44 protein-coding genes (2 of these 44 running past the window's edge) are annotated in these 57,671 nt (G+C 45.4%); 3 read left to right on the top strand and 41 right to left on the bottom strand.

The genetic code is table 11. The features are described 5' to 3' along the window. Window positions 1-91 carry the 3' portion of a hypothetical protein gene (locus OHJ21_RS25415; RefSeq protein WP_486021492.1) on the top strand. The gene continues 35 nt to the left of window position 1, outside the view, so the window shows 91 of its 126 coding nt (coding positions 36-126); its start codon lies off the left edge, out of view; its stop codon occupies window positions 89-91. 70 nt (window positions 92-161) lie between these two features. Then, window positions 162-1,064, top strand: a complete 903-nt coding sequence (locus OHJ21_RS25410) for a GIY-YIG nuclease family protein (protein WP_486021491.1) — start codon at window positions 162-164, stop codon at window positions 1,062-1,064. Window positions 1,065-1,267: 203 nt separating this feature from the next. Here OHJ21_RS25410 and OHJ21_RS25405 read toward each other — a convergent pair whose 3' ends face one another. From OHJ21_RS25405 to OHJ21_RS25215, 39 genes are all read right to left on the bottom strand, one after another. Beyond that, window positions 1,268-2,569, bottom strand: coding sequence for a TIGR02679 family protein (locus OHJ21_RS25405; protein ID WP_486021490.1), 1,302 nt, complete (start codon window positions 2,567-2,569; stop codon window positions 1,268-1,270). After that, window positions 2,532-6,665 carry a TIGR02680 family protein gene (locus OHJ21_RS25400; RefSeq protein WP_486021489.1) on the bottom strand — a complete coding sequence of 1,378 codons (4,134 nt, stop codon included), beginning with the start codon at window positions 6,663-6,665 and terminating at the stop codon, window positions 2,532-2,534. The genes OHJ21_RS25405 and OHJ21_RS25400 overlap by 38 nt, the downstream gene beginning before the upstream one ends. Continuing rightward, window positions 6,625-7,833: a TIGR02678 family protein gene (locus OHJ21_RS25395; RefSeq protein ID WP_486021488.1), complete on the bottom strand. Its 1,209-nt coding sequence runs from the start codon at window positions 7,831-7,833 to the stop codon at window positions 6,625-6,627. Before OHJ21_RS25395 ends, OHJ21_RS25400 begins: the two co-directional genes overlap by 41 nt. Next, a complete protein-coding gene (locus OHJ21_RS25390; RefSeq protein WP_486021487.1) occupies window positions 7,830-9,314 on the bottom strand; it encodes a TIGR02677 family protein in 1,485 nt (494 codons plus the stop codon). Before OHJ21_RS25390 ends, OHJ21_RS25395 begins: the two co-directional genes overlap by 4 nt. Before the next feature lie 34 nt (window positions 9,315-9,348). After that, entirely contained in the window at window positions 9,349-10,068 is a 720-nt protein-coding gene (locus OHJ21_RS25385) for a YhfM domain-containing protein (protein WP_486021486.1), read from the bottom strand. 314 nt (window positions 10,069-10,382) lie between these two features. Next, window positions 10,383-10,868: a hypothetical protein gene (locus tag OHJ21_RS25380; RefSeq protein ID WP_486021485.1), complete on the bottom strand. Its 486-nt coding sequence runs from the start codon at window positions 10,866-10,868 to the stop codon at window positions 10,383-10,385. Window positions 10,869-11,200: 332 nt separating this feature from the next. Further along, window positions 11,201-12,436, bottom strand: a complete 1,236-nt coding sequence (locus OHJ21_RS25375) for a family 16 glycosylhydrolase (protein WP_486021484.1) — start codon at window positions 12,434-12,436, stop codon at window positions 11,201-11,203. Between the two features lie 46 nt (window positions 12,437-12,482). Further along, the gene (locus tag OHJ21_RS25370) at window positions 12,483-13,877 is read right to left on the bottom strand and encodes an ABC transporter substrate-binding protein (protein ID WP_486021483.1); all 1,395 of its coding nucleotides are present in this window, start codon (window positions 13,875-13,877) and stop codon (window positions 12,483-12,485) included. Between the two features lie 237 nt (window positions 13,878-14,114). Further along, on the bottom strand, window positions 14,115-14,999 hold the full coding sequence (locus OHJ21_RS25365) for an AraC family transcriptional regulator (protein WP_486021687.1): 885 nt from the start codon (window positions 14,997-14,999) through the stop codon (window positions 14,115-14,117). Between the two features lie 190 nt (window positions 15,000-15,189). Continuing rightward, a complete protein-coding gene (locus OHJ21_RS25360; protein ID WP_486021482.1) occupies window positions 15,190-16,605 on the bottom strand; it encodes an ABC transporter substrate-binding protein in 1,416 nt (471 codons plus the stop codon). A 40-nt stretch (window positions 16,606-16,645) separates the two neighbouring features. Beyond that, window positions 16,646-17,608, bottom strand: coding sequence for a carbohydrate ABC transporter permease (locus OHJ21_RS25355; protein ID WP_486021481.1), 963 nt, complete (start codon window positions 17,606-17,608; stop codon window positions 16,646-16,648). A gap of 19 nt (window positions 17,609-17,627) precedes the next feature. Next, window positions 17,628-18,497: a carbohydrate ABC transporter permease gene (locus OHJ21_RS25350; RefSeq protein WP_326115996.1), complete on the bottom strand. Its 870-nt coding sequence runs from the start codon at window positions 18,495-18,497 to the stop codon at window positions 17,628-17,630. A 1-nt stretch (window position 18,498) separates the two neighbouring features. After that, window positions 18,499-20,901 (bottom strand): DUF5696 domain-containing protein, encoded by a 2,403-nt coding sequence (locus OHJ21_RS25345; protein WP_486021685.1) that lies wholly within the window; start codon window positions 20,899-20,901, stop codon window positions 18,499-18,501. After that, window positions 20,901-23,012 (bottom strand): YIP1 family protein, encoded by a 2,112-nt coding sequence (locus OHJ21_RS25340; RefSeq protein WP_486021480.1) that lies wholly within the window; start codon window positions 23,010-23,012, stop codon window positions 20,901-20,903. The genes OHJ21_RS25345 and OHJ21_RS25340 overlap by 1 nt, the downstream gene beginning before the upstream one ends. 24 nt (window positions 23,013-23,036) lie before the next feature. After that, on the bottom strand, window positions 23,037-23,927 hold the full coding sequence (locus OHJ21_RS25335) for a carbohydrate ABC transporter permease (protein ID WP_243390971.1): 891 nt from the start codon (window positions 23,925-23,927) through the stop codon (window positions 23,037-23,039). 23 nt (window positions 23,928-23,950) lie between these two features. Next, complete coding sequence (locus OHJ21_RS25330) at window positions 23,951-24,946, bottom strand: carbohydrate ABC transporter permease (RefSeq protein ID WP_486021479.1); 996 nt, start codon at window positions 24,944-24,946, stop codon at window positions 23,951-23,953. Continuing rightward, a complete protein-coding gene (locus OHJ21_RS25325) occupies window positions 24,936-27,905 on the bottom strand; it encodes an extracellular solute-binding protein (protein ID WP_486021478.1) in 2,970 nt (989 codons plus the stop codon). The genes OHJ21_RS25330 and OHJ21_RS25325 overlap by 11 nt, the downstream gene beginning before the upstream one ends. A 13-nt stretch (window positions 27,906-27,918) precedes the next feature. Further along, window positions 27,919-29,037, bottom strand: coding sequence for an ABC transporter ATP-binding protein (locus OHJ21_RS25320; protein WP_100540385.1), 1,119 nt, complete (start codon window positions 29,035-29,037; stop codon window positions 27,919-27,921). Window positions 29,038-29,308: 271 nt separating this feature from the next. Then, window positions 29,309-30,691, bottom strand: coding sequence for an ABC transporter substrate-binding protein (locus OHJ21_RS25315; protein WP_486021477.1), 1,383 nt, complete (start codon window positions 30,689-30,691; stop codon window positions 29,309-29,311). A 28-nt stretch (window positions 30,692-30,719) separates the two neighbouring features. Beyond that, entirely contained in the window at window positions 30,720-32,105 is a 1,386-nt protein-coding gene (locus OHJ21_RS25310; protein ID WP_486021476.1) for an ABC transporter substrate-binding protein, read from the bottom strand. Between the two features lie 73 nt (window positions 32,106-32,178). Beyond that, window positions 32,179-33,450: an alpha-L-fucosidase gene (locus OHJ21_RS25305; RefSeq protein WP_486021475.1), complete on the bottom strand. Its 1,272-nt coding sequence runs from the start codon at window positions 33,448-33,450 to the stop codon at window positions 32,179-32,181. A gap of 185 nt (window positions 33,451-33,635) precedes the next feature. Next, window positions 33,636-34,400: a hypothetical protein gene (locus OHJ21_RS25300; protein ID WP_486021474.1), complete on the bottom strand. Its 765-nt coding sequence runs from the start codon at window positions 34,398-34,400 to the stop codon at window positions 33,636-33,638. 18 nt (window positions 34,401-34,418) lie between these two features. Continuing rightward, window positions 34,419-35,822: a sensor histidine kinase gene (locus tag OHJ21_RS25295; RefSeq protein WP_100540380.1), complete on the bottom strand. Its 1,404-nt coding sequence runs from the start codon at window positions 35,820-35,822 to the stop codon at window positions 34,419-34,421. Then, window positions 35,822-36,523, bottom strand: coding sequence for a response regulator transcription factor (locus OHJ21_RS25290; protein ID WP_326117386.1), 702 nt, complete (start codon window positions 36,521-36,523; stop codon window positions 35,822-35,824). The genes OHJ21_RS25295 and OHJ21_RS25290 overlap by 1 nt, the downstream gene beginning before the upstream one ends. A gap of 176 nt (window positions 36,524-36,699) precedes the next feature. Continuing rightward, window positions 36,700-38,031 carry an ABC transporter substrate-binding protein gene (locus OHJ21_RS25285; RefSeq protein ID WP_486021473.1) on the bottom strand — a complete coding sequence of 444 codons (1,332 nt, stop codon included), beginning with the start codon at window positions 38,029-38,031 and terminating at the stop codon, window positions 36,700-36,702. 360 nt (window positions 38,032-38,391) lie between these two features. Continuing rightward, on the bottom strand, window positions 38,392-40,620 hold the full coding sequence (locus tag OHJ21_RS25280) for an ABC transporter ATP-binding protein (RefSeq protein ID WP_486021472.1): 2,229 nt from the start codon (window positions 40,618-40,620) through the stop codon (window positions 38,392-38,394). 13 nt (window positions 40,621-40,633) lie between these two features. Next, a complete protein-coding gene (locus OHJ21_RS25275) occupies window positions 40,634-41,164 on the bottom strand; it encodes a DUF1854 domain-containing protein (RefSeq protein ID WP_486021471.1) in 531 nt (176 codons plus the stop codon). 7 nt (window positions 41,165-41,171) lie between these two features. Beyond that, window positions 41,172-43,385 carry an ABC transporter ATP-binding protein gene (locus OHJ21_RS25270; protein WP_486021470.1) on the bottom strand — a complete coding sequence of 738 codons (2,214 nt, stop codon included), beginning with the start codon at window positions 43,383-43,385 and terminating at the stop codon, window positions 41,172-41,174. A gap of 251 nt (window positions 43,386-43,636) precedes the next feature. Then, a complete protein-coding gene (locus OHJ21_RS25265) occupies window positions 43,637-43,768 on the bottom strand; it encodes a hypothetical protein (RefSeq protein ID WP_486021469.1) in 132 nt (43 codons plus the stop codon). Between the two features lie 239 nt (window positions 43,769-44,007). Then, window positions 44,008-45,186 carry a DUF4317 domain-containing protein gene (locus tag OHJ21_RS25260; protein ID WP_486021468.1) on the bottom strand — a complete coding sequence of 393 codons (1,179 nt, stop codon included), beginning with the start codon at window positions 45,184-45,186 and terminating at the stop codon, window positions 44,008-44,010. A gap of 493 nt (window positions 45,187-45,679) precedes the next feature. Further along, a complete protein-coding gene (locus tag OHJ21_RS25255; RefSeq protein ID WP_486021467.1) occupies window positions 45,680-47,257 on the bottom strand; it encodes a hydantoinase/oxoprolinase N-terminal domain-containing protein in 1,578 nt (525 codons plus the stop codon). Further along, window positions 47,254-48,369 carry an S-methyl thiohydantoin desulfurase family protein gene (locus OHJ21_RS25250; RefSeq protein WP_326117393.1) on the bottom strand — a complete coding sequence of 372 codons (1,116 nt, stop codon included), beginning with the start codon at window positions 48,367-48,369 and terminating at the stop codon, window positions 47,254-47,256. Before OHJ21_RS25250 ends, OHJ21_RS25255 begins: the two co-directional genes overlap by 4 nt. Window positions 48,370-48,373: 4 nt before the next feature. Then, window positions 48,374-49,663, bottom strand: coding sequence for a cytosine permease (locus OHJ21_RS25245; RefSeq protein WP_486021466.1), 1,290 nt, complete (start codon window positions 49,661-49,663; stop codon window positions 48,374-48,376). Between the two features lie 38 nt (window positions 49,664-49,701). Continuing rightward, window positions 49,702-50,283 carry a TetR/AcrR family transcriptional regulator gene (locus OHJ21_RS25240; RefSeq protein WP_486021465.1) on the bottom strand — a complete coding sequence of 194 codons (582 nt, stop codon included), beginning with the start codon at window positions 50,281-50,283 and terminating at the stop codon, window positions 49,702-49,704. Between the two features lie 215 nt (window positions 50,284-50,498). Then, window positions 50,499-51,308, bottom strand: coding sequence for an AAA family ATPase (locus OHJ21_RS25235; RefSeq protein ID WP_486021464.1), 810 nt, complete (start codon window positions 51,306-51,308; stop codon window positions 50,499-50,501). Window positions 51,309-51,417: 109 nt separating this feature from the next. Further along, the gene (locus OHJ21_RS25230) at window positions 51,418-51,606 is read right to left on the bottom strand and encodes a hypothetical protein (protein WP_133120356.1); all 189 of its coding nucleotides are present in this window, start codon (window positions 51,604-51,606) and stop codon (window positions 51,418-51,420) included. A 131-nt stretch (window positions 51,607-51,737) separates the two neighbouring features. Further along, window positions 51,738-52,898 carry a cobalamin-independent methionine synthase II family protein gene (locus OHJ21_RS25225; protein WP_486021463.1) on the bottom strand — a complete coding sequence of 387 codons (1,161 nt, stop codon included), beginning with the start codon at window positions 52,896-52,898 and terminating at the stop codon, window positions 51,738-51,740. Between the two features lie 171 nt (window positions 52,899-53,069). Continuing rightward, on the bottom strand, window positions 53,070-54,059 hold the full coding sequence (locus tag OHJ21_RS25220; protein ID WP_486021462.1) for a tRNA dihydrouridine synthase: 990 nt from the start codon (window positions 54,057-54,059) through the stop codon (window positions 53,070-53,072). Window positions 54,060-54,249: 190 nt separating this feature from the next. After that, on the bottom strand, window positions 54,250-54,816 hold the full coding sequence (locus tag OHJ21_RS25215) for an SF0329 family protein (protein ID WP_486021461.1): 567 nt from the start codon (window positions 54,814-54,816) through the stop codon (window positions 54,250-54,252). Between the two features lie 691 nt (window positions 54,817-55,507). On the opposite strand from OHJ21_RS25215, the gene OHJ21_RS25210 reads away from it, so the two are divergent. Then, window positions 55,508-55,852, top strand: a complete 345-nt coding sequence (locus OHJ21_RS25210) for a hypothetical protein (RefSeq protein ID WP_486021460.1) — start codon at window positions 55,508-55,510, stop codon at window positions 55,850-55,852. 109 nt (window positions 55,853-55,961) lie between these two features. Here the strand turns inward: OHJ21_RS25210 and OHJ21_RS25205 are convergent, their stop codons facing one another. Then, complete coding sequence (locus tag OHJ21_RS25205; protein WP_486021459.1) at window positions 55,962-57,191, bottom strand: alpha-L-fucosidase; 1,230 nt, start codon at window positions 57,189-57,191, stop codon at window positions 55,962-55,964. Between the two features lie 78 nt (window positions 57,192-57,269). After that, a protein-coding gene (locus OHJ21_RS25200; protein WP_486021458.1) for an ABC transporter substrate-binding protein crosses the window boundary here: on the bottom strand, window positions 57,270-57,671 show its end. 1,305 nt of this gene lie beyond the right edge of the window; 402 of the gene's 1,707 nt are visible here — the last part of the coding sequence; the start codon falls outside the window, past its right edge — the gene reads right to left on this strand; it ends in the stop codon at window positions 57,270-57,272.

The following is a 57,671-nucleotide window of genomic DNA, read 5'->3' as shown; positions in this document are numbered from 1 at the left end:
TACCAAGGCCACTTATACGATGAAATTGGCGGATCTGGAAGAACAGACTGTGTCGATCTCCGAAGTCTTTCCAGCGCTGAAAAAAAGCTGATCAACCAAGAGATCGACCATCTGCTATTCGAAGACGAGTGTATATGCTAAGACAGACTGGAGGAAAAGTAATGGATTTACGAGGAAAAAGCATCAACTTATTCTTAATGGACGGTACTCCAACTGGTAGAATCAAGTGTACTTTAGCTAATTGGACAGGCTTGGCTTATAAGATCCCACGTACCGAACTTGATAAGTGCAAGGGACGTGGAGACCTATCCCAAAGCGGTGTATACTTTTTGTTTGGTACGTCTGATCAAACTGGCGAGAATGTTGTATACATCGGACAAGCTGGTGTGCGCAAAAATGGAGAAGGCCTTCTTGGACGACTGATTGAGCACAGAAGAAACTCAGACAAAGATTATTGGACTGAAGCTGTCGTCTTTACTACCTCCAATAACTCATTCGGTCCTACGGAGATAAGTTATCTCGAAAATCGATTCTGTGGACTTGCGACCGATGCCAATCGATATGTAGTTAAAAACGGCAATGATCCTACTTCCGGGAACATTACCGAAGAGAAAGAAAGCGAATTGGAAGAGTTTATTGATTACGCCAAAATTGTAATAGGAACTCTCGGTCACAAATTGTTTGAACCACTGACTAGCAAGCCGGACCCAGATACCACGTCAGAAGCACCTAGGGACGAAGATTTGCTCCTCTCCTTGAATCGAAAAAGTCGTAAAAGCGGAATTTTAATTCATGCTAGTTGTAAACAAACAAATGAAGGATTTGTTGTGTTAAAAGGAAGTCTAGTAGAGACTCTTGACTCTGACAGCATCCCACCAGGTGTCAAAGAAGCCCGACAAAAAGCGAACATAGACCAGGACGGTGTATTACAAGAGAGCATCCTATTCCGCAGCCCTTCCTATGCTGCTGCCTTTGTTGTTGGAGGTCATGCGAACGGACTTACAGAGTGGAAAACAAAAGAGGGAAAGAGTTTAAAAGAGATAGAGGATAGTGAAGGTCAGTGAATACGAAGAAATAGTTGATTTATCAAGTTTCAGAAGGATTAGTGCTAATATGGTTTTTTACAAACGGGGAAAGACTTCATGGATCTGGGTCTTCCCCATTCTCTATTCATCCTTTTCTGATTTCACCATCCCTACTTTATTCGGTTTTTGGCACGAGTTTTTATTACAGATAGCTCGGGTTTATTTTAAGCTGTTTATGGATTTTATATCTTATCTTCACCTTTCCAGGACAGTAGATCGCGAACAAGCAGCGGTAATATTCCTTCCTGATAACCTATTCTTGCTGTTTCCCCTAATGCATGAGCAACCTCGCCCAGCTCAGAATCAAGGATTGAGATTAGCTTTGACACTCGATCTCCTAATTCCACCACAGGAGTCGATGCGTAATAATCGGCTTCGGTCATGCGCCATAATCGAGCCTGCACCCCGTATCTTTCCTTAAAACGAACAGCCATCGCTAGACCTTCCGGGTCGAAGTCCCCGCTGTAGCATAGAGTGTGGCCTGCCTTGGCAAGCAGATCCATCAGCTGCAAGCCCGCAAGCTTGAACTGTCCATGGGTGCAGATCAAGGGGGCGTCCGGAACAGCATCCAGCAATGCTGAGAATACGCCTGAATTTTCAACAATGTATACGCTGGACATTGTTCCGGCGTGGCCAAGCTCAGCCGCAGTCACTCGATTTACCTTGATTAACTCCCGCATAGGCACATTCATCACACATTTTTCATCTGCAGCAGCTCTCCATACCGGATGCTCGCGGTCATCTGTGTAAGCAAGCAGATTCGCTTGAGTGACAAAATTCTGGATGTCATCTCTCAGCAGGTTATACTGCAGCAGTAGCTCATTCAGCGCCTCTACCTTAGACGGGGGAGCCCCCTGCCCCCCAGCCATCACATGCAGCAAATGAACCCATAGCTTGCCTCGCAACTCGCTGATATCAAATGTATGAGGGTTGCCGGTTATACGCTGACTGAATAACGGATACCTCTCCATATGCTTAGGCAGGTTAGCGTAGGCGTGAGCTATAATTTCAACATCCTCATCAAAACCCGGTTCAAGAAGCAGACGCCATATCCACTGTGTGTCACTCGTTCTGCCTTCCAGATAGGTAAACCATCGCATAAGTCCGGGGTAACACTGCTTGTAATCATCAAGCTTCTGCCCTTGAGCGGTTTCCCGCTTAGCTTTTACGGCCTTCCTGGATTGGATCTGCTCGCCCCAATATGCCTCAAGCAGCTCATGCAGGGTAATTCCGGCAAATCGGGTCTGCTGCGTGCGCTGTTCAAAGTGAGACAGCATGAGCTTCCCTTTTCGTACCAAATGATGAGGGGATTCACCCATGAATACAGCAATCTCCTCGATCTCCTCATCTGTGAAACTCGTAAGATCTGCTGCTCCTCCGAACCTTCCAAGTGATTCATATTTTTTGCGAAAAATAAGAAAAAGGGCATCATATCCCTTTTTCCCTTTAAAATATAAGAGGGCTTCCTCCAGCTTCCTGCTCATCATACTCACCTTCTTCACTGGCCTTAAGTGACAATTCCTGTCCGTTCCACTTATAACGGATGACGGTTACGTAATCCGCGTTCTTCGGTCTGACCAGTTCGCAGACTGATAAGGACTGAACGGTCTCATAATCCCCCCATAGTACCTGGGAGTTCATTATATAATTAAAGCCGAGCTTTTCCACAATCTCGAACATTTCATTGATGTTGTTCTCATCCACACCAGCGAAGGCTTCATCTAGTGAGATAATAAACGGAGCGCTTGATGCCGCCTCCTTATAACGTGAATAACATGCAGTAAATAGCGGGATATACATCGCCATCGCTTTCTCACCGCCACTGAACTTGAAGAAGTGATGATTGGTCAACTCTCGTCTAGGTTCATGAGGGCGCTCATAATACAAAACGAAAGAAAACCATTTGCGATAATCCAACACCATTTTCAGTACCTGCAGCAGTGTCTGTCCCTCACCTTTTTCCTCAAGCCACACTTTTGCCGACTGAATCTTGGAGCGAAAATGACGCGTAATCCGTCCAAGATCATCCTCATTCAGCACATGGGCATCCTGCTTCAGCAGCGTGACCAGCTCATGGGTATCCAGCTCCTCCTCCGAATCGGCTGATCTTGGCTTCCAGCGTATGGAGAACTTGAGTCCGGAGGATGTGTCCCGGCTTTCCATTAACTCACGCATTTGCTCGGTCCACTGCTCGGCGCGGCGAATGCGAGCCCGAAGCTTGTGCCCTACAGAGTTCAGCAGAATCTCTTCATATAACTGCTTGTCCAGTTCATCAAGACGTGTTTCCTGAATGGATAACTCCTGGGAAACACTATCATATAGTGCTGAAGGCGAAATCTTCACACCTCGTTGGTCAAATTCTATGATATTTCGGGTATTCTTTGCTTTCCACTGGTCTATGACAGGCTTCCATTCTTCCCTGTCTATCTCTTTCATCCAGTCGGCAAGCTCAGGCGCTTCAGTAAACTGCGCAATTGTATGCTCGGCCAGATCCGGCTGCAGATTGTAAAATAGCTTCGTCAGATCCCCCTCCATAACAGACTTATCCTTAACAGTTTTATAGTCTGCATATTGACTGAGCATCCTTTCATCCATACCTTCACCATCTGGAGAGATCACTCCGCGCTTCCATTCCTTCTCTACTGCTTCCCTCCAGACGACGTTCATTTGATTCCAAAAGAGATGAAGTCCTTCCTTCTCCGCAAGCTTTTCCCGGGTAGTAGAGCAGCTGGCCTCTAGAAATGGAATGTTCTTTAATAATTGCCCTAGCTCCAAATTCAGCTGATCCAAATCCCGGGAAACATTCTTAATCTCGCGTCTCACTTCCTCTGCACCTTTCAGCTCCTGCTGCTGGATAATATCCTGAATCTGCTGCTCGAGCGCCACGGCCTTATCCTTCAAAACCGCCAATTCTCCCCGCAGTTCATCGATTTCCGATTCCAAATCCTTTAAATACTCTCTCTCGCGTTGCTGATTCTCCAGCAGGCGAAGCCAATGCTCGTGTTCTCTGTGAATATCATTCAATCGTTTCTCATACTGCCGACTCTTTTCCAAGGCTTGCTGATACAATTCTGTTTTGAGTTCCAGCGCAAGACCATGTGTCAGATCATAGAGTTTTCGTTTGCTCTCTTGCAGCTTATGATCCATCTTGGCCAGCTGCTCCGATATATCCTTGATGGATTTTTCAAAACGTGTCAGTTCACTCTTAGTCTCTTTCAGCTCTTTATAGCAAGTCATGACGTCTTTACTTGAAGGAAAATTGCTCCAAGCCTCTTTAGAAAGCTGCAGCCTATCATCGATCAGAAGCCTATGATCCTCTAGTGTGGAGATCTGCTCATCGATTCTTATGATCCGTAGATCCAAATCAGCGAGAAGCTGCTCACGATAGCGTCTTCTGGCTTCTCTGCCGATAAACCGCGCCTCATCCAGCGGCAGCGCATGGCCCTTCAAGTTACCTAAGCGGTAATGTCCGTCTTCTGTAAAGTAAACTGGAGCCTCACCATTCATTTCAATACTTTGAAGTATTGCCTCGACACGATCAAATGGGATGGTCCGCTGCTCCGCATCCGGCTGTAAGTAATCCGCCAATGTGGCAGTAAAAAGTTTGGGTTCTGCCAACAACACCCGGTCATGCTGAGCTTCAATATCTCTGAGCGTAACCAGCGCATCCAGCAGACCTGTTTCAGCCAGCGTGCTTTCAAGACGTCTTTGAACCTCGATTGGAACATCCGGGTGAAACTCTACGACTTCATACAATGGCTTATAAATAACCGACTGTTCGTCTAATTGTCTACGTGCTTCCAATGTTGCTTCATGCCGTTCAGGTTCAGGATCCCGCTGAGCGCTCATTTCCTTCCATTTCATTTCCAGTTGTTCGCGTTCCTTTGCAGCCTGTTGTTTCTGATGGATACAATCGGCTCTCCGGGTCCGAAGCTGATCCTCATATGCTAGTACGAAAGGTGTAAAAACTTCTTTTACTTCATCATACTCATATTCCGTGAATAAGTGGTCAATCATCCGCATCATGCGCTGCCTGACTGTATCATCAACCTGATAAACATCATGCTGATCCACCCACAGATGAATCTGATGAATCAATGTTTGCTTCTCATCAGACAGCAACCGTTGCCATTTCCGCTCGTCCTCAAGCAGCGCATCATGCGCCTGCTTGACTTTGCTCAGCTCCCGATTTTTATCCTGAAATTGATGAATCACCGAATCACGCTGCCTCAGCTCCATTAAAGCTGCTTCGAGCCTCACCGTATGCTGTTCAATCTCTCTTTTCCAGTTATCAAAACCGAAAGTTCCTCCTTCATTTCGTTCATAGTCTTGCACATTAAGCTCATGCTGTGTAAATGCACATTCCTCCGCCTCGTATTCCAGGTCCTCTACGGCATCTCGCAGCTGCTGTTTCTTGTGGTTCACACTCATTTCGAGGTTGTCTATTCTTCTTCGGGTTTCCCTCTCTTTGCCCGCTCTTGATTCTACCCGGCTGTCTAGATTTAAGATGTCACGCTTTAGTGACTCCTGATCTTTCAACTTCTTCTGCAGCTCATCCTCCAGGCGAAATATCTCATGGGCTCTAAGACGTTTTTCTTGCTCACTTAATGTGACTTTTCTGATTTCCAAATCATGCTGTCTCTTCTTACTTTCCTCAATGTCGACTTCAAGCTCAGACATTCTATCCCGCAAGCTTTCCGCCTCTTGACCCTCTTTGTCTGATCGTTCCTTCGCCTGTTTCCATTCCTTCACCTGATCCGAAAATATCCGTTTGGAATAGGCCTCATAGGCATCCTTAAGCTTGGTTAACGCATTTACCTCTCGTTCCAGTTGCTCCTTCTGCTGCTTGGTTTGATCCATTTGTTCAATGGAATCCGATAGATACCGCAGGTCTTCGTCCGTCAGCGGAGGTAGCGCTTCTTCCAGAATCTCGTATATTACAGTCGGTTTAAAATCCTTGGATAGCTTCGGACTGCGGAGCTGAATCAGCAGCTTGATCAAATCATCGTAAGCCTCAATCGTTTCAAATCCAAATACATACCGGTTCACCAGCTTCATATAATCTTGGTTAGAGTTTGCTACTTCTCCACCGGCACCAATGATTGTGGTTAATTCCGTCTGGGAATATGGGAACCGCTTACGCTCCCCGTTTTGATTGACTAGCTTAGACAGCTCCATATCATATCCGATCCGCCGGTTATCCGTAATGACGAATCCCCACGACTTTAAATTCTGATTTCGCTTAGCCTGGATGCCCATTCCGGTCGTCAGGTACTGATTCGTGCCTTCCATTTTGTATTCGATGAATAAATATCCGGTTCGCTCTTCCCGGTTGGAGACTTCCTTCTCACCCAGCAAATAATCGGCCATCCGCCGTGATTTCGAGCCAAACGGGTCTAGGCGATCCGGTGATTTTTTTCCATCCAATAGTACAGGCAGCAGGCTCTGCATCGTAACCGATTTCCCGGAACCATTCGTGCCTCGAAGCAGCAATTTACCGTCTTCAAAATCAAATATCTCATTGTCGTAGTACCAAAAGTTAAATAACCCTGCCCGGTTCAGCTTCCATTTCGCTGTCACTAGTCCTCTCCCCTTCCTGTTTATAATCCTTAGGATAAAAAGCAATCATACGCGCTGCACCTGGTAGGATGGTCAACATGTTCGGCTCCTCTTCTTCCATCAAAGCCATATCCCACGCAGTCCACACAGCAATGATTTCATTCGACAATGCCTCCAAGGTCAGATCGCGGTACTTCTTCGCCCACCCATGGCCAAAAAGGTCTTTAGTTTCTTTGACAATCGTTTGAAACCGTGCGAGCGGCAGACGAAGTTCACCAAAATCACTGATAGACAGGTTATCCAGCTGTTCTCTAATAACAGCTATCACGTGAAGCGCAACATCCGCAATTCCGCTCATATCCGGGAACAAGGTATAGCGTTTTTTGGGATCTGGCAACGTAAGCATCGCAACATTTTTAAACACTTCCAGTCGAAATGGGGTATGTTGTTCAAAATCCTCGCGCAGACGGTTTCTAAAATTACGAATATAGGCAAAATCAGGGTCTTCCTCACTCTTTCGGTAAACAAACGGGGTCATCATCAGTCTGCGGTAAACCCGCTTACGCCGCTGATCCTCCTGATGCCGCACCCACTCCTTTTCCATTAACGCCTTGATCGTCTTGAACTTAAACAAATCATCGGGATAAGATCTCATGAAATATCGGGAATACACCGTCACTTCATAGAGGACTTCCTCTTGCTCACTGTTTTGAAAAAGCTCCAGGCTTCCGTCAATTGTCTTAATCAGCCGCAGGTCAACCACCTGCTTTAAAGCTCGGACAAGCGAACGCCGATGCTGATACAGGGTCCAGTCCAGTGGGATTTCACTTCTGTATAGCTCCTGAATTCTCTCGGTTAAATCAGACAGTAAAAACTGCTCGTCCACACCTTTTTGCTCCGTGTAAGCGAGCGCGCAGCAAAAGATTGCATAATCCAGCGGTTCTTGAAATGCCTGAATTCCCATCCATCTCTGCGGTTCAACGGGGACTTTCTCCAGCTTGACAAAATGCTGATGCACGATCAGATCCAGTCCAAACTTGTCTTGAAGATATCGCTTAAGTTTAAGCTCACGATCACGGACCAGCCGGTAGGACTCTGGCTCTTCATCACGCAAAATCCAAAATTGTTCAAACAGCAAAGCCAAAGCATCCATTGTCTGGTCATCAAATTCATCCTCACGCAAACTCATATTTTGGCCTTCTCCTTTCCCGTGAATAGCAACGTAACTGCCGGCATGTCCATATGTCCGTCATCAGCCTGGAGCCTAATGACCCGACTCGGGTCCAGCTCCACCTTCACTTCATAGCCATATTCCGTCTTGATGGTGCGATCCATTTTGGCCATCGCTTTTCCAATCCAAGATAGAAACAGCTTCCGTACAAACGGCTCGATGATTGGCAGACTCTCCAGTTCGATCCTGTTGCCAGACAAATACTGCTCGATGACCTGCTGTTCATACGCTCGCTGCTTCAGATAAGCTTCCTTTGTTTGTGTTTTCTCTTCCAGATGACTCTCTGCTGCATTGGCTTTAGTCTTCTCCCGATAGATCCTGATCCTAGGGGGCCGTTCATGAGCCATCGGCGTTTCTTCCCACACATCAGTATAGATATCTTCTGTAGGAATATGATCCGAATAAAGGTGCTTCGTGTGCGACAGTCCGAATACAATCGAAGACAGCTTGTGCGCTTCCTCCATAGAAGACATATTCGAAAACCATTCAGCCAGATGAAGATAATCCTCCTTTCGGCTGCGATGCAGCAGGTTCCTTTCCCCCAATCGCTGAATGATTCTCGTCATCCGCCGAATCGCTTCATTCGTTTGCTTGAGGACATTTTCATATTGACTTTCTCCGGCATCATCACCGATAAACCAGGCCTTCACATTCAGCCAGGTCATTTCCAGTTCTGCCACGCGGTTTACATCTTCACCTAATCGTTCAAACCGAAATACATTCTCCTGATGCTGGAATACCTTCTTGAAAAAGGTCCGCATACTTTCACGCGACAGCGAGATCATAACATCCTGAACGGAAGCGGCTGTCCGCTGCAGATTAATAATAAAATCTCGTAAATAGCGGGTAAATTGATCTTTATATAAATAGAATGCCTCAGATTTCATCTGCTCTGACGCATCCTCACTTCGTAAATAAGCGAAATAGTCAGACGTGTTTTGGGTGATCTTTTTAAAATACGTCAGTACATCATCCCAAAGCTGTGCGCAGTGTTCTGCGGATTCATCGGAAGCTTGCTTTATTCTTATAAGCGTTTGATACATCCGTTCAAAATGAGATTTCTCCAGCGAGCCTCCAAATTGGTCAGAATGATGTTCAAATTGAATGAGCATCCGTTCAAATTCTACTGTATAAGGCGTTATTTGATACCGAAACCTTTTCTTCTTGAACTCTTCAATCGTCTTGACCTTCCCGCTCTCCTGTTGAGCACGAAGATTCCCCCACCTCACTAGAGAGGCCAGGTCACTGTGCAGCTCGTCCAATTCATAATTTTTGAAGTAGGCCGATTCTCTTAGATGGTTATAAATCTCCTCGGGGAATAAAAACTCTCGCAAACGCTCGTGTTGAATATAAAAATGACGAAGAATTGCCCGATATTTATCGCTTCTCTCAGTTGCCAAATACGTCGCTTCCGTCACACGTTTATATGATCCGTCCATAATTCGACACACTCCTGCCGTCTTCTTATGCCTTTCATTTTAATGCAGGAAGTCGCGACAAGCTAGATATAAAGGAAGTTAAACGGATAATAAAAGGTACTTTCAGCCTGGTTGCCCTTTCAAAGTTGCCCAATCTATAGGTACTTGGTGTAACTCCGGCCATATATTTCAACTTGTAGGTCTTCTTCTTCGCCTCATCCCCTCCTGATGATGGAGTCATTGATACCAAAGATACGAACAAGCGATAAACAAATAAATATAGCACTCGATATAATGCGAAACTGATGAAGCAGGATATGCAGGCAACGGCTTTTACAGCCCCTCTTGCAAGAATGAGTTCTCTCATCCGATCCGTATGTTTGGACGAAACCACATATACATCTTCTCCCCAATCTTTGAAACCGTAGCTGAATACACTTTCCTGTCCCTCTTCCCCTAGCCACAGCCTGATGGCATGGGTGGGCGATTGCTGTGCATAGATGACCATTACATCGTAATCCGGGTCCGTTCGTTTGGCATCATCTGGCTGCTTGCGAGCAGTACGGATTGCTTCCTCAAATGATCTTACATCTTTTGCTTCCTTAAAGGACAGCAGTGTATCCTCATTCATCTCGTCCCAATTCTCGAATGCCGATATCCGAATTTCGGCGACCTGTTCATCTAGAAGCTGCATCGTCTCCCAACCGGGCTCCTTCTCGCAGCCTGTTAATAGAGCTGTCATGTAAAGTATGAGAATCGTTAATAAACGTTTCATTAAATCGTCCTTTCTTATCCACGAAAATAATATGATTCAACCATGATCGACTTTACTTCATTACAAATCCCCTTCAAATCTCAACAATGAGTGTAGTTTCAAGTTATTCTGTAGAAATCTGCTGATATCCTCTTCACTATATAGAAAAAAGGCTGTGGCCGATTTGCGGATGCATGTTATTAATAGTAAGCCGCTTCGCCATAAGAAACATGGCTTCAACAAATTAAAAGACCGTAGACGTTACAATCTACGGCCTTCCCACATTAAAACTACCATTCTATTTCATACTATGCGAATTTAATAGTCTTATATGATCACTTTAAGTTGTTATCCAAAATATCATCCGGGTTAGAGCGTAAATAACCGTCCGATCCGCCTCGATGATATCCGCTAACGGGTGTTCCGTCAGCACGCACATAACCGCTGACTTCATGATCTTCCACATGGTGCACACCAGGATCCTCGTACTGATCCGCCATTTCCATATCGTCTGCAAAATAAGAATCTGCAAGCATCATGGCACCGAGCCCAAGAGTCGCTATGCAAAAAGCAACGACATATGGCCGTCTGAACGTTCTGCTCGTAAAAAAGAAAAGCGCTGCTGCTACCCCTATGACAATCAACAGCTTGTCACCCATATGTATCTCGTACGAATGATGCATGACATAAATAAAACCGCCCCATAGGAGCGTGTTGTACAGCAACCCGAGCCAAAACATCGGGTGCAAGATCATTCGGATAATAACGTAAATCTTCCAAATGATTAACAGCACTGCTAGTACCCCTAAGATGAAAGCCACTTCTCTATCTCCTTTGTCTGCTATATAATGATTCACTGGTAAATCCAGTTAATGATATAGTAACATATTCCTATTTATTGTAGTATATGATTCTGTAGAACTATATTATCCAGTACAACAAAGAGGCTGTCGACATCATTGTCCACAGCCCTATAAAACAAAACCACGCTCAAACTGAATTTTGTATTGGGGGAGTCCTTCTCTTAGAAAAATCCCCAATTCATGTTGCAGACTGAACTCGTTATATATTTCAATATGGTTTCCTTGCTATACCAAAAGCCTCGATCATTTTGGTGCATTGGATGCGACTGCTGCAATTTCGGCTACCAACATTACGCCTTTGCGCTCAAATAGACAGCGATATCCTGGATCAAATACGATCCTGCCTCTTGGCTCCCATTGAATGCCTGAATCACAATTCGAATCGACTTCGCACGTTCTTCTTGTGCAAGCGTGATTTCGTGTGTTTCTAGCTCATCCTCACGATGGCTCCATGTGACCTGCCCTGACTCCCCCACTTTACGCCAATCGGTTAGACCATCAGGAGATACTTCAATATCCCACTGTGTCGGACCTTGCTTCAATCCAGCTCGTGTCGTTAACGATACCGTATCCAATACTTTCGGTTCCATCCAATCCAAATATATATAGTGAGGTAATGACTCTTCCGGTTTGCTGATTAGAGCGGTATTCGGATCTCCGTCATTGATATAGCATATATGCGACTGCGCATTGTACAAATCTCCCCAGGTAATATCGTTACCTACTCCGCTAATGGCAAACCGGGCGAGATTGCCTTCCGTTCCTTCGAGCGGAATGAGCTCCGTGGGCATCCCCTCGCGCTTATATACCCTTAAATAATCAACGAGGAATTCCTTCGGATACGGAATCGATCGATCCAGATCGCCAATCCATCCTCCATCCCCATCATTAATTTGCAGCAGGGTAACCATCGGATAATCCGGTGACTGATCAACTTCCCAATATAGCTCATGATCCAGATAGAACTTCATACCGTATTCATCCCACTCAAAGCCGTATACGTGAAAATCTTCAGATAAGTCCACATCCGTTCGATACGGAATATGGGCATACTTCAATTTCGTATCACGCAGTGAATGAAGCGTTGTATTCAGCAAACGCGTATCTTTGCCTAACAATTCGAAAATGTCGATTTCGGCATTTTGCTCTTTCTCATTTTCGAACCCGATCATCCACCAAGCTGAATTAAGCCCGCTCCCTTTCGCCACCTTCGCACGTACCTCGAAGTAACCATATTTCGTCACAAGGTTCATGAAGGCACGGTCATGATGGTTTAGCCCGAGATCATCACCGTAACGGTGCAGTCCATCTCGCATCCCCGTAACGATCGCGGATACACGCTTATGCTCATCAGGCAGCTGTAACACGATACAACTATCCCGGAATTGATAGGTCGCCTCTGCTTCCTCTAACGTCTTCCAATGTGATAGACCGTAGGGGGAAAACTTCGTCTGATCGAGCGTTGGGCCATCAAACTCTTCATGAAATACGAGGGTCCAGCCTTCCTTATGCAGCATATCTGTCATGATTTACTCGCTCCTATTCCGTGCATCCATTTTGTCTGAAACTCTCTTACTGTTTATTCATAGCATCTTTAATCTTGATCGCAGATTCCTCTTCCAGCACACGGATAAACTCCGGGATGTTCATGTCCGAGGTCGCAAACTTCTGCATAGCCCCATTCAAATCAACGTATTTATCCCATACACTTGCTCTAGCAGGAGGAAGCGCAAACTGATGTTGGAACATGGCCATAACATTTTTACCTTGATGATCTGGATTATCTGCACCAAATTGCTTGCGAATTTCCACATCGGATGTAGCCGGGATTGTGCCTTTTCTTGTAGCCTTCGTTTGATTCTCGATGGAAATAATCGCTTGAAGGACTTGCAGCGCTGCTTCTTTATTCTCGCTATACGGGTTAATGACGGTAGGTGCCGTATGAACGGCTGGAGCCGTATCTGGGATGTCAGGCCAGGATGGTACCGGCAGAATGTCCATGTTTTTCTTAAATTCTGCTCTTTCCTCCGGGGTCTCCCCTCCGAACCAAGTCAGGAAACCATGCCAGTTGATTTCCATTGCAGCTGTTTTTTGCATAAACTTATCTGGTTCTTCCGGATTGTAGATGCCTGGAATACTATAAATTTTCTTCATGAGTTCCATATACTTCGTAAACTTCGGATCTTTGGACAATAATACCTCCCCCGTATCAGGATCCGTCAATGTTGTGGATAACTGTAACAGTGCAGCATCCACCGTATCCGAGCCGAACTCCAATCCTACGTATTGATTTCCATCGCGGGTACCTGTCGTCTTCTTAGCGAGGTCAATGATTTCATCCCAAGTCATGTTGTCCGTCGGATAAGGAACACCAAATAGGTCGAATACTTCTTTATTGTAGAAGAGACCATAAATCCCTCCATTGCCCGTCAATCCGATCAGCCGTCCTTCAGGGTCTTGGGAACGAATCAAAGCAATAAACGACGGGTCCACTGTGCTCAAATCGATCCCATACTCTTTTACCATCTCATCCAGCGGCTGTACCATATCAAGATCGAGCAGCACATCCACCCCCAGGTTGGGCGTTAGTAAGTCCACAACCGTCCCTGCGCTGTTAATCTCCTGGATCCCTTCAGCCGTTCCATTCCAATCCACATATTCGAATGTAATATGGGGAACCAGCTCCTTCATATCTTGAACAAAATTGTTCTGGAAATTTTCTTCCCCCCATTGGGTTGCTACCTTTAACGTAACGGGTTCATTCGAGAATTGCTTCACTTCTACAGGTTCAGGTTCCTCCGCTTGTTCTTCCGAGTTCGCATTCGTTCTTTCGGTGGATTCGGTTGTATCTGGCTTATCATTTGTTACTTCACCGCTTTCTCCTGATGAACATGCTCCCAGAACGAACATGAACAATAGACACAACATGAACAGCAGGCCTAGACTTTTTTGACCATTTCTTCTCATACATAAACCCTCCCATTGTCATTAACTCATAATACCGATGCAAAAATAATGGATTAAATCAATGCAAGAGCCATTCGATCCGGATTTCCTACCTTTGAACAAGCGAATCCAGAATCAACTTGAGCTATTCTCTATCCTTCGGAAGCGTTCTCAATCCGGTCTTTAATTCATAGTTTACTCGGCTACTCCTTGGAAGTATTTAGCCCAGAGTAACACTTTTATAACAAAAATAACCCCCTAAGATTCTTCCAGGGGGGAGACGATATCGAGCGACGAAATAAGCGTTGCATTAAACTGACTTAGGCTGATTCCCATTCGTTTTTTGAACATCCGACTAAATGAGTGCAGCTCCGTATATCCGACCTGGTTCGCAATCTCGCTGATCGAAAGCTCGGTTTCAAGTGCGAGCTGCTTCGCCTTCTCTATGCGAATCGTAGCCAGATAATCAGACGGCGTCATACCGTAACACTTGCGAAATTGCCGTATGATATAGTTTCTGCTCAGCCCCGTCATCTCACTTAGCGTGTCCAAACGAATCGTCGTACTATAATTTTCTTTAATGTAATTACAGATTTTCACCATCTTTGCATTGATTTTTGTGGTTTGCTTCGCTGTTCCATCAACCGGATTGCTATTAGCCAAATCATATAGTATTTGTAACAACAGTCCTTGGGCAAGCATATTACTTGTCAACGAATGCTGCTGGATGGCCTGGATTAAGGGGATTAGTTTGCCTAGTAACGATCCATCTGGATCGCTCCCCTTAATGTAGTCTTTTCCAAACATGAATTCTATTGGCGACCTGGACAGTCCAAAATGAAATGAAATGGTTATTCCTACGTACGGATCATGTTTAGATGGTTGCAATGATCGAACAGCACCGGGGCGAATGATGTAAATATCCCCTTTTCCGAGCGGACACTTAACGCCATTCATCATATTATCCGCTTTCCCATCGACTCCATATAGAAGCTGATATTGACTAATCTGCTGAGGTATCATAAACCAACCCGTTGGAGGTTTGTACATATGGGCAAGCGTAATATAAGGTGGATAATAGAATTGATCCTGCAATATCGGAATCGTTTCCTCTGGATTCAGGACTGGAAGCTTATCATACATCAAGAATTCACCTTCCCCGCTTTTTGACTGATTCATCCCCTGTTTTTACAATACATGAATACCCATAGAGATAGTGTGAAGATTTAATCAGCAAAATAGTCCAACAAGTGCGCAAAGCTATATAGCGCCAAGAACCTGAGACGATGACCTCAGGTTCTTAACCAAATCGTATGCAAGCGACCAGAGGTTCTTATTGACCTTGTTCTTTCTTTTGTTTCTCTTCCTTGATCTTAATCGTCATTTCTTCTTCCAGCTTACGCAAAAATTCGGCGATATTCATATCCGAGTTTGCGAAGTCCTTCAGTTTCTCGGTAATCATACCTTCAGCTAATCGTTGATATTGCGATTTTCTACCTTCAATGACTCTTGCGTTTTCCGGGAAGTACGCTTTTACATTTTTGCCTTCGTAAATATCCTTTTCGCTACCGAATGCCGCGATAACTTCCGGACTCTTCAATACCGTCGGATATCCTGCAGCCGAGAACTTCATCTGCATATCTTCCGCAACGACTTCTTTCATCCACTGGAAAGCTGCATCTTTTTGCTCACCGTATTTATTCAATACATACATATGGGCTTGCGTTGGTGTCGCTAACTGATCTTCCCCTCCCCAGATTGGCATGAGAACCGAATCTACATTCGGTCGAATAGTTTCAGGAATTCCCCATTCCAGATATGTCGGCCAAGACACTAACATCGCAGCCGTTCCACCGGCAAAGAAGCTTGCTTGTTTATCCGGATCACGTTCATATATCCCTGGTATGCTATAGAACTTTTTCATCAATTCGAAATATCTTGTGACTGCCGGCTCCTTCGTAAGCAATACTTCATCGGTTTCAGGATCCACGACATTCGTAATAATTTCTTTAAGAGGTGCGAGCGCTTCGCTTGTCAGGCTGTTCGTATAGCCCATCTCCAGACCACGGTAGTTTACACCATTTCGTTCTCCGGTCAACTTCTTAGCTAACTCAAAGGTTTCATCCCATGTCATATGGTCTGTCGGGTAAGGAACGCCAAACATATCGAAAATCTCTTTATTGTAAAATAACGTAATGGTATCAGCAAACGTAGGTACACCTACCATGGAACCCTTATCATCGTAGGAGCGGAACAAGGATATGACAGATGGATTGATACTGGTTTCATCCATTTCGTATATCTTCATCAAGTCATCAATGGGCTCAACCATATCCAGCTCTTTCAAACCATCAATTCCTTTGGAGCTGTAAATAATATCCGGGATGACACCACTAGCGTTCAATTCTTGCAATGCTTCCGAAGTGGAATCACCTTGAATCCAATGAACGGTTATATTCTTACCTTCTGCTTTAAGCTTATCTTCAATGGGCTGCATGAGAGGAGCAATCTGATCTATGCCCCATTCATGTTGAATGGTGATCGTTGTCTCCTCGCTGAAATCCGTCACAGCTTTACTCGTCCAATCCACTTCTTCTTCCTGTGCAGCTTCTTCGTTAGTCCCAGCAGGCTTCGCTTCGGATGCAGCTTCCGGTGCTTTATCTACCGAATCATTGCCGGTACAACCTGAAAGTAATGTGGTTAGCATGAATACAAAAGTAATGATTAGAAAAATCGATTTTCTCTTCATTCATAATCCTCCTGTATTATCCCAAATGATGGATCCAGGTCTACTCGACCAAACCTGTACGTTCAACACTCTCAACAAAGTAACGCTGGGCAACGAGGTAAAGAATAAGCGGAGGCAATATAACCAGGAAGCTTGCACCCATTTTAATCGGTTCAGCTAGATATTCCGGCAGTCCTCCATTCGTAATAAACGTCGTCAACTGACTATCGATAAATGACATTTTCAGTGCTAACGGCATATCGCCGCTTGAACCCAGGAACATCCTAGGGTAGTACGTGTCATTCCAAGTCCAGACGAACGAGAACAACAGAACGACGAGAATGGCTGGTCTTGCCAACGGAAACATAACGCGTACATAAAACCTCAAAGCACTAGCACCATCGATCCGTGCCGCTTCTTCCAATGCTTTGGGCTGCGTGGAGAAGAATTGACGGAAAATGATGACAAAGAGTGCACCCTTAACACCGAACCCAAAAATAGAAGGCAAAATTAAGGTTAATAAATGACCATTCAACCCAAGCTTCGTATACACCATAATCGTAGGCAAAATAACAACTTGAGGCGGAATAATGAATGCCAAGAAGACGAGGAATAGAATCGTCTTCTTGAATGGGACATCGAGCCTTGCCAAGGCATAGCCCGCTAGCCCACACGAAATACAATGGAGCACAGCAGTCGAAATCGCAATCAGTATACTGATGGAGAGAGACTTCGGATAATCCAGCAGCTTCCATGCTTCGACCACATGACCTAAGTAGACGGAAGACGGGATCCATGTCACGGTTGGATCAATTAAGTCCTTGGCACTCATGACCATCTTCACGAGCATTTTTAAAATCGGGTTCATATACACATAGGAGGTTACGATGAATATTCCGTACAAGACTAGTTTAAATAACAGCCCTTGATTCATCTCTCGACCTAGAATCGTATACTTCACTTGTCGTAATCCACGTTTCGTCGTGAACTTTTGTTTCACACGCGTCGCTATTTCAACCTTCATGTTCTGCCTCCCTCCTTCACTAACGATTTGCTCCGACATGTTTCCGGTTAATTCTACTGTAGATGAGAATGACAATTCCCAAGAATACAAGAATAATAGCGAAGTAAATCCATGCCAGTGCACTATTAAATCCGTAGTTTCCTGTATTAATCAAACTAATGACAGGATTGGACGGGAACGTAAACATATCTACAACGGTATAAATTAAGTTCAGCAGGATAAACGGTGACATCGCTGGGAGGGTTATTTTCCAAAATACTTCCCACGGTGTAGCACCATCGATTCGAGCTGATTCATACGCAGATGTTGAAATGGTCTGCAGCCCTGCAATAAAGAGCAGAATTTGTACCCCGGAATACCATAAAACGAGGACAAACTGATTCAATACGGTCTTTACGGGTTTCGCCCAGGAGCTATCCCCAAGGAACATATCCATGTAACCGCCAATATTAAATCGTTCAAGGAATCCCAGGTTGCCTTCCCCTTGATTAATAAATGACATCAGCACAGCACCCGTAGAGAAGATAACCGGTAAGAAGAAGATGGCACGGAATAAAAATCGACCGGGCAGTTTTTGGTTCAGCATAATAGAGATCATCAAGGCGAATATGACGATAACCGGGATCATGATGACGACTTCTTGAAAATACGGAATTAACTTATCGTATAGATCCGAGCTGTTAAACAAGATCTCCCGGTAATATTTAACGCCAACAAAGTCGTACACAATTTTTTTCGGCAATATTTTTACCGTGTGAAAGCTCATAAAGAGTGAGAAGACTAACGGAAATCCTAAAAAAGCGATAAATCCGATCAACCACGGTGCAATAAATAACGACCCTTCCAGCTTTCGAGATCTCTTAGCAGAGAGTATTCGCTTTGGGGCCATACTACGCACCTCCTTTGCTTACGATGTAGTCTTTGGCTTTCACAACAACATTCCCGACACGAACCTCTTGATCGTTATAATTCACGATGACTTGCTTCCCGTTACTGTAAGTCGTTTCAAATACGCCGCCTACGATTTCACGATGGCCTGTAATGAACTCGTTCTGCACATCACCAAGTGCTTCTTCGTACTTTTGATACTGTGACACGATCTCTTCAAGCCAGTCTTTGTAGTTGGTACTGTAGAATTCATGCAGAGAAAGTGATTTAAGTAATTCTTGTGATGAAGCGTTCGTTACGACAAACGACGGTACTGCGCCGTATTCGATTCCCTTTAAGAAATTGTCCGCATAGTCATCACTCAAGTTCGCATACTCGAATGAGTATGTTGTCAGACCATGAAGAGCAATCTGGGCGAATGGTATGACACGATCGATAAACATGTCATAAGAGAAGTTAGAGGCCATGTTGTCCATATGGCTGATATAGGGGAAGGTGTATGCGTTACCTCCTGCCCCTTTTACGCTGCCGAATGTTTCTTTAGCCTTCTGAAACAATTGGCTCTGAATTTCCTTTGATTGTTCTCTTGTCGCTCGATAGTTCTCATTAAAGTCCGTATTCAAGAACGATCCGATTCCTTGACCGTATACATAGCCATTGATTCCTAATGATTTCGCTTCTTGGAGATCTTCTTCTATAACACCTTTCATAAATTGAGGACTGACAAACGTCTTCCGTCTGCTATCCCAATTCATCGATTCAATGACAGAAGAAGCTAGGTCACGAAGACCGTCTCTATTCTTCCGAAATCCGTCTTTACCGCCTCTGTTATACGTATAGGAAGAGGCATCAAGATAAACCCCATAGCCCTTCGAATGGGCGAAATCGGTAAATTTCTTCATTCCCTTGTTACCGCCAAGTTCATCTGGAACGGGGAAGTCACCACCGAACTTACTGTATCCATCGTTCTGCCATCCGAGGTAAGTGATATCCATGTTATCCACACCGAGTGCAGACAACTCCTGGACGATGGCTTCAGCCTCTTTCGTGGTTGTTAATGGTAGATAGGAATCCCACAAAAATCCGTCTTCGGTATCGCCGCCAAGTAAGTGCAGCTGAAGCCGCAGCTTCGCTTGTTCACCTTCTAACGGTTTCATCGCAGACTCTGTCATCAATAATTCCCGATAACGTTCAGCTAATGTAACATAGCTAATTTCTTCATCTTGTTCATCGATCATATAATAACGGGTCGCACGATCCGATTTCGTTATTTCTTTGCTATACGTCAGGTAACCGTTAAGTTTCTTCGTATCTGTCGGTTGGAAGAACTTGAACCGGTACTGATACTCTGGTGCAACCCAGTTGAATTGACTGAATGATCCCGAAGGTGCTGCAACCACGTTCGCGTACTCTTCACCTTCTGTAATGACTCCTAGGAGTGCTTGCTTATTCGATTTAATCCCGAATACCGGCATGGTAATCGGGTTACGATCAGACATGGTATTGCGGTTACTGTATGCCCAATCGTCGCCATAAACACGTTCCGTATAGAGGTTTTGTGTACCCGCACGACGTTCTCTGAAATCAATTAAAGCGCCCGGACCGTCTGGAATGTATAGAAATCCGTCTTCGTCATCCGAAGTTTGTGCACCCAAGAACGGGAATAAGCGAATGGACGCTAGGCGAGCCATCGGATCTTTCTTGGGCTTCGGTTTCTTGATTTCTTTGCCATCCTTATCAACCGTAGCTGCCGCCGGCTCTTCCTTCGGAATGACTTTCTCATCCACAAGACCTTCAGCCAACACTTTCGTTTCCACGAAATCTTCGCCGAGCTTTACTTCTACAGGAATCATGAAGCCAAGATCCGGCATGTCATACATCACTTTAAATCCCTGATCCGTTACTTCGAACTGGCTTATTCCCCCTTTTTGAGCATAAAGGTTAGTCTCCTTCAGCAAATCTTTACGCAGATTAAACTCTACATAACGGAACATAAAGGGTGAAGCAAGATGCAACTTCCATGCATCCGTATTCAGCTTATCCTGCCAATCCTTCGGATTAGGAAAAGAGCGCCATACTTCTCCTGTCGTTTTACTTGTTACGGTAAAATGACCGGTGGCCTTATCCGCTTTAAGCAAAAATTTCTCATTTTCCGCTATCCTTTGAAATTGGGTTTCATCCGGCAACTTTCCATTTGATTTTGCAGGGGTTACTGTCTTTGTCGTACTCGTCTGAGGTGCCCTTTTGGTCTCCGTTTGCGTTTCAGTCTGTGCCGTAGTTTGAACCTCGGTCTGCTTCTTATCGGTTGAAGCGGATGTAGCAAACATAAAACCGACGAGCGTCGACGCGAATAAGACGCAGATCGCAGCTACCATGAATCGTGTTTTGGACCGTAATAAGCGCATCACATCGACACCTCCTGATAGATCGTGTAAACAAAGTTGCCAAATTCGGATGTGAGTCCGATTAAGATGAACACAAGTACCCACATAATGGTCATCGTGATGACCGTAAGTGTAATGTTCAATACCGTTTCGCCAACGCCGTAGTTTTGCAGCGCTTGAATGTTCCAGAAGAATAATAGCCCGCTCCACAAAAGCATACCTACCTCAATAGAGCTGTAAATGGATGCTTCGCTTTGTGTAAAGATGTTCGAAATAAGAGCAAGCGGGATCCCGAGTAACACGACCGGGAACAATGAATAACAGCTTCCAACGAATACATCTTTAAACCTTGCTTCCCCTTGCTTGATCGAACCTACCAGATAGTTACATACCACCCATGATAACCATACGGCCAAGAAGACTGTGAGCATATAAGTTGAACCTTTTGCATAGACCGGCACTGGATTATATGTAAAACTCGTATAGAACGATTTCACCAGAAGCATGACCACCGTTAATATGAGAATAACGAAAGCACTGATGTAGCCACCCTTATTCAAATATCTCAAATCACCAAATCCGTCTAGGGGATGTTTCAAAATGTAGAATACATGCTTTAATTGCTGGAACCAGGTTTGACTGTTCAACTTATTCGATTTCGGCATCATTCGGAAATTGAATTTTCTCTTGAGCTTGATAAACACCCATAATACGAGGCCGGCTATAATAGCAAAGTTCGCCAAGGTCGAGAAGTTTTTTTGGAACCATTGCAAGCGAATTTGCCAGAATGAGTCTGAGTATCCCTCACCATCTCCTGCAAGCTTGAACAAGGCTCTAGCCCGCTCGTACTCACCGCGAGAAAATGCGGCCTGAGCGATTCCTTTATAAGCTGGAGAGAAATGAGCATTCAGCTTCAGTACTTTGTTCCAATATTGCTCCCCTTCTGCATACTTGCCTTCCTCCATTAACTTGTAAGCTTCGTGAACCGTTGCTCCAAACTCAGTCGTTTCATACACTTGAATGAGGCTCAGCGCCTCATCCAAAATATAAAGGCGTTTGTTCGAGTTGGTTTCTACTGCAACAGGTGCAGTTGTTAATCCAACCAGCGAATTACCTAAGGCCGAACGGCCCGACCAATAAAATAACATCGTTCCGTTTGCATCATACTGGGAAACAATATTCCGTGATTTATCAATAATCGTTACATTACCATTCTGGTCCAATGAGACATCGGTAAGCTGCTTCTCAATCAATTCATCCGATTCTAAGGAAGCTAAGGAAAACAATCGTTCATTGAACGACATCTCTTTCCATATATTTTCGCCGCGAATGTTCAATTTCTTGACTTGCTCTGTTTTGGAGCCGGAAACCGTATAGATGAAGCCTTGATCATCGATATCTATATTCCGGATCGTTACAGGCAGCAATCGCACTTGCCGACTCAATTGCTCTTTCGAATAGAACTGTCTCCGAATGATATCCATCAGCGTTACTTCCGTTTTATTCGTACCGAAGAACTGGTCGAATTTCCCCTCAGGGGTAAATTGGATGATCCCGTGATAACTCCCTTTCGATACAACATAGATAAAGCCGCGTTTATCGATAACCATATTCGTCGGTTCATATACGAAGGATTCATTAATGAGTGGTGATTCAGGACGACCAATTTCATTCAATAATTTCGCATTCTTATCAAGGTGAACAACCCGCTTATTACCTGTATCCGCAATGTAAATATCGCCGTTACCGGCCACAAACACACCCTGTGGTTGATTTAGCGGACTTTCTGGTAACGTGATTATCCGAACGAGCTCACCATCTTCATTCAGATGAACAATCCGATTATTATCGGTATCCGCAATATAAATATCATCGTTGTCTGCGATGAATAGATCTTGAGGGCGTTGCAGCGATGTATACTCTACTTCACCCTTTTCATTGACTACTGGAATTTCCTGCGCTAATACGCCGACCGGAGAATAAGCAGATTGCGTCATAATCGTACGTTCATAACTATCTTCTGTGAAGGTACGATAAGGAACATCAGCGCTTGCGATCATCGGGAATCCAGTCAGTGCAATCAAGCAGACTAGCCAAAGCACATATTTCGATTTGCTTTGATGGTTGCGCACGGTACACCTCCCCCATTCCTCTGCTTATTTGATCCCCGAATGCGCCATAGTCGTAATTACTCTTCTCTGGAAGATCAAAAAGATGATCAATGACGGTAAAAACATGATCAATGCTCCTGCCGCCGCCGCTCCCTGTCTAGCTACCGAGTTACTTAGCCCAGATGTTAATGTGCTCATGTAAAACGGGAGCGTCTTCATGGAATCTTCCTGCATGAATAAAGTTGAAGTCTCTACGTTCCCCCATGCCGATTGGAAAGCAAGGATTGAAATCGTTGCAATGGCAGGTGTAACGATGGGCATAACGATGCGTAGGAAAATGGTGAATTCTTTCGCGCCATCGATCTTCGCGGCTTCCAGCAGCTCGTTAGGCACTTGGTCCATAAACTGCTTTAATAGGAATACGCCCACTGGCATCGCGACAAGGGGCAGTACGTGACCCAAATAAGTGTTCATAATCCCTAGGCTTTGAATGACGATAAAACGCGGAATGGCGATGGCTTCTGTTGCAAATAGCAACGACAGCATAATTAAACCGAGCACTATTTTCGATCCTGGGAACGGATGCTTTGATAAAGGATAGGCACACATCGCTCCTGTGATCACCATGGCAACGCTAGACAACAAGGTAACCACAATACTGTTGAATACATACCTGGATACCGGCACAATGGTGCTTGCCGTCATGGCAAACAGTTCCGAGAAACTCCCCGTTGTCGGCTCCCTAACAATAAATGTGGGCGGGAACATGAATAGCTCGTGTAATGGTTTAAATGCATGGTTGAACAAATAAATGAGCGGAAGGAGCATGAAAATGGCAAGCGGTAAGATACAGATGGCAATCCATATTTGTGCTCGATCGATCAATCTCAGAGCTAATACAAAATCGCTCCATTTTATCTTTAATTTCCGCTGCATGGCAGTCATCCGTGCCTCTTGCATTATTCATCCTCCTTCGGTGCGAATAAATAACCGAAAAATTTACTTAACACATAACACATCAGAAGAACGACGATAGAAATCGCACTCGCGTAACCGAGTTCGAAACGAATAAATCCATAGTCATTGATATGATCAATTAATAATTGACCCGAATAATTCGGGGTCGGGTTCGTACCCGACAATTGAACCCCAATACCACCGGATTTAATCGTATGAACGATCGCCATAATGGCTGCGAACATCATCTGCGGCTTCATCATTGGAATGGTGATGTACCACACTTCTTGAAGACGACTCGATATACCATCAATTCGTCCTGCCTCGTACAATTGTCTATCCACGTTGAGAATACCGGCCAAGATGGCCAAGAAACCAATACCCATGGATGACCAAATCGAGACAATGATCATAATATTGAGCAAGTAGTCTTTATCGAGTAAGAATAAAACCGGCTGATCAATGATTCCCCATTTGAGCAAAAAGCTGTTAATATAACCCGATCGGTCCCCGGTAAACATAACCGTCCAAACGACTGCCATCGCAACACCTGCAGATAACGAAGGAGCATACATGGCAAGTGCATACCAAGTGCGCATCGTTGTTGGCAACTGAGCAATTAACCAGGCTAACAAAAAGGCTAAGATGTAACCAACCGGCCCTACGAATACGGCAAACTTAAACGAGTTAGGCAATACATACTGCAAGAAAATAATGTCCTGTGAGAATAAATTCTGATAGTTAAGCCAGCCACGCCATGATGGAAAATCAAAGGCATTAAAATAGGTGAAGCTTAACAAAATACCTGAAACAACAGGAATCAGAATAAATATGATGAACATCGCCATAAACGGTAAAATAAATAAGTAAGATAACCGGTACTTCCACATGTCTTTCAGTAAATAATGGATCCGTTCCGAAATACTAGGCTTCGTCTTACCGAGCTTGGTAGGAGCTCCGCTCATCTTCTCAGAAAGGGCTGCTGCATTATCTGTCATTCAGAATCGCTCCTTCCCAAGGTTCTGTAATCCGGATCAGATCGAGTTTCTTCAATACTTGCCCGTTTTCATCGATATAGTTGAACTCTTGCTGTTTACGCTTCATCTCCCGGTTAATTTCTTTAACCGCCTTCTCTAATGCAATCCTTGGATTTACTTGATCAATGGCTGCATTGTTCCAAGCAAAACCGAGTTCTCGAGCCGTCATATATCCTCCCGGTACATTGGGCCACTCTTGCATCCACTGCCATTGATCCAAAACAACGCTGAGATCCTCCTGTTTCCAAGGCATATTCGCAAACGCATGAACATTAGCTGAATTCCAGCGGAATGTTTCACCGCGATATTGCTCCAGATTAAGTCCAAACTCGGTTTGAATATCTTCGGACATGTACCATTTCACAAAATCCCAAGCGAGATCGCGTTTCTCTTTCGGCGTATCATTGAAAAGAACGTTCGCTGTCGGTGCTCCCGCAGCAGCCCATCTTGCAATCGTACCGTCTGCCTGCTTTGTTCCAGGAATAGGAGCAATTGCCCATTCATTCATAATTTCCGGTGCTGCGACCAGTAGCTGCATGTATGTATTGAAATCTGAAATACCGATCGGCATAGTTCCATCTCTAAACTGTTGATAAAAACTGTTCACTTGTCGTTCCATCCCGTACACATTGAACATTTCCGTCCATTCTTTGAACGCTTCAAAAGCTTTCGGGTCATTCAATGCACTTGTCAGTCCATCCTTCGAATACAACTCCACGTTATTTTGAAAGAACAGATACGAGAAGTTATCCGGCGGGATATAGAAGTTACTTTCGTTCTGCAATAACGTCGGCAGGATCTGGTATACATCATCCCAAGTATCCGGAACCGATAGGCCAAGCTGATTCATAATATCCTTGCGATAAAACATAATGTTAAAGTTATTCGTCTCCGGTATCCCATAAACGCCACCGTCATAACGGTAAGGCTGCATAATACCTGGATGGAATTCATCTAACAATTCCTCCGAATCCGGGAACTTTGTAAAGTCATAAATGGCATTACGTAATGCATAATCAAAGATCGATGCACTCGGTACCCCAATCGCTATATCAGGTAATATCCCGGCTGCTTTACCGAGAACTACTAAATCTGGCGATTGGACCAAATTGATATTCACTTTAATGCCATGCTCTGGCGTAAAACGTTCATTGGCAAGCTGCTGCAGCTCATCGACGTAATCACGCCCTTTAAACATCCAAATATTCAATTCATCTTCTGCATTCCGATCAAGCTGGTTCTTGCTTGTAAAGGAATAGAACAACGTAACGATCGAGTTCCACAATTTCTCGAAGAAGTTCGCCTCGATTTTAGGCAATTTTGTATCGGGGGCAGCTACATAAATTCGATCAATTTGCAGCGGGGTATTCATCAAATCCACACGCTGGGCCTCAATCTTCTCTTGCATCGTTCCGATGGTTAACTGACTATAAGGAATTTCATTCGGATCTTTCAATAAATCTTCCAGATCTCGCACACTGGACTTAAAGGATTGTGACACATTGTCTCTTACCTTGTTGATGGCAAGCATTTCATCTGTAAGTTTGTTGAAGCTATCCCTTAATACTTCAAGTCTCTTGGTCATACCCGGGATATCTTTCTCGATATTCCATACGCGATACGCATCCGTGCTGTTCCCTGTGGCAATACGAAGTTCTCTGGAAACATCGCGAAGTTCCTTCGACATTTGATCGATGTCAGCTATGACGGGGATATAAGGCTCGACAGTGGCTTCCATCTTGATCGAATGCTTCCCTTTGGTGAAATAGAAATCAAATGATTCCCCATCCGAATTAGCAAGCGTTACCTTTTTCCAGTCGCTGTCATACGGAAACGGATAATTTTTCATTTCGTTAAAAGGAATTTCACCGTCAATATAAATATTTCGGAATACCGTAGCATTTTTACGCAAATTTTGTTTCACACGGAATGTCAGATGGTATACGCCATCTTCCGGAACTTCAAAATCCCAAGTCACCGCTTGACCGCCTTTGTTCCAGCCCGTACCACCTATCGTATTAAATCGAACGAGATCGAGCGACTTAGGCTCAGATAACGGACTCCGATCGTATTGCGTTTGAATCGAAGAGGAGTTTTTAAGACTGAACTGCTCACCCTCGATGACAATGGCTTCCTTACTGCCGCTCGCTGCATGAGTTGGATACGTTTTTTTCACGTCTTCATAATTAGCTATGTTCTTAGGGGCTTGTAAACGGAATGATTTCAGCGCGACCGACTGGCGAATCGTCTCTATACGAATCGTGTTTTCCCCTTTGTTCAAATGCCATTGCAACGGTTGGCTATAAGACCCCTCAGAATCACGAAAAGAAGTCGTTTTCCAACCCGCTTCTTCGTCAATTAATGAGCGTATTTGATTACCCTCTTCATCATATTTCTCAGGCCTCACTTCAGAAAATCGCCGTTCCAACGGGACGGAATGTGCCTCTCGAAACGGATATTCCCCATTAATCTGGACACTCATGATCACCGACTGGCGACCGAGCCCATCCTTTGAAAGAAACGGGTGATAATCCGCAGCCAATTCATATAAACCTTCTTGATCTACATTTACTTTGTACTCTACCCAGCCTTTAGGCTGAGACCATAGAAGAACATCATGCTCGCCTTCATAGGAGCCAACGGAGACGACCGCATCATCCGACTTCGCATGATACGATTTAGCGTCAATCTCAAGCCCCTTCGTTCCCACCGGAACCTTTTTCTGCGCCCAATCTTTCGATATGGTATAAAAATAGGGTTCATGGCTCGACAAATCTTGAGTAAGTGCATCCGGACTGCTTGTTTCCGCAGTCTTGGGATCCCCTTGTGCGTTACCTGGCAATACCGGATTACCTATAAGGGCTACGGATAAGATAACGAGCAATAATCGGTTAAGAAATTTAGCACTTCTCTTTACCATTCGTATCCCTCCATCACTTTGTTAATAGAATCCCTGTATCCTTATGGAAAAACAATACTTTGTTCATATCCACTGCGACAGCAGTTCTCATTCCATCATCAAAGTGATAGCGTGGGTGAGCGCGGGCAACCAGATATTTCTCCAGCCCTATATTCATATGGTAGTAACGGTCAGATCCAACAAATTCACTTAATTCCATCGTTCCGTTAATAATCGATTGTGGATACGCTTCCAACATAATTTCCTCAAAGCTAATGTTTTCTGGCCGCATTCCAATAATGATTCCTCGATCTACTAGATTCATCTGTCTTATCGTATGAGCCTGCTTCTCTGTGAGCCTGAGCCCGAAGCGCTTCGTATGGAATTCAAGGAACCCTTCACGTTCTTCAATTTTACCGGTCACAAAATTCATCGGCGGGTTTCCGATAAAATTGGCAACGAACAGATTAGCTGGTTCATTATAAATGACCTCTGGCGTATCTACCTGTTGAACAATCCCCTTCTCCATGACCACAATACGATCGCCCATCGTCATTGCTTCAATCTGATCATGGGTAACATAAATCGTTGTAACACCGATTTTTTTGTGAAGGCGAATAATTTCCGAACGCATTTGCACGCGCAGTTTAGCATCCAAGTTGGAGAGCGGTTCATCCATAAGAAATGCCTGTGGTGTACGAACGATCGCCCGACCTAGTGCAACACGCTGACGCTGACCGCCAGATAATTCTCTTGGTTTACGGTCCAAATAGTTTTCAATTTCTAGTACACGGGCAGCCCGTTTAACCGATGACTCAATTTCATGTTTCGGAAGCTTTCTCATTTGCAGACCAAAGGCAATATTATCGTAGACAGACATATTCGGGTATAACGCATAGTTTTGGAATACCATCGATATATCACGATCTTTAGGCGGCATATCATTCACAATGGTATCGCCAATGTAAATTTCGCCTTCTGAAATATCTTCTAATCCCGCTAGCATACGTAATGTTGTCGACTTACCACATCCTGAAGAACCTACAAAGACAAGAAATTCCTCATCCTCAACTTCGAGGTTAAAGTCTTTCACCGCGTATTCTTTATATTTCCCGTAACGTTTGTGAACATGATTAAATATAATTCTCGACACTGGAATTCCTCCTTTGCAGATCCCGTTTTTCCCCAATCCTTACTTATATAAGTTGAACTAAAGATTCTCAGCCCGAGCATCACTACGAATACGGATTATTCTTCCGATCGCTGTTGCCCCCAGATTTCTATCAATCTATTAAAAATGGTTGAAATCCGGGTGCAAAGGCGACCGCTACCGCTTCTCCAGAATAATTCCGCCTTCTCCGTTGAGGTTCTTCTTTTCATTAGTTCAATCTAGATAGTTTGAATCTTATCTGGTCCGGGAACCTCTACTGTCCCTTAGCCATGGCATCTTTGATTTTCGCCTCGGATTCTTCCTGTAATACTCTTAGAAACTCTGGAATGTTCATATCTGACTCCGAGAATTTCAGAAGACTGCCTGAAAGATCCACATATTGATCCCATTTGCTGATCGTTGTTGGAATGGCTGGCTCACGTGAGAAGAATGCGCTAATATCCATACCTTCATACACTTCAAGTTCCGCGCCAAACTCTTCGGAAACTTTCGGATCGGTTAGTACAGGGCGGTCACCAATTCTGGCTAATTTAGTCTGATGCTCGGGAGATACATATTCAGCAAGAACTTGAAATGCTTCATCTTTATGCTCACTGTGTTTATTAATAATGAATGGATGCGAGAATGAAGCTGGTGCAATATTCGGTAGTTCCGGCCATACCGGCACAGGTACGGATTGAATATGTTTCGCGATTTCCGGATCTCCAATGCCCCATTTAATGTATCCCGGCCAAGATACGATCATAGCGACATTTTTATTTTGAAAGGAATAATCCTTTCTGACTTCCGGATCATCACTATAAATGCCAGGGATGCTGTAGAACTTCTTCATCAGTTCCAGGTATTTCGTAACCGCCGGTTCCTTCGTTATCAATACCTCACCGGTCTCTGGGTCTGTCAAGTTCACATTTAATTGTTTTAGAGGCACCAAGGCTTCTGTTCCTGCAAATCCAGGGCCCATCTCTAGCCCATGATATTGGATGCCGTCCCTTTCACCCGTCAGCTTCTTCGCAAGATCAACCACAGCATCCCACGTCAGATCCTCTGTTGGATAAGACACGCCAAACAGATCGAACACCTCTTTGTTGTAAAACAACGCATAATTGTCGCTAGCTGTAGGCATCCCTAGCAATCTGCCCTCAGAATCGACTAATCGCCAGTAAGCGATTATGGAGGGGTCTATGCCACTAAGATCAAATTCATGGGATTCGATCAAACCATCGAGCGGTTCGATCATATCTAGCTCTTGTAGCGCGTCGATTCCCCAATTGGCAAAAATGATGTCGGGAACGATTTGTTTCGCGTTCAGCTCTTGCAATGGCTCCAATTGTGCCTGGGAGTCAACTAATTCCACGTTAATATTCGGAAGCTTCTCATCAATATCCTTAAAAAGTTTATCGAACGCCTCTTGTCCCCATGGATACAAAATCTTGATGGTAATCTCATCTGTCGATACGGCCTGCTCATCCCCTGTTTTCGCATCTGAGGATGGCGCATCCGTAGATGGTGTATCCGTGGCTACCGTTTCCGTTGTGTCTTCCTGTTTGCCACCACCATCCGTACTGCACCCTGACAACAACATTGAAATGGATAAAATAAACACTGACAGTAGGACTAATATGCGTTTCTGCTTCATATAACGCTCCCCCTAATGCATTTCATGTTTATTTCTTGGATTGCTCTTCCTTAATCTTGATTTCTGACTCTTCCTTCAGCACACGTGTAAACTCCGCTATATTCAAATCGGTAGTCGCAAACTTAGTAAGTGCCTCACTGAACGCGACATGCCGATCCCATGGACTTTTACGTGCGGGAGGTTCAGCAAATGGATTTTGGAACATCGCAGTCACATTTTTGCCTGTATACGTTGGATCATCTGCACCGAACAATTTCCCATCCTCTTGGCTTAAGGATACGGAAGGAGTACCCATTCTCATCCGGTATTGTATCTGGTATTCAGGGGAGATCACGTAGGTTAACACTTGCAATGCTGCTTCTTTATGTTCACTGAAATCATTGATAATCCATGGATGAGCGCCTGGTTTAGGAGCGATTCCCGGCATATCTGCAAACGACGGAACGGGAACCATATCCATATTTTTCTCATATTCAACTCTCTCTTCCACTTCTCCACCAAACCAAGTTAGGAAGCCATGCCAGTTCACGACCATCGCTGCTGTTTTGCCTTCAAACTTATTGGGTTCTTCCGGATTATAAATATTAGGGATACTGAAATATTTCTTGAGAACTTCCATCATCTTTGCAAATTTAGGATCTTTATCGAACAATACTTCACCTGTCTCCGGGTCTGTATAGTTCATCGATAATTGATTAAATAACGCCGTGGGCATGGCCCCTAAATCAAGGCCACTGTATTGAACACCATCCTTCTTGACGGTTAGCTTCTTCGCCAGGTCAAGAAGTTCATCCCAAGTCATATTGTCAGTCGGATATTCAGCCCCTAGCAGGTCAAATATTTCTTTGTTATAGTACAATGCGAGAACATCGCCAGCATCCGGAAGACCAATCAGACGTCCTTCTTTGTCCCTTGAACGTAATTCCTGAAGCAGCTGTGGATTGACACCACTTAAATCAACGCCATACTCAGCAATCATGTCATCCAGACCGAATACCATCTCAAGTTCTTCAAACGGTGCTTGACCGGTATAACCTAATACAATATCAGGAACAATACCCTGCGCGCTTAATTCCTGCATATTCTCAGCCGTTCCGTTCCAGTCAACATGCTCGACGGTGACATGGGGGAATTGCTCTTGAATCGGATCAATCATTCTCGGTGTGAAATAGTCGATTCCCCACGGCGTCGCTATTTTCAGCGTTACGGGTTCATCGCTAAATGGTTTGACAGGCTCGTTCGGTTCCTCTTCCTTGCCTTCCTCCGAGTTTGTATCCGTATTATTGGTATCCGCCGCTTCAGATTGGCTTTCCGGTTCATTAGCTGTATTATCCGAGTTACTGCAAGCGGTTACAAAAATGGTAAACATAAGGCACAGTATCATAAGTACATTCCACATTTTTCGGTTTATCATCACAATTCATCCCCCTCACATATATGAACTACAAATTTTTAAAAAAGCATCCCCCCGTATTGTACGGGTTTAGTTACTTCTCTGGCTGATGCTCAGATTGTTCTCGAGTCCCCCCCACATAGTAGATAGCCATTTGGCGGATTGAAGGCACACCATCATAATCTGTTATTTCTAATTGAAGACCCCGAACTTTAATCGCAGGGATGCGAATAATTGCTTTATGCCCAATGTTTCTTCCTTCGTACACCGTGATGGACCGATGTGTTTTTTCAGTCGTGACGTTAATCCGGAAGCTCCGTACATGTTCTCCGTTCGCTAAGTCCTCTTGAATCAGGATATGATCGATTAGATGAGGTTTCGTTGCCTCATAAGACCATCCTGACTTATTCTGCGAACACTGTTCGATTGAAGCAATAGGATGATCGAATCTTCTACGGATCTCATCACCCATTGCCTGTAACTGTGCTGTGTCTTTCGCAGGTAACAGACCTTCTCGATCCGGTCCGATATTTAATAGCAAGTTAGCGCCTCGACCTACCGAATAATAATACAAGCCCATAAGTTGATCCAGGCTCTTGATGGTGTGCTCATCACTGTCACTGTAGAACCAATTCGCCCGCATCTGTACATCGCATTCAGCAGGTAACCATATATGTTCACCCAATGCATCCTTCTGCTGGGTTAAAATCGAGAATTCCGTTGCATCTGTAACATTCCAGCAAGGAATCGGTGCAATCCCGTCTTCATTACCTACCCACCGGAAATTAGGATCGCCCATATTAAAAATTAAAATATTCGGCTGCAGCCTTCGAATCTCACCCATAATCCTTGCCCAATCATATTCATGACCTTCAGAGCCGCAACCGTCAAACCACAGAATATCAATGTCTCCATAATCTCCAAGCAGTTCCGTAATTTGATTAACAAAGTAATCATCATATGCACGGGCATCCTGATTATAAAAATCTGCCGAGCCGTCAAATGGAGAATAATATAATCCAGGTTTCACATCATACTTACGGCAAGCGGCGACGAACTCCTTCACCACATCCCCTGTTCCCTCTCTCCATGGGGACTCAGCAACCGTGAATGAACTATATTTCGATGGCCAGTTAGAGAAACCGTCATGATGTTTGGCTGTCAATACCGCATAGTTCATCCCAGATTCTTTAGCTGTTCGAATCCACTGCTCGCAATCTAACTGAACCGGATTGAATGCCGAAGGTGACATCGGGCGCTTATCAAAATCAACATACCCCTCATAGAATGTACGCAGACCAAAATGCAAAAACAGGCCGAACTCCCAGCTCTGATACTCTAACTGCCTATGCGTAGGTTTGATCATCGAATTCGTTATCACAAAGACCCCCCTCAACTTTTTTTCTAATCTTAACAATTCTGTTGTGAAGGTGGTGTGAAGATGCTGCGTATTTCATGTGATGATCCATAAACGATAAATAGCAGTAAGGACAAGTGTCCTTACTGCTATTTAAAAAGATTAATTATGTATTAGGGATTCATTACATTTTTTTATGTAGATGCTTTGTTTAACAACAACTGCTGCATGAAAGCAATTTGAATAACACCCATGACAACGGCACAAATAGGTATCGCGATAATTAATGCTGCTGGGCTCCATAAATAGTGAAGTAGCAAGCTAATAAGGCCTGAACTGATCATCATGACAATAATAATTCCTGACGTGTTAAAACTTGACGCTTGAAAATAACGTCTGCTCTGACGGAACGCTGCATCAACATTCAATTGATCAACAACAATACAATATTCTACATAAATAAAGATGATCCGGAGAACTACAAATATAACGAGGGACAGGAACAGTCCGATAACACCTAGAAACGCTGCCAATAACGTTGTAATTGCTGTCTTTGCTGCTGTTATGATCATAAACAAGAAGATAAAGCGGACCGCGTATTTTTTGCCGTCCTTCATGAATTGGCCGATTGAAATGGGACTGCCTTCCACAACATTACGCAAAGAAGCGATATAACCCCCCTGAGCAAAAGCCATCAGCAACAGCATGAAAATAACGGGAATCCACGCTCTCACGGATACCGTATCACCCATAAACTGCATTTGATTGATGAGCTGCGGAATATTACTCACATAACTGACCGATGGAATCCCCATCTCCAGAATAAGACGTATGGATAGTGAAGGTACTCCAATAAAACCAACAATCATAAGCCCTATAATGAATGATAGCGCATCCAAAATAATCGGATACATAATAATTAATGGGTTTCTGACTAGCAAGCGGAATGTTTTTTTCATGATGAAGTAAAACCTCCGTCACAACTTATATGGCGAATAGGACTTCACCAGCAGCTCGTTTTTGGGCGATCGGACTAACGGAATATCAATTCGAAACATCGAACCCTCACCTATCTTACTTTCTGCTTGAACAGTTCCCCCATGAGCTTCAATCAGTGCTTTAGCAATACTTAATCCAACTCCAATTCCACCTGTATCTCTAGTACGGGCTTTATCTGCCCGATAAAACCGGTTGAAAATAAGCGGCAAATCATGCTCAGATATCCCTATGCCGTTATCTCTACAATAAATAGTAACCATTTCTTTGTGATCAATCGTGACTCCCACATCGATGCTCCCTCCAATTGCCGTATACTTGATCGCATTGGATATAATATTCGTCATAATTTGGACGAAACGGTCAGGATCTACTTCCACGTGACAAGGGGTATAGATGGTATGCAGGGTAAAATTTATATCTTTGGATTTAGCTAAGAAGATTAAATTCTCGTAAACATCCTTCACTAGATTACGGATATCGATTAATTCGGTATCCAGCTGGAATTTAGCTCCCTCTGCTTCAGACAGTTTTTCCACATCATCCACAAGGCGGCATAGCCGATCAATTTCGGCGTAAATCCGATTTAAATTCTCTTCATTCGCTGGATAAATCCCATCAATAAGCGCTTCCATTCTGGATAACATCGAAGTTAGCGGAGTACGAAGTTCATGCGTTAAATCTTGCATCGATTGTTCCCGCCAGTGTTCTTGGTTATTCAAATCTACGACAAGCTTATTCATCGAAGTAATTAGCTGATTCAGCTCCAACGTTCCCGTTTCCGTAATTAAAGTGTCCCTATGCCCCCCAGCAATACGTTTCGCCTGAAGGCTGCTTAAACGAAGCGGCTTCGACAATCGCTTGGCAAGAAGATAACAGATAACTACTATAAGACATAATAAGATGATGGCAACACCACCGCTACCTCCCAATAAAGCAGACGAAAAAAACGATACGGAAGGAAGATTGAAATCATGATCCAAATCAACCGTAGCATCCAAAACTCCGATTAACTGGCCATCGACATAAATCGGACTGCTCGCCGTGAAGGGCCGGCCATATTGCTGAATTTCCAGCCCTGAATCATACAGAACTTCTTCATGGTCCGGAGCATAATAACGTACGCTCATTGAATATACATTAACTGCCTGTTTAAGCCAGTCCATCTTCTCGATCGATAGCTTGCCCGGTTCTAGATGAGTGCGCAAAGTAAAGGCAATTTTCTGCGTTTGATCCTCTACAAACTTCATCTTATAAACCTCTATGGAACGATCAAATGAAACACGGAATAAGAAATAGGCCGCTAACAAAAAGAACAAAGACGTCAAACTAAGGGTGATAAAGAGAATGCAGTGGGTCTGGCGTAATCTATTCCACAGTTCCATTAGTAATCATCATCCGGATGGAACGTAAATTTATACCCCGCACCAATTTTAGTTACAATATAAACCGGATTTTTATGATCTTCTTCAATTTTTTTGCGGATATTTTTAATATGCGTATCTGTCGTTCTCCCGTCCCCAATATCTCGATAACCTTGAACTTCATAAGATAAATCTTGTCGACTGTATAACTTATTTGGTTTTTTGAGCAAAACACTTAACAGCTTAAACTCTGTAACCGTTAAATTCACGAGTTTACCGTTTACATATACTTCCTTCGATTCAAAGTTGATTTGAAGTCTTCCTTTGTTAAATCGCATCACAGTTCGGCTATTTATAGAGAGCATATTCATTCTTCGCTCCAGAGCTCGAATTCGAGCGATGACTTCTTTCATACGGAAAGGCTTTGTAATGTAGTCATCCGCACCTAGATTAAGACCATTAATCGTATCGATTTCTCGAGCCTTGGATGTAATCATAATGATCGGCATGCTGGAAGACCCTCTTACTTTCCGACAAACTTCTTCCCCTGGTATGCCATGAATCATCAAATCCAGAATTAACAAATCAATTTTAAAGTTATGAATTTTTTGCAGGGCATCATTACCATCTTCCGAGGTATATACCGTCCAACCTTCATTCACCAGATATGATTGTAATATATTGCAAATTGATTCATCATCCTCAACGATTAAAATGTTCATGCTATATTTCTTCTTCCCCCCATAATTTAGTAAACTCAATATCCATATATTCTATCACCTAACAGCCTTCCCTAAAATAAGCAGCACGAATTAAAAATAAGAACAAGAAGAAGTAGGCATTTCTTATACAAGCCTGCTTCTCCTTATTTAATCATAATCTGGTATAATGCATGACTTTATTTCTTGCTCTCTTTCTCTTTCAATAACGCATCATATTCCTCTACCATTTTGCGTAAAAATGTGTTTATGTCTTCCTTGTCGTTCAATTTAATAAACTCTGCCGTCTTATCATCAATAATGTTGGCTTCGTAATAGAAAATGTCTGGACCAAAAGGTGAATAGACCGGTTTAGCCGGTTCTCCTTTATAGGCAGCATCAATGTTATAAACGCCTACATTATCTTCGCCCGCCATATATTGTCGTATTTCAGCGTTCTTAACCACTGGAGGAGCTCCGCCAATGGATAAATTCTTCTGGTTCTCATCAGAAACTGCGAATTCTAACACTTGAAACGCCTCTTTAATGTGTTCACTGTTCGGGTTAATAGCCAGTGTAAGCGGTACGTTGTTTGGCAATACACCCGGAAGCTCGCTCCAGCTTGGGTACGCAGACATACCGAAATTCAAACCTTCTGTATGAGCATATAAATTAGCACTGTTTACAAAGGACAGGATCATGGCGACATTCCCTTTTTCAAAGCCAAAATCATCCTTCTCTGATTCAGCGGGAACATTGTCCGGGATACTCACGACACGATGGATTAAATCAAAATATTTAGCGAAAGCAGGATCTTTCTCAAACATAATTTCTCCTGTTTCCGGATTTGTACCAGGAGCGGATAACTGAAGCATCGCTTGGGATAGGCCACGTGTGGCTAAGCCAACGTATTTGCTGTCACCATGCTTTCCTGCAAGCTTCGCTGCCTTATCGAGAACTTCATCCCATGTTGGTGTTTCACTTGGATATTCAATACCCATCTTATCGAAAATATCTTTGTTATAGAATAGATTCACGACAACATCTTCAAATGGTAAGCCAAGTAATCGGCCCTGCTGTTCCGGATCACGTAATCGAATGGCATCAATTGCGCCATCACGGAATTTAGTCAAATCCAGATTACTTTCAGCAATCAAACTATCCAAAGGATAGGTCATTTCCAACTCGTTTAATGTCACGAACGGATCGGTTACGAGCATAATATCTGGAGAATTATTCGCGGCATTGGCTTCCTGGATTTTCTCAGCAGATGCAAATGCACCAATATGTTCGATTTTAATATTCGGGTATTTTGCCTCCAGTGCATCCGAAAGTCGGCTTTTAACTTCTTCCGCACCCCAAGGTGTCATAAATTTAATCGTCACTTGCTCACCTGAATCGGTTACATCTTCTGTCTTATTCTCATCCGATTTAACTTCATCACTATTTGGACTTACGCATGCAGAGAGTAAGATTGAAACAAGGAACGTAGAAATAAGTAACATAAACCGTAGTTTTTTGAACTTTTTCATAAAATGCCCCCCATTCGAATTGTAGGCTCACCATGTAAGCCCTTACACTAAATCGTACAGAATATACATTTAGTGACGCGCCCCCTCCTTTGGATATGTCAGATGAATGGATTAGATATAATGTATCAAAAAATTCATAATCCGGTGTGAATTTCCAGTGATTATCATGTGTGTTTCGTGTGAATTTTTAATATAACTGTGGACAAAGGACTCGCCTTTCGTTCCCTTTCCATCGCTTCAAGCATTTATGACCGAACTCCCCTCTTTGGATAAAGAACCTATCCCGACAAAGACCGGGATAGGTTCTATCTTTTTGGAATCAGGGCCGCTTATCCTCCGGGCTTGCAGTATCCGAATGCATCAAGTATGCAAGGTGGGCTCCAGCACCCGTTCGGTTTGGGTCTTAGACATGTTTCGCTGGGCCGTTACCAGCTTGTAATATATTCCTTGCTTCTCGATTAATTCTTCATGGGTCCCGATTTCTGCAATGACTCCTTTATTCAGTACAAGAAGTCGATCCGCATTTTTCAATGTGACCAGTCGATGTGCTATGGCAATGGTTGTCCGGTTCTTGGTGACACGCTGCAGCGCTTCTTGGATTTCCGACTCTGTCTCGATGTCTAGCGAAGCCGTTGCTTCATCCAATATTAGGATTCTAGGATTGTTCAACACGGCTCTAGCAATGGCAAGCCGCTGTCTTTCACCACCTGAAATATTATTCCCGTTCTCCTCCAGTTTGGTATCATAACCGTCTGGGAACTGGCTAATAAAATGATGAGCATTGGCAATTTTTGCAGCCTGTATCACTTCTTCCATCGTTGCCTCTGGTTTTGAATACTTGATATTATTCATGATCGTTCCACTGAACAAAAATGTCTCCTGCAGCACAACCCCGATTTGAGAACGTAAATCCTCCTGCTTGATATCTCTAATATCCACACCGTCGATGCTTATCGTTCCTTCATTGACATCATAGAAGCGGGTGATGAGATTGATAAACGTAGACTTTCCCGATCCCGAGTGACCAACGAGTCCTATCATTTCCCCCTGCTTGATATCGACATCGATGGACTTGAGCACGGGTTCATATGATTGGTATCCGAAGGTAACATTCTTAAAACTTATCGTCCCATCGATCCTGTGCTTCGTGGACTTCGCCGTGTCGATGATCTCCGGCTGTTCATCAATGACAGAGAATACACGCTCGACAGAAATTAGGGCGTTCGCGATCCATCTAGGCATATTCATTAACCATCCAAGTGGGCCATAGATCATGGCTGCGTAACCCGTAAACTGAACTAATTCGCCAAGGGACAGCCTCCCGCCCAGAATCATATTGCAGCCTACTAGCAATACAAAATATTGTCCAATCTGGATCAAGTAATGAGAAATAGGCGATAAATAACTGTATACTTTTTCACTTTGGATTGTAGCTAAGGCATACTCCCGATGATAGGCTCTGAACCGCTTAATCTCCCGCGCCTCTTTACCGAATGCTTTAACCACTCGAATCCCGCTCAGCACATCATGCAGGAATGAATTGGCTTTATCATGAACCCGCCACTGCTTGCGAAAGAGCTTTCTAAGCACGACTTTCCAAACAAAATATTGAATATATACAACGATGGGCGCCGGCAAAATAATAATAAGGGCAAGCTGCCAATCGGTATGAAATAGCAGGAAACTCACAGCGGCCAGCATAATGACTTGATAAATAGCCATCGAAAATACTTCTTGAATCAAATTCCGGATGCGGTCTGTATCAGAATTAATTCGGTTCATGATATCGCCAGCACGCTGCGAGGTTAAGAATCCAAGCGACAAGCTTTGAACCTTCTCAAAGACAAAATTACGCAGATCCGCTGCAATTCTTGAGCTTACACGGGCCATAATTCTACCCCTTAATACCCCTAGCAGCTCTCCTGCCACTAAACCAAATGCAATCCCCGCGACAGCCATTAGAAATATCCGCGTACTTGGGTTTACGCCGTCTGGCGGCTGCAAAGCCGAATTCACGAGTATTTTTTGAAAATAAGGGCCTGTTAACGTAACAGCCGACATGATTAATAAAACGGCGAGTGCCGTGATCAATATTTTCCAATGCGACTTCGAAACGTCCCAGAGTTTCTTAAAGGCAGCTCCTTTATTCATACACTTCGGGCATAACCTAGTACCTTTAACAAGGTAGCCGCCACATTGTGAACATACACTCTCGCTCTCATTGTTGTAGATTCGGATCTTACTGTTCGAAGCCATGTAATTCAGAATTTGAGCGATGTAAGAGAGCCTTGCCGCATGCTGCATCGTGCACCGGATGATGATCCTCGGGGTCTGCATATGCGTCGCCTCCATGATCACATTGCCGATTAAAGGAACAACCTTATAATCATGTGCCTCATGAATACCACAGGTTTCGGTAACTGTCCCATTGTCTACGTGGACCCACTTGGTCTCCCCAATCACAAAGTAACCATCCGTTCTTCGGCTGTCAAACGATAAATCGGCGGGGACGCAATACGTAATATTTTCTCCTAAGGCTTGCTGAACAGCTAGAAGATCTTGCTCTGATAGCTTAAATTGAAGGTTCATCGCAGCCCCCCCCCTATATATACATTTCCACCAGTCGATATTCCTTTTCGCTTAGATGCTTGATATCCTCGATGACGAATCGGTTCCCATACACATCGATAATTAATAGTTTACGATCGGTTACGAGCTTCACATTCCCTCCGCCGCTGCGAACCGTAAACCGTACACTCCCGGAAACGGTTTCGGTTTCCCAGTAGGAGTACCCGAATTCTTCTTTAATTCTGATCAGTTTCGTTATCTCAGGAGCAAAATATCTCATTTTTATTTGCGCCTCAAGCAGGCTAACGGTATCCTTCGGAAAATCTTCATCCAAAGACTTGATGATGCCAATTTCTTTATTCTCACCTGTGCGTACCGATATATATACTCTTCTATTGGTGTGTGGGAAGGAGCAGTGCAAATATACCGCCGGATATTTTTCATCATTCACTTGAACCATAAGCATTTGGCCTTCTGTTTTTGTAAACACTGTGTTATCAGCCGTTAAATAATTCATGCTCGCTGCGACAGACAAATCGGATTGATTAGGTTCCGTGATATGCATTAAAAGATTAACCCACCCTTCTCATGCTCAGCGCTTCATCATGCTTTTGTACTAAGCCATGGTATATGCCTTTTATCATCATTAATTGTTCATGTGTCCCTTCTTCAACAACCTTGCCTCCATCCATAACCAGTAAGTAATCCGCATTTCTTAATGTAGACAACCGATGTGCAATCGCTATCGTCGTTCTGCCTTGAATTAACGTTTCAAGTGCTTCTTGAATTTGAAGTTCCGTCTCGGTATCCAGTGAGGCCGTTGCTTCATCCAGGATTAAAATTTTGGGATTATGCAGAACCGCTCGTGCGATGGATATTCTTTGCTTTTCTCCACCAGATAGAATATGACCTCCAGTACCTACGATCGTGTCATAACCATCAGGCAGCTTTTCAATGAAATCATGCGCATTCGCAATTCGAGCAGCGTTAATGATGTCATCCATCGAGCATTCAGGATCAGCGTAAGCAATATTCTCGGCAATTGTTCCCATGAACACATATAGTTCTTGCGACACAATCCCGATATTTTTACGCATCGTATCGATTTTGAGATCCTTCACGTTAACTCCGTCTATCATGATTTCACCATCTGTAACATCATATAGGCGAGAAATCAGATTCACGAGTGTGGATTTACCTGCACCCGAATGTCCTACGACACCAATCATCTGGCCTGGTTTGGCATGCATTGACACATCTTTCAGTATCAACTTGTTCGGCTCATAACCGAAGGTGACATGGGAAAGTCGAATATCACCATTCAAGCGCTCCAGAGGAACCGCATCCTCCCTTTCAACAACATCGGAAACGGAATCCTGTATTTCAAAAATGCGCTGTGCCGCACTCATACAACTGGACCACCAATTGACAATGTTATTCATAAACTGCAGTGGACCGTACAGCATGTAAATATAACTTACAAAAGTCATAATTTCACCGAACGAGAGACTACCTTGCATCACTCTCCAACCACCGAAAGCCCAGATTAAGATGCCCCCGAATTGAGTAACAATCGTTAATATCGGGAAGATTGTACTGCTCATCAGGTTAAAGGACTGTTCCGATTCAGAATAGGATGAATTCGCTCTCTGGAAACGCTCAAGCTCTTGACGTTCTTTTCCAAATGCTTTTACGACTCGCGTACCCTGTATCGTATCACTGATCATGGCGTTGAGCATGCTCACACGTCTGTGTCTCCGCCAAGACAACCGCCAAAGCTTAGGGAACACCCATCGGATCAGCAGCAAGACAAATGGAATCGGGATGAAGCAGATCAATGTGAGTTTCCAGTCCATAATCAACATAATGGTTGTAATACCGACGATATTCATGGCATTGACGATAAAGTAAGAAATGCCATCCACGAAAAAATACTGCAATTCTTGCGCATCATTGCTAACCCTGGTCATGAGCTGACCGGTTTGTTTTTTCTGAAAAAAACTAAGCGATAACCGCTGCATCGCAGCGAACACGCTTGCCTTCAAGTCAAATACGACATTCGCCGCCAATCTGGCATTGATCATGCTAAATAGAACCCCGAACAATAAGGAAATCGTTCGAAAACCGAAAATGAGTAGGATCACGAGACCAATTCGTCCAGCGAAGTCCCCGGTATTCCCAAGTGCTTGGTCGAACAATACCGTACCTTGCAGATAGGGTATGGCAAGGCCTGTAGCCGAATTGAGCAGCATAAATAGAACAATGAAAAACATCAAAAGTTTATACTGTCCAGCAAATCTAAGCAGCCTAGAGAAGATGGCATGCTTCTTCATACATTTCGGACAAATTGGCCTGCCTTCTTCGGGATATCTCATTCCGCATGTTGGACAAGTGATGTTCTCCTGACGATCTTCAACATCTTCATCGCGAATGTCTTCTTTCTTCTTCATCTTAGTAAAGATCGAGACAAACTTGGCAGCACTCCCCATCTGTCCATTCGTAAATGCTCCGATGGCCCGCTCCTCGCCCTCTTTTAGAACAAGGATACCGGAGGCGATTAAATTGACGGTGAATGCGGTTTCAATATTGTCAATATCAATGGACTCTACATTCGCCTCATCCCCTGGGAATGACACAACGAAAAGCTTTTCCTTACTCAGAATTAAATACGTACTCGCGAAACCTTCGCCATCCAACCTTCGATCACATAACATCCAGTAGATAACGTCATAAGGTTCATGAGGTTGTATCGCGACAAGCACTTCATGCGGTAAACTCTTGATCATGGGCTCCCCCTTTCTTCATTAGATAAATCCATAATTTCGAACAGATTTCATTTAGATTTTTTTACTCGTTTATCCTTGCATAGGACTTCCTTATGTATAGAAGGAAGTCCTTGTAGTAGAACCCAAAAAGGTATTTATCCCTTGTAAATATATTATCAACTAAGATGTGAAGATAGTGTGTGTTCTTAGGTCTCATCCAGCCAAAGCTCGTACCAGTCCAGGAAGTTCGCTTCATAGGTGAAAACCGCCTTTCAGCTATCCAGGTCGACATAGATCCCTTTGCTCCGGTATTCCCCTGTTTCGTAGCTGCAGCCTTGCTCGCCGATATGGAGCAGCCCCGGATACTTATCTTCATCATCATCCTCAAGAAGGATTTCGCTCAACTACTCGCTAAGGGAATTCCCCTCCATTCCTGAGGAAACACGAGGCTCAAGCAAACAAAGAACCCATCCGAAGAATCCGGAAGGGCTCCCACCTCACATTTTTTCTTCTTCTGCGCTTACAATTGCTGAATCAGAAAGGAATTTTCCAAAAGGCAAAAAACAAACAGACCGCCATCCAACTGTGGGATAGCGGTCTGTTCCTACGTACGATACCTGATCTTGTCTGAAATGGAACTGATTTAACTTAAAAGCGTCTCTGAAGCTAGCGTAAACCCTTCAATCGCGACATCTTCGTCGACTTCAATCATGATGCAGCGTTTACCTTGGAAATTCACCTGTTTGACATACCTTAAATCCTGCGGGCTAATCGAAATCGTAGCCACCTTGGTTTCGATCTTAATGGATTTGGAAGTATACTTCGGCATGACGCTGGTTGCTTTCATTTCATAGTTCTTGTTGTCCACGATGGTTTCGAATGCCCGCTCCACCTTCTCGGTCGTCACGTCCTCCACACCGCTTGCGTTCAATACGCGCTCCAGATCTTTATAATCCAGCTTCGGAGGTTCTTCCTCCTTCGTCTCTTCGTTAATTTCGATCACCCGGTTGATTTCCTCGTACACCTGGGCAATGGTGGCTGAATCGAGCTGTTCGCCGGCCACTTCCTTGACGATATCTTCGAAGATCGCTCGCTCTTCCAGTGCCGTCACGGATCTTTCTCCGTTCAAGACCTGTTCGACAAAATGCGGATCCGGAAAATTCGATTTTCCCGTACAATACAAAATACGATTCACATCGGAATAATTGTCCGTCACGCTAGGATACAGGAATCCTTGCTCCGGCGTGCTTAACTTGATAATCGGATCTACAATGACATTGTACTTGAACTCCCGCTCCACATAATCGAACAAGAGCGTCTTCCGTTGTTTCTCCGTAGAATTCACGCTGCATAAAATGAACGGATGGGCGAACACCTCGTTCTTCTCGCTCTCTTCCGCTTCATCGTTTCTCGCCTTGGTCGGCATATAATACTGTCCCCGAACGAACGTGACCACCATATCCCGCTCATATTGGGCATCCTTCAGCATTCGATCCACCAGCATCAGCATCAAGTCCTGCCATTCTTCCGGATCACCCGACACGAGAGCTTGGTGAAGCATGACCTGCGCCGGTTCCTCCGCTGCTTCCTGAAACCTTAATTCGAACAATTTTTGATCCAGTTCGCCGGTCAGCAGTTTTTTGAAATTCCCCATGTATAACTCTTGCTTCTCCCGATCCACCAGCTCGAACGGCAGGCGCTCCCAATGATAGATTTCATTCGTTTCATTCGTAATATAGACATTGAGAATATCGTAAATATTCATTAAATCGTGATCCAGCTTAAATTGCTTGCGTATATTGGCGACTTCTTTTTTGTTCATTTCGGATTCGGCAGCTCCTTAGATATATTCTAGCTTATATAGTATAAATTATTGGAACGTAAATTGGTAAGCGATCTTGCGGCTTGCATTGCTGTGCCTAGGGTCCATTCTCCTGTGCACCTGATCCTCTATTGTTGCATATTTGATTACCCGAGTCGAGGACCTCCCCTTGAAAAAAGCCTCTGACTTCACTGTGTGTATTTTCCTTATCTCGGACCCGCAGCATCATGGAAAATATCAAAAAGAAGACAAGCCGCTTGATTATCGGCCTATTGATGGTTCCCTGCTTTTCTTGCGCCAAGTTCATCAGGGGAGTCATGCTCTCGGAATAAAAAAATGGTGATACGGGTTCGTTCCGTATCACCATTTCATGTTTCATGTTACTCTGTTCGCACGCCGTTGCCGCCGAACACCGATATCCGAACGCTCGCTAGCTATGCTCACACTCCTCATGTGGCCGTAAAGCTGCCAAGCGAGGCTAATGCCTTGCGCGTTACAGCTTACCCGCAGCTTTCACTTTCACAAGCAGCGCATTGCCCGGTAAATACGCAATCGGAATGTCCTCGACGGACACAATCTGTACGGTCTCCGGATTCGCGCCAGCGGCAGCTGCCTCGTTCATGGCGCTTTCCTTCGCAGCGCGGATGACGTCGTCATAGCTCCAGTCGTCCAGCGAATAGATTCGCTCCGACTCGCCGCTAACCTCACCCAGCGCTGCGCCGATCGCGTTCGCCGCATCATAGTTATCCGGCCGAATGATTCGGCTTGCCCCTGCCAGCATCTCCGGTACCAACAGACTGCCGCCACCGACCAGAATGACATCGACCGGGTCGGCACTCGTTTTCATCCGGTCTATGGCATCCTCCAGAATCTGCTGCATGACGGCATCCACCTTACCGCATACAGCTTCGTCCACGGTATCCGCGTTTGTGCCCGGCCATGCTGCACGGCCCAGCTTCACGGCTACGTCCGTCGTCGTCAGCGTATCTCCGCCAAAAATGCGGGCCCGTGTCGTCAGCTTGTAGCCCACGCTGTCCGGGCCAACCGTTACACCACCTGCATCGTCCAGCCGGACGATCGTCCCGCCGCCGAGGCCAATGGACAAAATGTCCGGCATCCGGAAATTCGTGCGAATGCCGCCGATATCCACCGCTGCCGACGACTGGCGCGGGAAGCCTTGCACGAGCACGCCGATATCCGTCGTCGTGCCGCCGATATCGACGACCAGCGCGTCGCTCAGCCCGGACAAATGCGCCGCGCCCCGAATCGAATTCGTCGGTCCGCACGCAATCGTCAGAATCGGGTAGCGGAGTGCATATTCGCTCTTCATCAACGTGCCGTCATTCTGGCAAATGTACAGCTGCGCATGGATGCCGAAGCCGTTCAGCGCTTCCTCAAAGCCGCGCACCACGCCCGCAATGACTTGCAGCAGCGCCGCATTCAGCACGGAGGCATTCTCCCGCTCCAGCAATCCGATGCTGCCGATCTCGCTGGAGTAGGTAACCGGCATGTCCGAACCCAACACTTCGCGCACGATCTCTCCAACGCGCTTCTCCTGCTCTCGGTTCACAGGAGCAAATACGCCGCATACCGCCACAGCGTCGACTTCGCCGCTCATCCGGCGGCACAGTTCGGCGATCTCCTCTTCATCAAGATTGGCGATCTTGCGGCCGTCATACTCATAGCCGCCTGAGGCGACATAGCTATACGGCCCAACTGCCGCGCGCAGCGATTCGTCCCAGCCGGCCAGCGGCGGAACGGCTGTCGTTGCCGGAGCGCCGATACGAATCAGGCCGACCCGGCCGAGATGCTTGCGTTCCACGATCGCATTTGTGCAATGCGTGGTGCCGAGCATCGCATAGCGAATGTCTGCTCCATCCACGCCGCTTTCGTGCAGCAGCCGGCGAACGGCCTCCACGATGCCTTCATTCACGTCGGCAGTCGTGTGTACCTTCACCTTGTGCACGCAGCGCAAGTCGGAATCCAGCAGGGCAGCGTCCGTATTCGTTCCACCCACGTCAATCCCGATACGGTAGACCTGGTTTGTGTCAGTCGTAGTAACCTGCGTCATTTCGCCGCACCTCCTTTCGAAGCCAACGTCTCGATCGGCACGTAATCAAAGTCATAACCGAAGTATCTCGGCCCGGCCGTCTCGATGCCTTTCGGCGTGCGCCATTTGTCATCGCATGGCAAACCTGCTGCCGTCACCCGGGCACCATACTTCAAGTTCTCCGTCGTCACCGGCATACCCGTATCCTGATCCAACAGCGTAATCAGGTCAGGCGTAATGGCGAGCGGTTGATCGTCAACGGTGGCGAGCAGGAACTCATTCTGGAAAAACAGCCGCATCGTTCTTCCCTTGTTCTCACCGGTACCTTCGAATACCGCTTCGCCGCGCGTAAAGCCGCCGTCCATGCGGCGACGGATATCCACGGCCTTGCCATGGAACAAGGCATGGCCATTCAGCTTCGCGAGCAATTCGCGCACAGGATTCAGCTTCCGCTGCTTCGCTTCGAACAGCGTCCGCCCGATCTCATAGGCGAGCGTCAGCGTGCCGCCGATCGCGCTCTGCTTCACCTGCGCGCCAGATACCGGATAATCGCAGATGGAGGCAGACCCCCCCATCTCCACCGTCAGCGCACGCGCCATCCGTTCTTCCCACACGCCGTCAATCGTATGCATCAGCGCGCTGTTGCCTCGCTCGTCCGCCATCGCCACCGGGCTGCACGGGATGCCTTCCAGATGGAACGTCACCATCTGCGATTCGGGAAACGCACGCCCCATCGCATCGGCATCGACGAGCGGAATTCCGCGCTGTGCCGCCGCAATGACCGGAACGAGCGAGTTGCCGCCGCCGACCTCGATCGGCATAACGGCATCCACCTTGCGGCCGAGTTCTCTCTCCATCAGATCAAGCGGCTTGGTCAGCTGTTCAGCCGAAGGGATTTTCTCCAGCATCACCGTCGGTGCTCCGATCATCGATACCGGCACGATAAGCCCTTCATCGTCCAACTCTTCGAGCTGGGCGATTCGAACCGGGCCAAACTTGCGGATCGCCTCCATGGCCATCAATTTTCCGACATGAGGATCTCCACCGCCGCCCGTGCCAAGCACCGCAGCTCCGATCGCGATATATTCAATGGCCTGTTCATCCAATGTGGTTAATCTGGTTGCCTTGTTCATGCCTTCATCCCTTCTTTACTACCCATTTGCCTATGATTGCTTGTACGATAAATGCCATCAAGAAGCTGTCCAGTGCCGGAACCTGCGTCACCTGAAACCATCCGAGCCCATCCGGGGCCATCGTTGTCATGAACCCGAAGAACGTGGCTATGACCCATACGACGATGGAGCGGGGAATCCAGCTCCGATTGCTGTCCAGCCCGTCAAACGAGAATCTATTTTTGTTCACCAACAAATACTCAGCCGTATAAATGCCGCCCAGCGGTGCGACAAGCATCGTAATGTACGTCAGGAACGTCATGAAACGGTCATAAATACCAAAGCAAGCAAGTGCTGTTGCAATTAAGCCTGCAATAATCGTGATCACGGATTTAGGCACCCGTTTGAATACAACGGAGAAACCCAGCCCCGCGGAATACAAATTGTTCGTATTGGTCGTCCATTGTGCCAGTGTCAGCACGATAATCGCCGGAATCCCGAGTCCGAGCGTCAGAAGAATGCCCGTCAGATCGTCGGAATCCATCGTACGCGACAGGAAGATCGCAATGATGGTCATGAAGCTGTTGCCAACAAAGAAACCGATAAACGCTGCGGTAACCGCATGCTTTGGCGTTTTGGCCCAGCGCGCGATGTCAGGGGACAGCGCCGTTCCCAGGATAAAGATACCGATGACCAGCGATATCGCCGTCCCCATCGGCAGGGCCTCACCCTCAAACGGTGACCAGACGGTGCTTCCCCCTTCCCCGTTAAGCGCCATCACCAGCGCGATAATGATAAACACGACGAGCAGCGGTACCGACCAGACGCTTAATTTTTCAATCGCCCTGTAGCCCCAGATCGCTGTGGACATCATCAGAAGTCCGCCAATGATCGACAGTACCCAGAGCGACCAATGCCAATCCCATAGCTCGCTTAACGCGGTCTGGAAGTTGGAAGCGAAGAAGCCGACCTGAACGCCGAACCAGCCCAGCGATGAAATGCCGAGAATGACCGAGACGATTAACGCCCCTTTGTTCCCAAACAGAAAACGGCTGATCATGGCCGTCGACAGGCCCGTTTTGGCTCCCACATATGCGCAGACAGCCCCGATTATACCCAATATGGCTGAACCGACGATGACCGCCGTAAGCGAGTCACCGATGCTCATGCCCGCGCCGAGCTGCGCACCCAGAAACATTGCAGACAGGTCAATACCAATCGCAATCCAGACAAATGCCATCGAGAGCCACGATTTCCGCAAATGCTGGGGTACGGGCTCCCGTTCGTAATCTTCTATTTTCGTATCGTTGCTCATGTTCCACCCTCTGCTTTCTGTACCATCTTGTTGATTGCCTAAGCTTCGACGGATCTCCAGAACATCTCAAAGGCATGTTTCAGTTTCCGTTCGAACAGCTCCGGCGATTTATAGTAGTAATATTGCATGCCCAGCCCGTCCATCAAGGTGAGGTACGAATCCACCAGTGTCTCCATCGGGACGATGGCCAATTCGCCGCGATCCAGACCTTCCTGCATGATCTCGCCGATAATGCTGCTCAGAAGCGTATCGAAACGCCCAAACGCCTCCTGCATCCGATCCAGCAAGAAATCCGGCGGGAAAATTAAGTACCGGAAGGCAAATGCGGCAAGCTCCCGCTTGTCCCGGTGGAAATCGTATTGGCGAAGCAGCAGTGCATGCAGTTTTTTCTCCGTACGCATTCCTTTGCTGGTTTCTGCCATCGCTTGGATATATTCGTTATAAGCGCTCATCGATTCTTCGAAAACGGTCATGAACAGATCTTCCTTGCTTTCGAAAAAGGCGTAGATTGCCGGTGTTTTGACGCCGACCTCCTTCGCGATTTCCGATAATGCCGTACCGTCGTAGCCCTTCTGTCCGAATAACCTCAGCGCAGCTTCTTTCAGCTTCGTTCTGGTCATGTTCATCCCCTTTTCTGTATTTTAATTAACGTTAATTAAGTAGATTATACAACTTTCTGCATAAAAATCAATTCATTTCATTGCTCTGCCAAATTGTCTTCCAATCCTTATACGTTCAACATTCAAGCAGGCAATATGCCAAGGTGGATAAAATACCCATACCAAAAAGAGATATCCTCACTCGAAGGATACCTCTTCTGGCTACTTGAACCTATTCATTCAAACAATCTTTGATGCTTATGAAAAAATCGGTAAAAGAATTGTACATTGTCCAGCTCAAACCATTCTGCCGTTTGCAAAATCTTGGCATCCAGATTGTAGATCTTCGCATGAAGCGTACCCAGAACAAAGGGAGAATGCGTGGCAATAATGAATTGACTGTCAAAATAACGCGCCAAATCGTTCATTTGCTCGGCCAGCTTGATTTGATTCGCCGGCGAAAGCGAAGTTTCCGGTTCATCCAATAAATACAGTTTCCCGGGAAGCAAATATTCCTCAAAAAACTGCATCGAGCTTTCCCCGTTCGAATACTTCTCCTGAGCGAATTGAATGATATCCATCTTCTTCTTGAATTCATACGACTGCTCCAGCTCTTCTACCTCAGCCTTGCTCTTTCCCTGTACGAACTGTTCATGCAGCAGCCCTTCGCGAAGCGCGCTTTCCTGCTGTATTTTCTTGATTTCATACAACAGATCCTCTGACTTGACGTACCGGCTCCCATCGGGAAGCTTATATAGGGGACGCTCCTGATCATCATGCCCGAGTTGATAGCTGCTTTCCTCGATAAACCGCTGAACATAGATGCTGTGTCCATAAGTGGCCATTCGCTCAGCGCCCGCCATTCCCAATTTGTTGGCGATCAGATTCAGCAAGGTGGATTTGCCGGAGCCGTTACTGCCGTATAATACCGTGATTCGATCAAACAGCAGAACTTCCCCTGCCATGTGCCTGAACACATGATCGGGATATATATTCGGGTTGCTGGAAATGGTCGAAGAGAGTTTGAAGTTACTTAAATATAGCATCAACTCGCTCACCTCCCGGAAAATTAAATAATGCAAGTTTGATATTCATACCTGGCTATTCTATGGATGCAACCATCCACCCCAAACAGCCCTTCTATTCAAGCACGGTCTAAATATCCAGTGCCGCCAGACGAATCGCCTCATGCTCATGATTCCGGTAGAGCATCCTGGGAGTATATAACTTCTTCATCAGCGAAGGCTTCTCCTGTTCGATGCGACATTTCAGACCGACTTCGCCTACGGAATCGGCCTTTTGCAGCCTGCTTGATGTATAGAAGAAGCTAGGCATACAATTCATATTCACGACCTGATTCGTAGTTTCTGCTTTTGAACAGAGGAACACGCTGCATACAAAAAGAGATGGCTCGCGGGGTCCATTAGCGGCCCTTTGAGTCATCCCTTTTAGCTCAAGATCATGTTTATCCGAATCTAATTATTCCAGTATTGCTTGGCAATCTGTTGACCCTGGTCGATTTTCGCCCATTGCTCGGCTTCGCTTAACTCGTTACCGCCATCGCAGGATGCAAAGCCGCATTGATGCGAGAGCAGCAGACGATCCTTATCAATGATTTTGGATGCTTCGTCAAGCAGTCGGATGACGCGTGCTTCATCATCCAGCGTATTGGTTTTGGAAGACAGCAAGCCCAGAACAATCTCCGTTTCCGGTCTGTCCTTGAAAACCTCCAGTGCTTCAATCGAACCCGCACGATCATCATCCCACTCCAGGAAGAAGCGGTCATATTTCAATTGCTTCAGGAACAGGTTGGCGATTTTCGCATAAGATCCACCGCCCATGTTGCGGGAATCGTAGTTGCCGCGGCAGTTGTGTGTCCACATTTTCAAGCCGAGGCTATGACCGAAGTCAATCACGGTATTGTTTATATCAATAAATTCCGTGGCGAGACCCTGTACTTCCGCTTGATTAATATGCTCCCCTGTAAACGGAGAGTTCGGGTTATCGTCGGCAAACAGCTCCCATAAGCAATCATCGAACTGCAGGATTTTGCCGCCAGCCGCAGCGAATTCCGCCACAAATTCCTTATACGCGCTCACAAGACCCGTTTTGAGCTCCTGTTTGTTCTGATAAATAGCATCCGTGCCGCCAATGTTATCCGACCAGGAAAGCTCACCGAAAATATGGGAAGGAGACGGTACGCAAAGTTTCGTTTGCTGATCTCCAGCCGTATCTTGCAGCTGTTTGAACAGCTTAATGAAGTGATGATTCTTTCCGCTCAGTTTGCCAGTAATGCGCAGGCCGATATCTTTGCGTGTTTCATATTTCGAGGTGCCGTCCACATCCCGGAAAAAGTAGCCATGGTCCGCGATATACCGCTCAACTCCGTCAAAGCCCCACACAAAATCCAGATGCCACATCGATTTGGAGAATTCGCCGTCCGTAATAACCGACAGGTTATGCTCGATTTCCTTTTTCACGACCTGTTTGATCGCCTCGGTCTCGCACTCGGCATACCCTTCGAAGTTTTCATAGAACGGATACTGGATATCATCACGATGTTCAATTTGCGTTTTATATTTCAGCAGCTCTTCGGGCCGCAACAAACTTCCTACGATCTGGAACTTATCAGTCATGTACATAACCCCCTCGTTGTATAGCGATATCATATCACGACGAGAGGAGTTATAAGGCATACCAAAATCTCATAACTAGTTATAGCTAAAAGATATAGCAAGAATGACGGATGAGATTTCCAAAAGAAAAAACACAGCCAAGTCGGCCATGTTTTCCAATTCACTGTCCATTTAATTTCCGCGTTCCTCTACCTCATCATGATCCTTGCTTCCAAATTCATCGAGCAGCGCACGTACTTCACTTGTTGACTTTGCGTTCATTAAGTTATTTCGGAGTTCACTTGCCCCTCGGAATCCACGGACATAGATTTTGAAGAAGCGGACAAGTGCGCTGAAGGAGCGCCGCATCTGTGCCGAATATTGATCATGGAGATCCAGATGCAGCCGCAGCAGATCAAGCAATTCCTCACTGCTATGATCCCTCGGCTCCTTCTCAAAAGCAAATGGATTATGAAAAATACCGCGCCCGATCATAATGCCATCCACACCGTATTGTTCAGCGAACTTCAGGCCGGTCTGACGGTCAGGAATATCCCCGTTAATGGTTAGCAGTGTATCGGGTGCAACCTCATCACGAAGCTTCTTAATCTCCGGAATCAGTTCCCAGTGAGCGTTGACCTTGCTCATTTCCTCTCTTGTCCGCAGATGAATGGACAGATTCACAATGTCTTGCTTCAAAATATGGGTTAACCAATCGCGCCATTCGTCTACCACGGTGAAACCGAGCCTTGTTTTTACACTGACGGGCAGTCCCCCGGCTTTGGCCGCTTGGATAAGTTCCGCTGCAATGTCGGGACGGCAGATCAGGCCGCTCCCCTTCCCATTCTCCGCTACATTCGCTACAGGACAACCCATATTAATATCGATGCCTTTAAACCCTTCTTTCGCCATGCCGATACTCATCTGACGAAAGTATTCCGGCTTATCTCCCCAGATATGGGCTACCATCGGCTGTTCATCCTCCGTAAAAGTCAAACGTCCGCGCACACTGTGGTTCCCATCCGGGTGACAATAGCTCTCGGTATTCGCAAACTCCGTAAAAAACACATCCGGTCTGGCTGCTTCACTTACGACATGGCGAAACACAACATCCGTCACATCTTCCATGGGCGCCAGTATAAAGAAAGGCCGCGGTAAATCACGCCAAAAATTATCTGTCATATCCAATACTCCTCTATACATACCAGGACAAATCTTTATCCCAAAATAGTAAATACAACCTGTTCATGTCCTTGCTTTTTCTTCACTTATAGCATGTTTAAGCAGCGTAAATCAAACGGCAGTATATGTTAATCGTAGCAGTGAAAGCACTCCTAAAGCGATGTGACCCGTCAATGCAAGTTCATGCTCATCACGCACGGCGCCGCAGTTCATAAAAATACTGCACAATCGGATGCTTTAACTTCATCTTCTCGGCCATGTTTACAATCCGCTTTTTGCCAACTCGTCTGTCTACCAAAGCTAGAATATTCAATAAGATATCATCGCTCTCCATGCTTTCTTCTATAGAAGTAGATAAGAACTTATTCGCTGTAGCGACAAAATTGGATTTACTTAATGCAGCCTGTGCTGACAAAAGCTCCTTTGCAAGTACGGACACTTTTCTATTTCTTGCAATGACGTTTAGACGATCCTCTGGAACGGTCCCTTTGGTTTCCTTTCTGACAGCTTCCAATTCATCATCGCTGATCGGAATTTGGATATGGGGATCATTCTTAATTTCCAGCTCCGTCTGATACCACCTTATGGAGCTGGTTTTATCACTCATATTAAGTACGTTCTTTTTATCTACCGAAATATAACAAAGCCCTGCTTTATCAGGTAAATAACGATAACCGGTTGCGCGATATTCAACTCTTCCAGCTAATGCAGGACTGAGAAAGCTCTCCAGCTGTTGCTTCAATTTGCTCCAGGACATGGTTCCTCCTATATTTTCAAACCCTGAGGGGCGCGGTATTCATCTGCACATCTTATTCAGTATGAATAAACCCCTGCCAAAAAACAACCCATAACATGTCCCGCATATTGAATGGAATATCTGCTTCTAGGTTCGTTTAGACAGCTCATCCAGGCTTCCTTGTCTGCCGTCCCCCTTATGTCCGCACTGTTTTTTTCCAAATAATGCAACAACAAAGACCATAAATCGTATACAATGATCGTATATTAGGACCATTATACATACATTTGATAGTACCGTATGAGAAGGAGTACTAAAGATGGAAGATTATTTACCTTATAAATCGAAATATTCCAAGTTCGACCGTGTCATCCTAACACTCGCCTTCACATTATATCCCGTCGGTCTCTTGATGACATTATTCCGTGTACTTACGACTCATGTTCATCACGCTCGCAAGGGAAGAAATCATCGACTGATTGGATGGCTTTGGGTTTATACTTTTATTTTAATCATGGGGTTATTTATTTTAGCTTTTGACTTTAACAACCCTGAGGATGTTCAACTTTTTTGGGATTCTGCCTGGATATATGGAATAATGCTTCTAATTCCGGCTATCGTTTTTTTCATATTGGGCCGCCGGGCAGACAGCAAATTCAGCCTATTATTGCACCAGTATTACCACCTTGTTATGAACAGAAGGATCAGAGAAATGGATCATATCGCCGTAGAGACGAAACAATCTCCCAGTCACGTCATTCGAGACTTGGATTTTATGATCACGGAGCACATGCTGCCCTTCGGCCGAATTCAGAATGGCATCCTCGAACTTGAGCCCGAAGAGTATCATGAAGCCTATGATGCTGATTATGAACAAGAATATGTTGACGAATATGGTGATGAGGAATATGAAGACAACGAATACGAATACGATGAAAGCGAGGATCGGGGGCGCGGACCTAGATCCATGGAATGCCCGAGCTGCGGAGCCAGGATCATCGTGCATGCTAATGATGAGAAGGAATGCGACTATTGCGGTAACGTGATTAGCGCGTAAAATCAAGATACCCATGCCGTATTTTCTAAGCTCCACTTAAGAAATATAGACGAAGTACCAAATACCAAGAACAGACTGCCGTGGCAGTCTGTTCTTGGTTTTACTAATTTCATTCCACGTGATATGCAGCCAAATTGCGGATCAAAGGCTGCTCCACGCTGGAAAGAATACGAACCCGCAATTGATCGGTTTCGACCGTGTCGAACCGGTCGATTTTTTTATGCCCGATCGCACTTCCACGTACAAGCTCTTTCCATTCGCCATGGCTGAATGCTTCGAGCACATATTCACGCACACGCTCCCCATGGGCAATGTCTTCCATGATAATGACGTGATTGACTGGCTGAATATACTCCAGCTTCAGAAGCAGCTCGGTTCCTTCTCCACTCGTTTGGACAACCGGCAGCCCGAATCTGCGGCGGATTTCATCTCCGAATTCGATAACACGCTCCACATCCACTTCAGGCAGCAGTCCGCGGTTGTCCGGGGATATATTCAAGAGCAGCGTAGCGCCATGACCGACCGAGCGGTAATAAATATCCAATACTTCCTCCAAGCTTCTTAAGCTTGCTTCATCGTCAGGATGCCAGAACCAGTGACGCTTGCGGATCGGAACATCGCATTCAGCCGGTACCCAAGACGGAGTCCCTTCCATCCAGGTCATCATATCGCTGGTGAACATGCTCTCCTTCGCCGTGGTGGCCGTATTCCAGCACGGATAAGGCGCAACGCCGTCTTCATTCCCTACCCAGCGAATCGTTGGGCGCCCCATATTAAAGACCATCGCATCCGGCTGGTATTTATCAATCAGACCGATGATTCTGTTCCAATCGTATTCCCTGCCTTGGGAACCGGCTCCGTCGAACCACACTTCGACCAACGGTCCATACCCGGTCAGAAGCTCCGTTAATTGCTCCGCATAAAAATCGTCATAAGCCTCTTTATCGGGATAGCAAGGTTCATGCCGATCCCAGGGGGACAGATATAATCCGAACTGGAGCCCTTCCTCTCTGCAGGCATCGGCAACCTCACGGACGACATCCCCTTTGCCGCCTTTCCATGGGCTGGACTTCACGGAGTAATCGGTCGTTTTTGTCGGCCACAGACAGAATCCGTCATGATGCTTTGCGGTCAATACCAGATACTTGAAGCCTGCGCGTTTTGCGTTCCTGGCCCACTGCCGTGCATCCAACTGCTCCGGATTAAAGATTTCCGCTGAATCCGTTCCGTCTCCCCACTCCTGATCGCAAAACGTATTCATACCGAAATGGCAGAACATACCCAGCTCCATATCCTGCCATGCCAGCTGCTGCGGAGATGGCTTTGCAAGTTCATTCATTGAATCATACACCTGCTTTCTAAGAAAATGATGATCCCCTGCGCAAGGGAGACCCGTGCGCAGGGAACCGATTTAGCATTATTTTCCGGCATCCAATGCCTTTTGATAGATTTCCAGGTACTGGTTCAGCTGCATGCCGTCCAGCCCTTTCACATATGCATCCCATTCTTTGTTAATATCTTTGGAGCCTGTAATAAACTGGGCCATATTGGATTTCACGTAGTCGACAAGCGTTGTCTTGATCTGAGCTACGAGCTCGGCATCTTCAAGCGCTATGAACAATCCCGATGGATATTGCTCCTTGGATTGATACGGTTCATATTCCTCGGAGACTTTATTCAGACGGGTACCGTATCCATCGGGAGCGAGCGGATCCTGAGGAGCTGTCCATGACGCGCGATAAGCGTAGGTTCTCAGTGATGGACCGATCTGCTCCCAACCGTCATTATGCGTCGGCTTTTTGTCGGGGATAGGAATAGC

The organism is Virgibacillus sp. LDC1, assembly GCF_025792345.1.
GTDB lineage: Bacteria > Bacillota > Bacilli > Paenibacillales > Paenibacillaceae > Paenibacillus_AQ > Paenibacillus_AQ lautus.
Note: the sequence above shows the minus strand (reverse complement) of the source record. Positions and strands in the feature narration are given on the sequence as shown.

Excerpts from the sequence above, each read along its gene's own strand:
- OHJ21_RS25410 (WP_486021491.1), top strand. The coding sequence starts at position 162 with ATGGATTTACGAGGAAAAAGCATCAACTTATTCTTAATGGACGGTACT.
- OHJ21_RS25405 (WP_486021490.1), bottom strand. The coding sequence starts at position 2,569 with ATGAGCAGGAAGCTGGAGGAAGCCCTCTTATATTTTAAAGGGAAAAAG.
- OHJ21_RS25395 (WP_486021488.1), bottom strand. The coding sequence starts at position 7,833 with ATGAGTTTGCGTGAGGATGAATTTGATGACCAGACAATGGATGCTTTG.
- OHJ21_RS25390 (WP_486021487.1), bottom strand. The coding sequence starts at position 9,314 with ATGGACGGATCATATAAACGTGTGACGGAAGCGACGTATTTGGCAACT.
- OHJ21_RS25385 (WP_486021486.1), bottom strand. The coding sequence starts at position 10,068 with ATGAAACGTTTATTAACGATTCTCATACTTTACATGACAGCTCTATTA.
- OHJ21_RS25375 (WP_486021484.1), bottom strand. The coding sequence starts at position 12,436 with ATGACAGATATGCTGCATAAGGAAGGCTGGACCCTCGTATTTCATGAA.
- OHJ21_RS25370 (WP_486021483.1), bottom strand. The coding sequence starts at position 13,877 with ATGAGAAGAAATGGTCAAAAAAGTCTAGGCCTGCTGTTCATGTTGTGT.
- OHJ21_RS25365 (WP_486021687.1), bottom strand. The coding sequence starts at position 14,999 with ATGTATGATAAGCTTCCAGTCCTGAATCCAGAGGAAACGATTCCGATA.
- OHJ21_RS25360 (WP_486021482.1), bottom strand. The coding sequence starts at position 16,605 with ATGAAGAGAAAATCGATTTTTCTAATCATTACTTTTGTATTCATGCTA.
- OHJ21_RS25355 (WP_486021481.1), bottom strand. The coding sequence starts at position 17,608 with ATGAAGGTTGAAATAGCGACGCGTGTGAAACAAAAGTTCACGACGAAA.
- OHJ21_RS25350 (WP_326115996.1), bottom strand. The coding sequence starts at position 18,497 with ATGGCCCCAAAGCGAATACTCTCTGCTAAGAGATCTCGAAAGCTGGAA.
- OHJ21_RS25345 (WP_486021685.1), bottom strand. The coding sequence starts at position 20,901 with ATGCGCTTATTACGGTCCAAAACACGATTCATGGTAGCTGCGATCTGC.
- OHJ21_RS25335 (WP_243390971.1), bottom strand. The coding sequence starts at position 23,927 with ATGCAGCGGAAATTAAAGATAAAATGGAGCGATTTTGTATTAGCTCTG.
- OHJ21_RS25330 (WP_486021479.1), bottom strand. The coding sequence starts at position 24,946 with ATGACAGATAATGCAGCAGCCCTTTCTGAGAAGATGAGCGGAGCTCCT.
- OHJ21_RS25325 (WP_486021478.1), bottom strand. The coding sequence starts at position 27,905 with ATGGTAAAGAGAAGTGCTAAATTTCTTAACCGATTATTGCTCGTTATC.
- OHJ21_RS25315 (WP_486021477.1), bottom strand. The coding sequence starts at position 30,691 with ATGAAGCAGAAACGCATATTAGTCCTACTGTCAGTGTTTATTTTATCC.
- OHJ21_RS25310 (WP_486021476.1), bottom strand. The coding sequence starts at position 32,105 with ATGATAAACCGAAAAATGTGGAATGTACTTATGATACTGTGCCTTATG.
- OHJ21_RS25305 (WP_486021475.1), bottom strand. The coding sequence starts at position 33,450 with ATGATCAAACCTACGCATAGGCAGTTAGAGTATCAGAGCTGGGAGTTC.
- OHJ21_RS25300 (WP_486021474.1), bottom strand. The coding sequence starts at position 34,400 with ATGAAAAAAACATTCCGCTTGCTAGTCAGAAACCCATTAATTATTATG.
- OHJ21_RS25295 (WP_100540380.1), bottom strand. The coding sequence starts at position 35,822 with ATGGAACTGTGGAATAGATTACGCCAGACCCACTGCATTCTCTTTATC.
- OHJ21_RS25290 (WP_326117386.1), bottom strand. The coding sequence starts at position 36,523 with ATGAACATTTTAATCGTTGAGGATGATGAATCAATTTGCAATATATTA.
- OHJ21_RS25285 (WP_486021473.1), bottom strand. The coding sequence starts at position 38,031 with ATGAAAAAGTTCAAAAAACTACGGTTTATGTTACTTATTTCTACGTTC.
- OHJ21_RS25280 (WP_486021472.1), bottom strand. The coding sequence starts at position 40,620 with ATGAACCTTCAATTTAAGCTATCAGAGCAAGATCTTCTAGCTGTTCAG.
- OHJ21_RS25275 (WP_486021471.1), bottom strand. The coding sequence starts at position 41,164 with ATGCATATCACGGAACCTAATCAATCCGATTTGTCTGTCGCAGCGAGC.
- OHJ21_RS25270 (WP_486021470.1), bottom strand. The coding sequence starts at position 43,385 with ATGATCAAGAGTTTACCGCATGAAGTGCTTGTCGCGATACAACCTCAT.
- OHJ21_RS25260 (WP_486021468.1), bottom strand. The coding sequence starts at position 45,186 with ATGAACAAAAAAGAAGTCGCCAATATACGCAAGCAATTTAAGCTGGAT.
- OHJ21_RS25255 (WP_486021467.1), bottom strand. The coding sequence starts at position 47,257 with ATGACGCAGGTTACTACGACTGACACAAACCAGGTCTACCGTATCGGG.
- OHJ21_RS25250 (WP_326117393.1), bottom strand. The coding sequence starts at position 48,369 with ATGAACAAGGCAACCAGATTAACCACATTGGATGAACAGGCCATTGAA.
- OHJ21_RS25245 (WP_486021466.1), bottom strand. The coding sequence starts at position 49,663 with ATGAGCAACGATACGAAAATAGAAGATTACGAACGGGAGCCCGTACCC.
- OHJ21_RS25240 (WP_486021465.1), bottom strand. The coding sequence starts at position 50,283 with ATGACCAGAACGAAGCTGAAAGAAGCTGCGCTGAGGTTATTCGGACAG.
- OHJ21_RS25235 (WP_486021464.1), bottom strand. The coding sequence starts at position 51,308 with ATGCTATATTTAAGTAACTTCAAACTCTCTTCGACCATTTCCAGCAAC.
- OHJ21_RS25230 (WP_133120356.1), bottom strand. The coding sequence starts at position 51,606 with ATGAATTGTATGCCTAGCTTCTTCTATACATCAAGCAGGCTGCAAAAG.
- OHJ21_RS25225 (WP_486021463.1), bottom strand. The coding sequence starts at position 52,898 with ATGACTGATAAGTTCCAGATCGTAGGAAGTTTGTTGCGGCCCGAAGAG.
- OHJ21_RS25220 (WP_486021462.1), bottom strand. The coding sequence starts at position 54,059 with ATGACAGATAATTTTTGGCGTGATTTACCGCGGCCTTTCTTTATACTG.
- OHJ21_RS25215 (WP_486021461.1), bottom strand. The coding sequence starts at position 54,816 with ATGTCCTGGAGCAAATTGAAGCAACAGCTGGAGAGCTTTCTCAGTCCT.
- OHJ21_RS25210 (WP_486021460.1), top strand. The coding sequence starts at position 55,508 with ATGGATCATATCGCCGTAGAGACGAAACAATCTCCCAGTCACGTCATT.
- OHJ21_RS25205 (WP_486021459.1), bottom strand. The coding sequence starts at position 57,191 with ATGAATGAACTTGCAAAGCCATCTCCGCAGCAGCTGGCATGGCAGGAT.